This window comes from Mesorhizobium sp. ESP7-2 (genome assembly GCF_020164715.1).
GTDB lineage: Bacteria > Pseudomonadota > Alphaproteobacteria > Rhizobiales > Rhizobiaceae > Mesorhizobium.
The window spans coordinates 55,945-110,852 of sequence record NZ_JAIUGQ010000013.1 but is presented as its reverse complement, the minus strand read 5'-3'; the positions used below and the strand labels follow the sequence as shown (position 1 = coordinate 110,852).

General features: G+C 64.0%; 57 protein-coding genes, 1 pseudogene and 1 riboswitch (2 of these 59 only partly in view). Of the genes and pseudogenes, 32 read left to right on the top strand and 26 right to left on the bottom strand.

Translation table 11 applies throughout. The annotated features are described in order from the left end of the window. A protein-coding gene (locus tag LB543_RS15320) for a PrkA family serine protein kinase (RefSeq protein WP_140754373.1) crosses the window boundary here: on the bottom strand, positions 1-739 show its 5' end (the start). The gene continues 1,211 nt to the left of window position 1, outside the view; 739 of the gene's 1,950 nt are visible here — the first part of the coding sequence; it begins with the start codon at positions 737-739; its stop codon lies off the left edge, out of view. 318 nt (positions 740-1,057) lie between these two features. Here LB543_RS15320 and LB543_RS15315 point away from each other — a divergent pair, with 318 nt between their 5' ends. Beyond that, positions 1,058-2,611, top strand: coding sequence for an acetolactate synthase large subunit (locus LB543_RS15315; protein ID WP_224614635.1), 1,554 nt, complete (start codon positions 1,058-1,060; stop codon positions 2,609-2,611). Positions 2,612-2,642: 31 nt separating this feature from the next. Here LB543_RS15315 and LB543_RS15310 read toward each other — a convergent pair whose 3' ends face one another. Next, a complete protein-coding gene (locus LB543_RS15310; RefSeq protein ID WP_140809510.1) occupies positions 2,643-2,945 on the bottom strand; it encodes a BolA family protein in 303 nt (100 codons plus the stop codon). Positions 2,946-3,121: 176 nt separating this feature from the next. On the opposite strand from LB543_RS15310, the gene LB543_RS15305 reads away from it, so the two are divergent. The 6 genes from LB543_RS15305 (at position 3,122) to LB543_RS15280 (ending at position 8,812) form a co-directional block, all read left to right on the top strand. Continuing rightward, positions 3,122-3,751, top strand: a complete 630-nt coding sequence (locus LB543_RS15305) for a J domain-containing protein (RefSeq protein WP_140754367.1) — start codon at positions 3,122-3,124, stop codon at positions 3,749-3,751. A 123-nt stretch (positions 3,752-3,874) separates the two neighbouring features. After that, positions 3,875-4,861, top strand: coding sequence for a cobaltochelatase subunit CobS (gene cobS / locus LB543_RS15300; RefSeq protein ID WP_140754365.1), 987 nt, complete (start codon positions 3,875-3,877; stop codon positions 4,859-4,861). Between the two features lie 11 nt (positions 4,862-4,872). Beyond that, positions 4,873-6,771 (top strand): cobaltochelatase subunit CobT, encoded by a 1,899-nt coding sequence (gene cobT / locus LB543_RS15295; RefSeq protein ID WP_224614634.1) that lies wholly within the window; start codon positions 4,873-4,875, stop codon positions 6,769-6,771. Beyond that, a complete protein-coding gene (locus LB543_RS15290; protein WP_140754361.1) occupies positions 6,768-7,787 on the top strand; it encodes an esterase-like activity of phytase family protein in 1,020 nt (339 codons plus the stop codon). The genes cobT and LB543_RS15290 overlap by 4 nt, the downstream gene beginning before the upstream one ends. Before the next feature lie 174 nt (positions 7,788-7,961). After that, positions 7,962-8,330 (top strand): ArsR/SmtB family transcription factor, encoded by a 369-nt coding sequence (locus LB543_RS15285; RefSeq protein ID WP_140754990.1) that lies wholly within the window; start codon positions 7,962-7,964, stop codon positions 8,328-8,330. Continuing rightward, positions 8,327-8,812 (top strand): SRPBCC family protein, encoded by a 486-nt coding sequence (locus LB543_RS15280; protein ID WP_140754359.1) that lies wholly within the window; start codon positions 8,327-8,329, stop codon positions 8,810-8,812. The genes LB543_RS15285 and LB543_RS15280 overlap by 4 nt, the downstream gene beginning before the upstream one ends. Positions 8,813-8,833: 21 nt before the next feature. Here the strand turns inward: LB543_RS15280 and LB543_RS15275 are convergent, their stop codons facing one another. The 3 genes from LB543_RS15275 to rpmB form a co-directional block, all read right to left on the bottom strand. Next, positions 8,834-9,508, bottom strand: a complete 675-nt coding sequence (locus LB543_RS15275) for a spermidine synthase (protein WP_140754357.1) — start codon at positions 9,506-9,508, stop codon at positions 8,834-8,836. Between the two features lie 3 nt (positions 9,509-9,511). Continuing rightward, a complete protein-coding gene (locus LB543_RS15270) occupies positions 9,512-10,195 on the bottom strand; it encodes a queuosine precursor transporter (RefSeq protein ID WP_140754355.1) in 684 nt (227 codons plus the stop codon). 163 nt (positions 10,196-10,358) lie between these two features. Beyond that, entirely contained in the window at positions 10,359-10,655 is a 297-nt protein-coding gene (gene rpmB / locus LB543_RS15265; RefSeq protein ID WP_140754353.1) for a 50S ribosomal protein L28, read from the bottom strand. Between the two features lie 259 nt (positions 10,656-10,914). Here rpmB and LB543_RS15260 point away from each other — a divergent pair, with 259 nt between their 5' ends. The 3 genes and pseudogenes from LB543_RS15260 (at position 10,915) to LB543_RS15250 (ending at position 13,134) form a co-directional block, all read left to right on the top strand. Then, complete coding sequence (locus LB543_RS15260) at positions 10,915-11,703, top strand: DUF3108 domain-containing protein (RefSeq protein ID WP_224614633.1); 789 nt, start codon at positions 10,915-10,917, stop codon at positions 11,701-11,703. Between the two features lie 103 nt (positions 11,704-11,806). Beyond that, a pseudogene (locus LB543_RS15255) lies at positions 11,807-12,463 on the top strand (DMT family transporter); the annotation flags it as partial. Further along, a complete protein-coding gene (locus LB543_RS15250; protein WP_224594991.1) occupies positions 12,460-13,134 on the top strand; it encodes a lysoplasmalogenase in 675 nt (224 codons plus the stop codon). The pseudogene LB543_RS15255 and the gene LB543_RS15250, both read left to right, overlap by 4 nt. Here LB543_RS15250 and LB543_RS15245 read toward each other — a convergent pair. Then, positions 13,131-13,559: a cupin domain-containing protein gene (locus tag LB543_RS15245; RefSeq protein ID WP_224594994.1), complete on the bottom strand. Its 429-nt coding sequence runs from the start codon at positions 13,557-13,559 to the stop codon at positions 13,131-13,133. The two genes, LB543_RS15250 and LB543_RS15245, sit on opposite strands and share 4 nt — an antisense overlap. 22 nt (positions 13,560-13,581) lie before the next feature. After that, positions 13,582-14,349 carry a hydroxyacylglutathione hydrolase gene (gene gloB / locus LB543_RS15240; RefSeq protein WP_224614632.1) on the bottom strand — a complete coding sequence of 256 codons (768 nt, stop codon included), beginning with the start codon at positions 14,347-14,349 and terminating at the stop codon, positions 13,582-13,584. A gap of 160 nt (positions 14,350-14,509) precedes the next feature. Here gloB and LB543_RS15235 point away from each other — a divergent pair, with 160 nt between their 5' ends. The 3 genes from LB543_RS15235 (at position 14,510) to LB543_RS15225 (ending at position 18,144) form a co-directional block, all read left to right on the top strand. After that, the gene (locus LB543_RS15235) at positions 14,510-15,286 is read left to right on the top strand and encodes a class I SAM-dependent methyltransferase (protein ID WP_224594998.1); all 777 of its coding nucleotides are present in this window, start codon (positions 14,510-14,512) and stop codon (positions 15,284-15,286) included. Between the two features lie 137 nt (positions 15,287-15,423). Next, a complete protein-coding gene (locus LB543_RS15230; protein WP_140809489.1) occupies positions 15,424-17,241 on the top strand; it encodes an ABC transporter ATP-binding protein/permease in 1,818 nt (605 codons plus the stop codon). 99 nt (positions 17,242-17,340) lie between these two features. Next, a complete protein-coding gene (locus LB543_RS15225) occupies positions 17,341-18,144 on the top strand; it encodes a DUF1194 domain-containing protein (RefSeq protein WP_224614631.1) in 804 nt (267 codons plus the stop codon). A gap of 9 nt (positions 18,145-18,153) precedes the next feature. Here the strand turns inward: LB543_RS15225 and LB543_RS15220 are convergent, their stop codons facing one another. Next, positions 18,154-19,077 carry a glycosyltransferase family 2 protein gene (locus tag LB543_RS15220; protein WP_224614630.1) on the bottom strand — a complete coding sequence of 308 codons (924 nt, stop codon included), beginning with the start codon at positions 19,075-19,077 and terminating at the stop codon, positions 18,154-18,156. Between the two features lie 373 nt (positions 19,078-19,450). Between LB543_RS15220 and LB543_RS15215 the strand changes: the two genes are divergently transcribed. Then, complete coding sequence (locus tag LB543_RS15215) at positions 19,451-19,771, top strand: DUF1330 domain-containing protein (RefSeq protein ID WP_224614629.1); 321 nt, start codon at positions 19,451-19,453, stop codon at positions 19,769-19,771. A gap of 20 nt (positions 19,772-19,791) precedes the next feature. Here LB543_RS15215 and metW read toward each other — a convergent pair whose 3' ends face one another. Together metW and metX are read right to left on the bottom strand one after the other, a co-directional pair. Next, the gene (metW, locus tag LB543_RS15210) at positions 19,792-20,406 is read right to left on the bottom strand and encodes a methionine biosynthesis protein MetW (protein ID WP_140754331.1); all 615 of its coding nucleotides are present in this window, start codon (positions 20,404-20,406) and stop codon (positions 19,792-19,794) included. A gap of 58 nt (positions 20,407-20,464) precedes the next feature. Continuing rightward, positions 20,465-21,634, bottom strand: coding sequence for a homoserine O-acetyltransferase MetX (gene metX, locus LB543_RS15205; RefSeq protein ID WP_140754329.1), 1,170 nt, complete (start codon positions 21,632-21,634; stop codon positions 20,465-20,467). Between the two features lie 119 nt (positions 21,635-21,753). Beyond that, positions 21,754-21,831, bottom strand: a riboswitch (SAM riboswitch). Between the two features lie 137 nt (positions 21,832-21,968). On the opposite strand from metX, the gene hisC reads away from it, so the two are divergent. Continuing rightward, positions 21,969-23,078, top strand: coding sequence for a histidinol-phosphate transaminase (gene hisC / locus LB543_RS15200; protein WP_224614628.1), 1,110 nt, complete (start codon positions 21,969-21,971; stop codon positions 23,076-23,078). Positions 23,079-23,083: 5 nt separating this feature from the next. After that, entirely contained in the window at positions 23,084-24,019 is a 936-nt protein-coding gene (locus LB543_RS15195; RefSeq protein WP_224614627.1) for a prephenate/arogenate dehydrogenase family protein, read from the top strand. Here LB543_RS15195 and LB543_RS15190 read toward each other — a convergent pair. Next, positions 24,016-24,945, bottom strand: a complete 930-nt coding sequence (locus tag LB543_RS15190; RefSeq protein ID WP_224614626.1) for a sugar kinase — start codon at positions 24,943-24,945, stop codon at positions 24,016-24,018. The two genes, LB543_RS15195 and LB543_RS15190, sit on opposite strands and share 4 nt — an antisense overlap. A 122-nt stretch (positions 24,946-25,067) precedes the next feature. Beyond that, positions 25,068-26,066, bottom strand: coding sequence for a DUF2125 domain-containing protein (locus LB543_RS15185; RefSeq protein WP_224614625.1), 999 nt, complete (start codon positions 26,064-26,066; stop codon positions 25,068-25,070). 154 nt (positions 26,067-26,220) lie between these two features. Between LB543_RS15185 and LB543_RS15180 the strand changes: the two genes are divergently transcribed. From LB543_RS15180 to LB543_RS15170, 3 genes are all read left to right on the top strand, one after another. Next, on the top strand, positions 26,221-26,742 hold the full coding sequence (locus LB543_RS15180; protein ID WP_140809477.1) for a gamma-glutamylcyclotransferase: 522 nt from the start codon (positions 26,221-26,223) through the stop codon (positions 26,740-26,742). 119 nt (positions 26,743-26,861) lie between these two features. Then, positions 26,862-27,809, top strand: a complete 948-nt coding sequence (locus LB543_RS15175) for an aldo/keto reductase (protein WP_224614624.1) — start codon at positions 26,862-26,864, stop codon at positions 27,807-27,809. A gap of 94 nt (positions 27,810-27,903) precedes the next feature. Continuing rightward, positions 27,904-28,530 carry a LysE family translocator gene (locus tag LB543_RS15170; RefSeq protein ID WP_224614623.1) on the top strand — a complete coding sequence of 209 codons (627 nt, stop codon included), beginning with the start codon at positions 27,904-27,906 and terminating at the stop codon, positions 28,528-28,530. Positions 28,531-28,549: 19 nt separating this feature from the next. Here the strand turns inward: LB543_RS15170 and LB543_RS15165 are convergent, their stop codons facing one another. Continuing rightward, positions 28,550-29,338 carry a lysophospholipid acyltransferase family protein gene (locus tag LB543_RS15165; protein WP_224614622.1) on the bottom strand — a complete coding sequence of 263 codons (789 nt, stop codon included), beginning with the start codon at positions 29,336-29,338 and terminating at the stop codon, positions 28,550-28,552. A gap of 77 nt (positions 29,339-29,415) precedes the next feature. Then, positions 29,416-30,321, bottom strand: coding sequence for a LysR family transcriptional regulator (locus LB543_RS15160; RefSeq protein WP_224614621.1), 906 nt, complete (start codon positions 30,319-30,321; stop codon positions 29,416-29,418). A gap of 101 nt (positions 30,322-30,422) precedes the next feature. On the opposite strand from LB543_RS15160, the gene LB543_RS15155 reads away from it, so the two are divergent. From LB543_RS15155 to LB543_RS15145, 3 genes are all read left to right on the top strand, one after another. Then, the gene (locus LB543_RS15155; RefSeq protein ID WP_224614620.1) at positions 30,423-30,974 is read left to right on the top strand and encodes a carboxymuconolactone decarboxylase family protein; all 552 of its coding nucleotides are present in this window, start codon (positions 30,423-30,425) and stop codon (positions 30,972-30,974) included. Positions 30,975-31,035: 61 nt separating this feature from the next. Further along, positions 31,036-31,506 (top strand): DUF1348 family protein, encoded by a 471-nt coding sequence (locus tag LB543_RS15150; protein ID WP_140754307.1) that lies wholly within the window; start codon positions 31,036-31,038, stop codon positions 31,504-31,506. A 24-nt stretch (positions 31,507-31,530) separates the two neighbouring features. After that, positions 31,531-32,163, top strand: a complete 633-nt coding sequence (locus tag LB543_RS15145) for a pyridoxamine 5'-phosphate oxidase family protein (RefSeq protein WP_224614619.1) — start codon at positions 31,531-31,533, stop codon at positions 32,161-32,163. A gap of 7 nt (positions 32,164-32,170) precedes the next feature. On the opposite strand, the gene LB543_RS15140 is transcribed toward LB543_RS15145, so the two are convergent. The 3 genes from LB543_RS15140 to ftsE all read right to left on the bottom strand — a co-directional run bounded on the left by LB543_RS15140 (position 32,171) and on the right by ftsE (position 34,644). Then, complete coding sequence (locus tag LB543_RS15140) at positions 32,171-32,896, bottom strand: YdcF family protein (RefSeq protein ID WP_224595057.1); 726 nt, start codon at positions 32,894-32,896, stop codon at positions 32,171-32,173. A gap of 109 nt (positions 32,897-33,005) precedes the next feature. After that, a complete protein-coding gene (locus LB543_RS15135; RefSeq protein ID WP_224614618.1) occupies positions 33,006-33,992 on the bottom strand; it encodes a cell division protein FtsX in 987 nt (328 codons plus the stop codon). After that, positions 33,985-34,644 carry a cell division ATP-binding protein FtsE gene (gene ftsE / locus LB543_RS15130; RefSeq protein ID WP_010911739.1) on the bottom strand — a complete coding sequence of 220 codons (660 nt, stop codon included), beginning with the start codon at positions 34,642-34,644 and terminating at the stop codon, positions 33,985-33,987. The genes LB543_RS15135 and ftsE overlap by 8 nt, the downstream gene beginning before the upstream one ends. A gap of 251 nt (positions 34,645-34,895) precedes the next feature. On the opposite strand from ftsE, the gene LB543_RS15125 reads away from it, so the two are divergent. The 3 genes from LB543_RS15125 to LB543_RS15115 all read left to right on the top strand — a co-directional run bounded on the left by LB543_RS15125 (position 34,896) and on the right by LB543_RS15115 (position 36,553). Beyond that, positions 34,896-35,540 (top strand): hypothetical protein, encoded by a 645-nt coding sequence (locus tag LB543_RS15125; RefSeq protein WP_224614617.1) that lies wholly within the window; start codon positions 34,896-34,898, stop codon positions 35,538-35,540. A gap of 23 nt (positions 35,541-35,563) precedes the next feature. Beyond that, positions 35,564-36,106: a hypoxanthine phosphoribosyltransferase gene (hpt, locus tag LB543_RS15120; RefSeq protein ID WP_224614616.1), complete on the top strand. Its 543-nt coding sequence runs from the start codon at positions 35,564-35,566 to the stop codon at positions 36,104-36,106. A 75-nt stretch (positions 36,107-36,181) separates the two neighbouring features. Next, complete coding sequence (locus LB543_RS15115; protein ID WP_167531492.1) at positions 36,182-36,553, top strand: response regulator; 372 nt, start codon at positions 36,182-36,184, stop codon at positions 36,551-36,553. On the opposite strand, the gene LB543_RS15110 is transcribed toward LB543_RS15115, so the two are convergent. After that, positions 36,554-37,501 (bottom strand): DMT family transporter, encoded by a 948-nt coding sequence (locus LB543_RS15110; RefSeq protein ID WP_224614615.1) that lies wholly within the window; start codon positions 37,499-37,501, stop codon positions 36,554-36,556. It abuts the gene before it with no gap. 222 nt (positions 37,502-37,723) lie between these two features. On the opposite strand from LB543_RS15110, the gene LB543_RS15105 reads away from it, so the two are divergent. Beyond that, positions 37,724-38,602 (top strand): LysR family transcriptional regulator, encoded by an 879-nt coding sequence (locus LB543_RS15105; protein WP_224614614.1) that lies wholly within the window; start codon positions 37,724-37,726, stop codon positions 38,600-38,602. A gap of 26 nt (positions 38,603-38,628) precedes the next feature. On the opposite strand, the gene LB543_RS15100 is transcribed toward LB543_RS15105, so the two are convergent. The 5 genes from LB543_RS15100 to argH all read right to left on the bottom strand — a co-directional run bounded on the left by LB543_RS15100 (position 38,629) and on the right by argH (position 45,447). Further along, positions 38,629-41,226, bottom strand: a complete 2,598-nt coding sequence (locus LB543_RS15100; RefSeq protein WP_224614613.1) for a TIGR02302 family protein — start codon at positions 41,224-41,226, stop codon at positions 38,629-38,631. A gap of 213 nt (positions 41,227-41,439) precedes the next feature. After that, positions 41,440-42,381 (bottom strand): threonine/serine dehydratase, encoded by a 942-nt coding sequence (locus tag LB543_RS15095; protein ID WP_224614612.1) that lies wholly within the window; start codon positions 42,379-42,381, stop codon positions 41,440-41,442. Between the two features lie 27 nt (positions 42,382-42,408). Continuing rightward, positions 42,409-43,677: a diaminopimelate decarboxylase gene (lysA, locus tag LB543_RS15090; RefSeq protein WP_224614611.1), complete on the bottom strand. Its 1,269-nt coding sequence runs from the start codon at positions 43,675-43,677 to the stop codon at positions 42,409-42,411. Positions 43,678-43,746: 69 nt separating this feature from the next. After that, complete coding sequence (locus LB543_RS15085; protein WP_015315543.1) at positions 43,747-43,953, bottom strand: lipoprotein; 207 nt, start codon at positions 43,951-43,953, stop codon at positions 43,747-43,749. A 93-nt stretch (positions 43,954-44,046) separates the two neighbouring features. Next, positions 44,047-45,447, bottom strand: coding sequence for an argininosuccinate lyase (gene argH, locus LB543_RS15080; protein WP_224614610.1), 1,401 nt, complete (start codon positions 45,445-45,447; stop codon positions 44,047-44,049). Between the two features lie 35 nt (positions 45,448-45,482). On the opposite strand from argH, the gene tlpA reads away from it, so the two are divergent. The 6 genes from tlpA (at position 45,483) to LB543_RS15050 (ending at position 51,903) form a co-directional block, all read left to right on the top strand. Next, entirely contained in the window at positions 45,483-46,178 is a 696-nt protein-coding gene (gene tlpA, locus LB543_RS15075; RefSeq protein WP_224614609.1) for a thiol:disulfide interchange protein TlpA, read from the top strand. A gap of 446 nt (positions 46,179-46,624) precedes the next feature. After that, positions 46,625-47,977 (top strand): extracellular solute-binding protein, encoded by a 1,353-nt coding sequence (locus LB543_RS15070; protein ID WP_224614608.1) that lies wholly within the window; start codon positions 46,625-46,627, stop codon positions 47,975-47,977. Between the two features lie 162 nt (positions 47,978-48,139). Then, a complete protein-coding gene (locus LB543_RS15065; RefSeq protein WP_140754279.1) occupies positions 48,140-49,024 on the top strand; it encodes a carbohydrate ABC transporter permease in 885 nt (294 codons plus the stop codon). Positions 49,025-49,031: 7 nt separating this feature from the next. After that, complete coding sequence (locus LB543_RS15060) at positions 49,032-49,946, top strand: ABC transporter permease subunit (protein ID WP_140754277.1); 915 nt, start codon at positions 49,032-49,034, stop codon at positions 49,944-49,946. A gap of 14 nt (positions 49,947-49,960) precedes the next feature. Further along, on the top strand, positions 49,961-51,061 hold the full coding sequence (locus LB543_RS15055) for a sn-glycerol-3-phosphate import ATP-binding protein UgpC (protein ID WP_224614607.1): 1,101 nt from the start codon (positions 49,961-49,963) through the stop codon (positions 51,059-51,061). A gap of 32 nt (positions 51,062-51,093) precedes the next feature. Continuing rightward, positions 51,094-51,903 carry a phosphodiesterase gene (locus LB543_RS15050; protein ID WP_224614606.1) on the top strand — a complete coding sequence of 270 codons (810 nt, stop codon included), beginning with the start codon at positions 51,094-51,096 and terminating at the stop codon, positions 51,901-51,903. A gap of 42 nt (positions 51,904-51,945) precedes the next feature. On the opposite strand, the gene LB543_RS15045 is transcribed toward LB543_RS15050, so the two are convergent. From LB543_RS15045 to LB543_RS15035, 3 genes are all read right to left on the bottom strand, one after another. After that, a complete protein-coding gene (locus LB543_RS15045) occupies positions 51,946-53,028 on the bottom strand; it encodes an ABC transporter ATP-binding protein (RefSeq protein WP_224595080.1) in 1,083 nt (360 codons plus the stop codon). Further along, positions 53,025-54,605 carry an ABC transporter permease gene (locus LB543_RS15040; RefSeq protein WP_411908761.1) on the bottom strand — a complete coding sequence of 527 codons (1,581 nt, stop codon included), beginning with the start codon at positions 54,603-54,605 and terminating at the stop codon, positions 53,025-53,027. Before LB543_RS15040 ends, LB543_RS15045 begins: the two co-directional genes overlap by 4 nt. Before the next feature lie 171 nt (positions 54,606-54,776). Continuing rightward, on the bottom strand, positions 54,777-54,908 hold the final stretch of the coding sequence (locus LB543_RS15035) for an iron ABC transporter substrate-binding protein (RefSeq protein ID WP_224614605.1). The gene runs 876 nt beyond the window's last position; 132 of the gene's 1,008 nt are visible here — the last part of the coding sequence; its start codon lies off the right edge, out of view; its stop codon occupies positions 54,777-54,779.

The following is a 54,908-nucleotide window of genomic DNA, read 5'->3' as shown; positions in this document are numbered from 1 at the left end:
GGTCGGACTGGCTGAAATTTTCCAATTGCCTGATGTCGACCTTGCCAACCAGGGCCGAGACATCCTGATTGTTCTCATCGCCAGGCTCGGTCTTGGCTATGCCGATCTGGCGCAGCCGCGACGGCATCAGTTTGACGACGCTGAATTTGGAGATGTCGCCGGACAATTCGTCGAGGCGCTTGGCCGCCCATGGCGAGATAAGCCCGTTGAGGCGGCGCCGGGCTATCCCGTATTTGTCCTCCAGGAGATCGCCCATGCGATCGGGATGGAACAGGCCAAGCGGCGATTCGAAAACCGGGCTGATCTGGTTGCCGACCTTGAGCGTGTAGATCGGGCGCTCCTCCATCAATTTTTTCAACCGTTCGGCCAAGGAAGATTTGCCGCCGCCGACCGGACCCAAGAGGTAGAGGATCTGCTTGCGTTCCTCGAGGCCCTGAGAGGCATATCGGAAATATCCGGCGATGCGCTCGATCGTATCCTCCATCCCGTAAAACTCGGAGAAGGAGGGATATATCTTGACGGTCCGGTTCGAGAAAATGCGGCCGAGCCGCTCGTCCTTGCTGGTGTCGACTAGGTTAGGCTCGCCGATCGCCTCGACCATTCGTTCCGGCGCCGAGGCATACATCGATTTGTCCTCGCGGCAGGCAAGCAGATATTGCTGGAGGCTTATTTCCTCTTGGGCGGCGTTTGCATAAATTTCCGAAAAGAGGTGGAAGACGTCGGATTGGTTCTCTCGCATGATCGTTGCCTTCAGAGCCATTCTGGCGGGGCCCACGTATCAACTGCGGGATGGCATTATTTGTTCCGTCGGCGCGCATGCATCTGGCATCAAAATCCTGGCATCGCTCCGGCCCGAATGGCTGCCCTATCCTGATTGAACGCTCGCAGCGTCCGCGGAGACTCTTGCGATCTGGAGATCGACCGCGACCTCGGCAGGGATGGGACGCGCTGACAGCCACCGCGCTCCGTGGCTGGATCATGCCAAAAGCGGCGGCGGGATATTGCCGTGCGGACGTCCGCGGGTGCAACTGCCCTTCGTGAATGGGAGAAATTTTGCATGAATGGCGCCGATGTCCTGTGCGACGTGCTGCTGGCCAATGATGTGACAGTGTGCTTCGCCAATCCCGGCACATCCGAAATGCATTTCGTTGCCGCGCTCGACCGCAAGCCCGAGATGCGCTGTGTGCTTGGCCTGTTCGAGGGCGTGGTGACGGGTGCGGCCGACGGCTATGCGCGCATGACCGACCGTCCCGCGGCGACGCTGCTGCATACCGGGCCGGGGCTGGCCAACGGTCTTGCCAACATGCACAACGCCCGACGCGCCAGGAGCCCGATGATCAACATCGTCGGCGACCACGCCTCATACCATCTGCCGCTCGACGCGCCCCTGACCAGCGATATCGAGGGCCTCGCGGCGCCGATGTCCAACTGGGTTCGACGCATCGAAGGGCCCGCCGATGTCCAGCCGGCCACGGAGGCGGCTTTTCGCGCCTCGCTGACACCGCCTGGTGTCACGACGCTGATCCTCCCGGCCGATGCCGCCTGGGGCGAGGCCGACGCGGTTTCGCCCGCCAAGGTGCAACTCGCGCCACCGCCGGCCGTCGACACGGGGGCCGTGCGAACGATCGCCGCGACGATCCGCGCGGCTCCGGGCCGTGTTGGCATGATTGTTCGTGGGCGGGCGGCACGGGCCGATGCTCTCGAGATCGCGGGTCAGATTTCAGCAGCCTGCGATGTCAGGCTGTTCAGTGAGGTCCTGATCGCACGGATGCAGCGCGGGCGTGGGCGTGTCGCGCCGACGCGCATCCCCTATCCGGTCGACGCGGCGACGGCGATGCTCGGGGATCTCGATGTCCTTGTATTGGTCGGCGGAAAGGAGCCGGTCGCCTTCTTCGCCTATCCGGGAAAGCCCGGGCGGCTTGTCCGCGATGATTGCATGGTGCTGATGCTGGCCGCCCACGGGCAGGACCTTCATGGGGCACTGGAAGCACTTCGTGACGAACTGGGCGTCAAGCCGTCACAGCAGACAGTGGTTGCCAGCGCCTTTCCTGACGAGGCAACGCCGAACGGCCGGCTGACGGAAGACGCAATTGCACTGTCCGTCGCGAGAAAGCTGCCGGCCGACGCGATCGTCTGCGACGAGGCCGTCACCTCGGCGCGGCGTTTCTTCGCGCTGTCGGCCTTTGCCGCACCGCACGACTACATGATGGGCACGGGCGGGTCGATCGGCGGCGGCATCCCGCTGGCGACGGGCGCCGCGATTGCCTGTCCCGGCCGCAAGGTGATCAATCTCGAGGCCGATGGCAGCGGCATGTACACGGTGCAGGGCCTGTGGACGCAGGCGCGGGAACATCTCGACGTGGTGACGATCGTCTTTTCCAACCGCACCTATGCGATCCTGCATGGCGAGATGCGTAATGTCGGCGTGAACGCGATCGGCGAGAATGCCAGGCGCATGCTCGATCTCGACCATCCCGCGCTGGACTGGGTCTCGCTGGCCAAAGGGATGGGCGTGGAGGCGGCGCGTGCGGATACCTGCGAACGTTTCGACGCGCTGCTGGACAATGCTTTGTCGCGGCGCGGGCCGTTCCTGATCGAAGCCGTGATTTGACCGCGGCCGCCAAGCGGCGACGGAAACGGCCTTACCAGCGCGTCTGTTCGCCGGGCGCCGCAGGCTCGATCGCCAGCGCGTGCACGCCCGCCTTCAACTCGTCGGCCAGCAGCTCGTTGACGGCGCGGTGACGGTCGATGCGGCTCATGCCGGCGAAATTCGGCGAGACGATGCGGACACGGAAATGCGTCTCGCCGGTGCCGTCGAACTCGGCGTGGTGGCCGGATTCCACGTGATGATGGCCGGCGTGGAGATGGCTTTCGTTGAGGATGACCAGCCGCTCGGGCGCAAATGCCTTGTTGAGCTTGTCTTCCATGGTCGCCTGTATGGACATCGTCTTCTCCCTTCACCACATATGGTTGGCGCCGCCCGTGAAAACCAAAAATCGGTTTCACAAGGCCGCTGGCGCAACAAAATCAGTCATTCGCCCGCTTTAAGCCGCGATTCAGCGGTTAGGGCGATGATCGCGAAAATGTCAATTCTTGTTTCGCATCTGCGAACGCCCCATAAATGGGTGAGATGAAGCCGTATCCCAAATATTTCGAGAAGATTCGCGTCCGCCCCGACAAGGACGCGGAGGTGAAGTCGCACGCGCCGATCTGCCAGTGGGATGGCTGCAAGGAGGCGGGCACGCATCGCGCGCCGGTCGGGCGCATGAAGGAGGGCGAGTATTTCCGCTTCTGCTTCGACCATGTGCGCGAGTACAACAAGGGCTTCAACTACTTCTCCGGCGTGCCGGACACCGAGGTCGCGCGCTTCCAGAAGGAAGCGATGACCGGCCACCGGCCGACCTGGAAGATGGGCGCCAACGGCGCCTCGACGCGATCGTCGCCCGATATGGCGCAGATGCGCTCCGGCCGCGCCGGCTACTACAACCGCATGCGTGACCCGTTCGACCTGTTCAAGGGGCCGAAGGATCCGCGCGAGGCGCGCGAGCGCAAGGCCAAGCCGCTTGAGGCCAAGGCGCTGGAAACGCTTGGCCTTGATACAAAGGCGACTGGCAAGGACATCAAGGCGCGCTATAAGGAACTGGTGAAGCGTCACCATCCGGATGCGAATGGCGGCGACAGAGGTTCGGAAGACCGGTTCCGTGATGTGCTTCAGGCCTATCGCGTGCTCAAACAGGCAGGCCTGTGCTGAGCGACCCTACGGTTTGTGTCGTTTTCCAACTTTCATAAGGTTGGAAAACGCTCTAAGACCGCCCCCGAACAAAATGGATTGCCGGCGAAACGCGACGTTTCGCCCGTGGAGACGTTGAGAGATATGAACAAGGTCGATCGCGACATCGCCAATCTGCCCGACACGACGGTGTCGGTGAAGGAGAAATTCGGCTTCGAGTCCAAGATGGTGGTGCCGGCCTATTCGGTGACATCAGAGCATGTGCCCGACATCGATCCCGACTATCTGTTCGACAAGGCGACGACCTTGGCGATCCTCGCCGGCTTCGCCTACAACCGCCGCGTCATGGTGTCGGGCTATCACGGCACCGGCAAGTCGACGCATATCGAACAGGTCGCCGCCCGCCTCAACTGGCCCTGCGTGCGCGTCAATCTCGACAGCCATGTCAGCCGTATCGACCTCGTCGGCAAGGACGCGATCGTGGTCAAGGACGGCTTGCAGATCACCGAATTCCGCGACGGCATCCTGCCCTGGGCCTACCAGCACAATGTCGCGCTGTGCTTCGACGAGTACGATGCCGGCCGTCCGGACGTGATGTTCGTCATCCAGCGCGTGCTGGAATCGTCGGGCCGGTTGACGCTGCTCGACCAGAGCCGGGTCATCCGCCCGCATCCGGCGTTCCGCCTGTTCTCGACCGCCAACACGGTCGGGCTGGGTGACACGACCGGGCTTTATCACGGCACCCAGCAGATCAACCAGGCGCAGATGGACCGGTGGTCGATCGTCACCACGCTGAACTATCTGCCGCACGACAATGAAGTGAACATCGTGCTCGCCAAGGCCAAGCACTATCGCGACACCAAGGGCAAGGACATCGTCAACAAGATGGTGCGCGTCGCCGACATGACGCGCTCGGCCTTCATCAATGGCGACCTCTCGACCGTGATGAGCCCGCGTACCGTCATCACCTGGGCCGAGAACGCCGAGATCTTCGGCGATATCGGCATGGCGTTCCGGCTGACCTTCCTCAACAAGTGCGACGAGCTCGAGCGTTCGGTGGTCGCCGAGTTCTACCAGCGCGCCTTCGGCCAGGATCTGCCGGAGAGCGCGGCCAACGTGGTGCTGGGCTAAGCAGAGCCTCGATGGCGGGTCCGGGCGACAATACGCGCAACAAGTCGAAGACGGGGTCTGAAGCCGACAGCTTCAAGCGCGCCGTCACCGTCTGCATGCGCGCCATCGCCGGCGACAAGGAGATGGAAGTCGGCTTCGCCAAGGACAGGCCGGCGCTGGCGGGCAGCCGCGCGCGCCTGCCCGAGCTGCCCAAGAAGGCGTCGAAGAGCGACATCGCGATCACCCGCGGGCTCGGCGATTCCATGGCACTGAAGCGCGCCTGCCACGATGTCCGCATCCACAGCAAGCTGGCGCCCGAAGGCAAGGCTGCCCGCGCCATCTACGATGCGGTCGAGCAGGCCCGCGTCGAGGCGATCGGCAGCCGCGCCATGCAGGGCGTCGCCGACAATATCGGCTCGATGCTGGAGGACAAATACGCCAAGGCCAACCTCGTCGACGTCAAGGACAAGGCCGACGCGCCGATCGAGGAGGCGCTCGCGCTGATGGTGCGCGAAAAGCTGACCGGCCGGCCGGTGCCGAAGAGCGGCGAGCGGCTGGTCGAACTCTGGCGGCCGTGGGTCGAGGAGAAGGCCAAGGCCGACCTCGACGGCCTGTCGGAGAAGCTCGAGGACCAACAAGCCTTCGCCCGCGTTGTGCGCGAGATGCTCGCCTCCATGGAAATGGCCGAGGAACTCGGCGACGACCAGGAGACCGAAGACTCCGAGGACAATGACGACAACCAGCCGCAAGGCGAGGAACAGAGCGAGGAGGGCGGCGAAGACGATTCCGGCTCCGAGCAGTCGCAGTCCGAGGACGCCGAGGCATCGGCGGACGACGAGCAATCGGCGGAGACCGAAGCCTCCGACGCGACGGCCGACGATCTGTCGGATGACGACGATGCCGATGCCGAGACCGCCGGCGAGGCGCGCCGCAACGACAATCCCTTCACCAATCTGCCGAAGGAAATCGACTACAAGGTCTACACGTCAGCTTTCGACGAGACGGTCGGCGCCGAGGAACTCTGCGAAGAGGAAGAGCTCGACCGGCTGCGCGCCTTCCTCGACAAGCAGCTCGCCAATCTGTCCGGCGTCGTCGGGCGGCTCGCCAACCGGCTGCAGAGGCGGCTGATGGCGCAGCAGAACCGGTCCTGGGATTTCGACCTGGAAGAGGGCTATCTCGATCCGGCGCGGCTGGTGCGCGTGGTGATCGATCCGATGCAGCCGCTGTCGTTCAAGCAGGAGCGCGACACCAAATTCCGCGACACGGTGGTGACGCTGGTGCTCGACAATTCCGGCTCGATGCGCGGACGGCCGATCACGGTCGCCGCCACCTGCGCCGACATCCTGGCGCGCACGCTGGAGCGCTGCGGCGTCTCGGTCGAGATCCTCGGCTTCACCACGCGGGCGTGGAAGGGCGGACAGGCGCGCGAGAAGTGGCTGAAGGACGGCAAGCCGCCGAACCCGGGCCGGCTGAACGATCTGCGCCACATCATCTACAAGTCGGCCGACCACCCGTGGCGGCGGGCGCGGCGCAATCTCGGCCTGATGATGCGCGAAGGCCTGCTCAAGGAAAACATCGATGGCGAGGCGCTGCTGTGGGCGCACAACCGGCTGATCGCCCGGCCCGAACAGCGCAAGATCCTGATGATGATCTCGGACGGCGCGCCTGTCGACGATTCGACGCTGTCGGTCAATCCGGGCAATTATCTCGAACGCCATCTGCGCGCCGTCATCGAACTGATCGAGACGCGTTCGCCGGTCGAGTTGCTGGCCATCGGTATCGGCCATGACGTGACCCGCTATTACAGACGGGCCGTCACCATCGTCGACGCCGAGGAACTGGCCGGCGCCATGACCGAGCAACTGGCTTCGCTGTTTGCCGAGGAAAGCGCGAAGGATACGCGCCGCGGCGGCATGCGGCGCGCCGGATGATCTTTTCGCGAGGCGGGTTTCGGCACGCGCTTTTCGCCGCCATCGCCTTGCTTGCCGGCATGGCTTCGGCGTCAGCCGGCCCGGCTGCAGTTGAGCCTGTCGCAGTCTCGGCCCGCCCGATCACCGAATTCCATATCGACCGTACCGACGAGCAGTTTGGCCAGCTCGAATTCGTGGGCGGGCTGGAAATGACTTCGCCATCACGCGATTTCGGCGCGCTGTCGGCCTTTCGATTTCTGAAAGCCGGCAGCGATTTCATCGGTGTGGCCGATACCGGTTACTGGTTCTTCGGTTCGGTGGCCCGAGACGCCGACAGGCGACCCGTCGGCATCCAGAATTTTCGCATGCAGCAAATGGTGGACCAGAGCGGCCAGCCGATCGACGAAAAATGGGAAGTCGACGCCGAGGGCCTCGCGGTCAAGGACGGCATCGCCACTGTCGGTTTCGAGCGCAACCACCGCGTCGTCCAGTTCAAGATCGACCCGGACAACATGAAAGCGCCGTTCAGGCAGCTGGATTTCCTGGTGCCGGCGCGGGAACTGCGGCAGAACCGCGGCTTCGAGACAGTCACCCATTCAAATGCCAACGGCCAGCATCGAGGCGGCTTGGTCGTGGTCTCGGAGAAGAGCCTCGACAAATCAGGCAACATCTACGCCGCGATCATCGACGGGCCGCGCAAGGGCGTCTTCACCGTCAGGCGCAACGACGATTTCGACATTACCGATGGCGCCTTTCTGCCCGATGGCGATCTTTTGCTGCTGGAGCGCAGTTTCACCATGGCGGGCGGCCTCAGGATGCGGCTGCGGCGCATCCATGGTGAAAGCGTCGAGAAGGGCGCCGTTGCCGACGGGCCGGTGCTGTTGCAAGCCGACATGGGCTACCAGATCGACAATATGGAAGGCCTCGACGTCTGGACCCGCGATGACGGCGCGCTGATGGTGTCGCTGATCTCCGACGACAACCACTCGATCCTGCAGCGCAATCTCTACCTGGAATTCATACTGCACCAGGATTGAGCGGCAGCTCCTGCGCGATGTGCATTGGCAATCTTGTCCATTGCGTCGGCCATTCCCAGCGTTGTCCCTGACAAGCCACTGAATCGGATCGGGGTTTTCGGCCATGAACCGCGTTTGCGGAAACACTTTAGTCTCGACTTGACAATTGAAGGTGTGTGAGCAATACTCAAGTCCATGCTTAACCATTCAGAGATCGACAGCATTCTTCGCGCTCTTGTCGAGCCCACCCGCCGGCAGATCCTGGAACGGTTGAGCAGCGGACCGGCCACCGTCAGCCAGTTGGCGGAGCCGTTCGGCATGACCTTCGCCGCCGTGCTGCAGCATCTCCAGGCGTTGGAGGCCTGCGGTCTGATCCGCAGCGAAAAGATCGGGCGGGTGCGCACCTGCCGGATCGAACCGGGCGGGCTCGCCCCGCTCGCCGACTGGATTGCCGAACGCCGCACCCTGGCGGAACGCCATCTCGACCGTCTTGGCCAGATTCTGGCCGAGACAGACCAATCCCCCAAGATAAGTCAGGATCAGGAAAAGGACGAACATCAATGAACCAGATCGCCCCCGTCAAGGACGAGCATTCCGTCATCCACTCCACCTTCACCATCGAGCGGACCTACCCGCAATCGCCGTCACGTGTCTTCCATGCCTTCGCCGACAAGGCGACGGTGCGGCGCTGGCGCGTCGAAGGCGATGGTTTTGCCGTTGCCGAATTCAGCTTCGACTTTCGCGTCGGCGGCGGCGAGGTGTCTCGCTTCAGCTATGGCGGCGGTCCGGAGGTCAGGCTCGACGCGCAATTCCAGGACATCGTTGCCGACCAGCGCATCGTGTTTTCCTACAGGATGGCGATCGGGCCGCAGCCCATGTCGGCATCGCTCACCACCGTGGAACTGACGCCATCGGGCGATGGCACAAGGCTGACCTACACCGAGCAAGGCGCCTTCTTCGACGGTATCGATTCCGCCAAGGGACGGGAGGAGGGGACCCGCGGGCTGCTGGAGGCCCTTGCCGCCGAACTTCAGCGGTCAAACTAGCCGCGGCCGCCGTGGCCAAGATCATGAGGCTTTGGTGGCTATCCAGATGACATGGCGCGCGCCGCGCTTGCCGTTGGCGCGCGTGTTGACTTCCTCGACGGCGAAGCCTGCCTGTTTAAGCCGCCGCGTGAAGCCGGCATCGGGCCCCTGCGACCACACCGCCAGCACACCCCCCGGCTTGAGGGCGGTACGCGCGGCGGAGAGGCCAGCCGCGCTGTAGAGGGCGTCATTGCCCTTGTGGACAATGCCTTCGGGGCCGTTGTCGACGTCGAGCAGGATCGCGTCCCAGGCTGTGGGCTCGGACCGTATCAACTGGCCGACATCGGTTTCGCGGATGGTGACGCGGGAATCATCGAGCGAGCCGGCGAAAATCGCGGCCATCGGGCTGCGCGCCCAGGCGACGACGGCCGGCACCAGTTCCGCGACAATGATTTCGGCATTGTTGCCCAGTTCGGCGAGAGCAGCGCGCAGCGTAAAACCCATACCAAGCCCGCCGATCAGGATTCTCGGCCGAAGATGGCCCGCAATCCTTTGACAGGACAGTTTCGCCAGCGCTTCCTCGGAGCCGCTCAGCCGGCTGTTCATCAGCTCGTTGGTGCCGAGCATGATCGAGAATTCGGAACCGCGCCGTTTCAGCCGCAATTCCTGCCGGCCGTCGGGCGTTTTTGCGGAGTCCAGCTGGATCCAGGGAATCACGGCCTAGACCGCGGCAATGGCCGGCTGGCTCCAGCGGGCGGCGAGCAGCCGGTAGGGGATCAGTGCCACGACAGCGATGATCAGTTTCACGCTGAGGTCGCCAAGCGCCCAGGACACCCAGCGCATGCCATCGACATGAAACACGCCCATCAATGGGGCGCTCTCGAGTGCAAAACCGTCGCTTGGACCGACAAATGCAAAGGCGGCCGAAAAAGCGACACCGAAGAACACGACGGTGTCGAACACCGATCCGACCAGTGTGCCGACGATCGGCGCCCGCCACCAGCTCTGCCGGCGCAGCCGGTTGAACACGGTGACGTCGAGCAACTGCGCGGTCAGGAAAGCAGCGCCCGAAGCGGCCGCGATGCGCACCAGCCGGTCGGCTGATGTCTCGAATTCGATGAAGCCATGGCGGAACAGGAAGGGCGGAACGAGGATGGAGCAGACCACCGCCGTCATGAAGCCGACAAAGACAATCCGGCGCGCGACCGCAGGTCCGTAGCGGCGGTTGGCGAGGTCCGTGACCAGGAAGGAAAAGGGATAGGTGAAGGCGCCCCAGGTCAAAACGTCGGCAAGCGACAGGCCGCCGATCTGGCCCTGCATGGGGAACTGCACGAGGATGTTCGAAGCCACGACGACAAGCGCCATGGCGGCCACAAAGGGCAAATATCGCGAAAAAGAAGACATTTTTTTATCCTGGGTAATGGAACCAGCGGAGAGTTTTGCCGAAACCGGATCACGCTCGCTTTGTTCGAGCATCGAATCCATGGCCGCTTCGCGATCTCGATCCGATGCTCAGTGGGCCAACAAGAGGTTGGCCAGGGCGGTTGTCCCCCGCCCGAAAGACGAATTAAGCCGCAGCCTGTTCGGCGGTCTTCTTGGCGATCTGCTTCTTCAAGAGACGCGCGCGCAGCGACAGCTCCTTGACGTCGGCCTTGGCCAGGAAAGCATCGAGGCCGCCGCGATGTTCGACCGAACGCAGCGCGTTGGCAGAAATGCGCAGGCGCACATTCTGGTTCAGCGCTTCCGAAATCAGCGTCACATTGACGAGGTTCGGCAGGAAGCGACGCTTGGTCTTGTTGTTGGCGTGGCTCACATTGTTGCCGGTCTGTACTGCCTTGGCAGTGAGTTCGCAGGTGCGGGACATGGTTCTAACCTTCAGTTCTCTCGTGACCTGCCAAACCTTTGTGCCCACGCCGGGTGGCGCGCGGTTCTGATCAGGCGGCCTTATGGAAAAAGTTGGCGTTCCATAGTTGCATTTCACCGGGGCGTCAAGCTCCGGCTTCCCTAAGGAAGCGCCCGGCATTTCATATTAAGGCCGGATTTCCTCCTATAAGCGGTCTCATAGGGACATGCCAGACCGGAGTCGCCCGCCTCCGGCCGAAAATCAAGGATCCGATCCCGCCATGCCTCGTTCGTCTCACGCGCTGGTTGCCGCGCTTGCCATCGCCTTGCCGTCCGCCGCGTCCGCTGCTTCGCCGCAGTCGTTCAAGGGCGAATACACAGTTTCGTTCCTTGGCTTCTCGATCGCAAGATCGACTTTCTCCAGCAACTATCAGAACGGGGTTTATGCGATCAATGGCACCGTCTCAGCAGCGGGTCTGGCCAAGCTGTTCGACGATACGCGTGGCACGATCTCGTCCAAGGGTACGATCTCCGGACAGAAGATGGTGCCGCAGGCGTTTCGTGCCGATTACACTTCCGGCAAGAAAGCGTCCGCGATCGACATCCGCTTTACCGATGGCAACGTGACCTCGACGCAGGTCATCCCCGCTCCGGGCAAGCGCGATCCCAAGGCCTGGGTGCCGGTCGGCGCCGGCGACCTGGCATCGGTGCTCGATCCGATGGCCGCGACCGTCATCCATGCCGATAGCCTCGACCAAGTCTGCGGCCGCAAGGTCAAGTTCTACGATGGCGAGATGCGCGCGGACCTGACACTGACCTATGCCTCGAAAGGAACGATCTCGGTGCCGGGCTACAAGGGCGACACCGTCACCTGCCAGATGGGTTTCGAGCCGGTGGCCGGCTATCGCAAGGGCCGCAAGGCGCTCAACTATCTCAAGAACAAAAGCCGCATGATGGTGACATTTGCACCGCTTGGCCAAACCGGCGTATATGCGCCGATCCACGCCACGGTTGGAACGCAGATCGGCACCTTGACCATCAGCGCCGGGCGTTTCGAAGCGGTACAATAAGGCACGCCACCGGGGACAGAATGGGGCGCGCCACTGGAGGCGGAATGGCGCGCGCGACATTGATCGGCTTTTCGGCGGTCGCCATGTGGTCGTTGCTGGCGTTGCGCCGGCGGTGGAGGCGAGCCTGATCGCTTATCTCTGGCCGCTGCTGATCGTGCTGGGCTCGGCGCTGATGCCGGGCGAAAAACTAGCTTGGAATCATGTCGTCGGCGCGCTGCTTGGCCTTGCCGGCACGGTCCTCATCGTCACCAAGGGCGGCGGCCTGGCCTTCGACGCCCGCTATACCTTCGGCTACGCCATGGCCGCCGTCTGCGCCCTGCTATGGTCGTCCTATTCGCTGCTGTCGCGACGTTTCCCGTCGGTGCCGACCGGCATCGTCACCTGGTTCTGCGCGGCAACCGCCGTGCTGTCGCTCGCCTGCCACCTGGCACTCGAGGAAACAGTGCTGCCTGACGGCGCCGGCCAGTGGCTGGCCGTGCTCGGGCTCGGCCTGATGCCGGTGGGCGCGGCCTTCTACGCCTGGGATATCGGCGTCAAGCGCGGCAACATCCAGGTGCTGGGTGCTGCAAGCTACGCGGCACCGCTTTTGTCGACACTGGTGCTGATCTCGGCCGGCGTCGCCGAGCCTTCGTTGCGCATTCTAGCCGCCTGCGTGCTCATCACTGGCGGCGCGGCGCTGGCGGCAAAGTCGCTGTTCCTGCGCAAGCCGGCGGCATCCGAGAGCGGAGCCAGGGCATCCGAAGGCGGAGCCCGGGCATGACGATGCCCTTTGCCGGCGGCATCGACGCCAACGCCAATGCAACGCTGATCTTTTCGCTGGTGGCGGCGGTGATCTATGCCTTCACGCTTGGCATGCCGCCGACGCTGGCCCGCTCGGCGGCAAAGACACTCGCCGTGGCCATGCTTGCCGTGCTGGCCGCGAAGCAGGGCGGCCCGCCGTTGCTGGTCGCCGCCCTTGGATTGAGCGCGGTTGGTGACGCCTTCCTGTCGCGCGACGGGGAAAAGGCATTTCTCGGCGGGCTGGCGAGCTTTCTCGTCGCGCACACCGTCTATGTCGTGCTGTTCCTGCGCAGCGGCGGCGGATTGGAGTTGCTTGCCGCCGAATCCTGGCGCGGCGCGATTGCACTGGCCATGGCGGCGTTCGCGATTGTCATGCTGGCGGCGCTCTGGCGTCGTGTCGGTCCCGGCCTGCGTATTCCGATTGCCGTCTATGTCCTTGCGATCCTGGCGATGGGCATGTCGGCGCTGACGATAGACAGTACCTGGGTGATCGGCGGCGCCGTGCTGTTCATGGCATCGGACGGGCTGCTCGCCACGGAGAAATTTTTAGTGCCGGCCATCTCGCCGCATCGCGCCTGGATGCGCCTTGCCGTCTGGGTGTTGTACTACGCCGCCCAATTGGCAATTACCCTGGGTTTCTTGCTGGGTTAAAGCGGCTTCGGCTGCCAGCCCGGCTCCGCGAGTTCGAAGGCGGCGAAATCGAAACCCGGCGCGACCGTGCAGCCGACCAGCGTCCACTCGCCCAGGCTGCGCGCCGATTGCCACCAGCCTGCCGGCACGACGATTTGCGGCCGTTCGCCCGCCGCGAGGTCGATGCCGAGAACCTGCTCTATAATGGCGCCGCCTTCATCGGACATAGACAGCGCCAGCGGGGCACCCGCATGGAAATGCCAAACCTCGGCGGCATCCTTGACCCGATGCCAGGCCGAAAGCTGGTGCTGTTCCAGCAGGAAATAGATTGCGGTCGAATGGCCGCGCGCACCGCCGGCTTCGTCGCGAAAGGTTTCCGCGTACCAGCCGCCTTCCGGGTGCGGCTTCAGTGCGAGCGTTGCTATGATTTCCGCGGAACTGGTCATCGGCAGAAAGCTCGCATGTTGCTCAGAAATTGTCCTTGCGCTTGCGAATCTCGGCGAAGACCTCGGCATCTCCAGCCTTTTCCATGCCCAGATGTTTGCGGATTGCCGGATCGTGCCAGCGCAGGAAGGGGTTGGTCGACAGTTCCTGGCCGATCGTCGTCGGCAGCGTCGGCTTGTTGTCGAGCCGCAGCGCCTCGATCCGCGCGGCGCGCTCCTTCAATGCCGAGTTGGTGGGGTCGACGCTCAGCGCGAAACGGGCATTGGCGAGCGTGTATTCGTGGCCGCAATAGACTGTCGTCTCGGCGGGAAGGGCCACGAGCTTCTTCAGCGATTCGTACATCACCGGCGGCTTGCATTCGAACAGCCGCCCACAGCCCAGCGCGAACAGCGTATCCGCGGTGAATGCCACTTTCGATGCCGGCAGATGGTAGGAGACATGGCCGGCGGTATGTCCGGGCGTGGCGATCACCTCGATGCGCTCATCGCCGAGATGAAGGACGGAACCTTCTTCGACGGTTTCGTCGATGCCGGGAATCTTGGCCTTTTCCGCCTCCGGCCCGACGATGCGCAGCTTGAAGCGCTCCTTGAGCGCCAGATTGGCCTCGACGTGATCGACATGGTGATGCGTGGTCAGGATCATCGTCGGCGTCCAGCCCGTGCGCTTGATCGCGGCCAGGATCGGCGCTTCCTCGGGCGCGTCGATGATCGCGGTCTGGCCGCTTTCGGGGTCATGCACCAGCACGCCGAAATTGTCGGTGCGGCACATGAACTGTTCGATTTCGACCGGCATTGCGTCTCTCCATTTATCGCGCAGACATAGGGCGCGGCTGCGCGAATGTCATCCCGGGATGTCGAAGCGAATATTATCCTGGGATGGGAATTGAGATCCGCCGTGCCGGCCGCCTTGGCCTTTTGTTGAATCCGGCCGATATCACGGCTACATCCCTGACATGCATTCCGACATCGTCGACCTTCGCTCCTTCTATTCGACAACGCTCGGCCGGTTCGCCGAGCACTCGATCACCATGGCGCTGTCGTCGATATGGGCCGCTGTGCCCAATGAGCGGCTGGTCGGCCTCGGTTACACCTTGCCCTGGCTGGAGCGCTTCGGCTCCGATGCCGAGCGGGTCTTCGCCTTCATGCCGGCGACCCAGGGCGCCGTGGTCTGGCCGGCGACGGGGCCGACGGCAACGGCACTGGTCTTCGACGAGGAACTGCCGCTGGTCGATTCCTGCATCGACCGCATGCTGCTCGTCCATTCGCTCGAACATGTCGAGAACCCGCGCGAGACGCTGAACGAAATCTGGCGGGTACTGTCGCCGGCGGGGCGCGTCGTCATCGTCGTGCCCAACCGGCGCGGTGTCTGGGCGCGCTTCGAACATACGCCGTTCGGCAACGGGCGGCCTTTCTCACGCGGGCAGCTCACCGAACTGCTGCGCGAGGCGAATTTCACGCCCGCCGCGTGGTCCGATGCCCTGTTTTTCCCGCCATCGCGGCGGCGCTTCATGATGCGCTTCCACAATGTGCTGGAGCGCGCCGGCCGGCGGCTTTGGCCGATCTTCTCCGGCGTCATCGTCGTCGAGGCGCAGAAGCGGCTTTACCAAGGCGTGCCGGTGGCCCAGCGCGCGTCTCGCCGCGTCTTCGTGCCGGTGCTGTCGCCGCATGGCGCGACACGGCTCGGCCGCCGCGCCGAAGCATCGTCGGTTCGGCAAGTGACACCTTCGTGATCGCGATGGAAACTTGCATCGCGCGGCATCTTTCCGACCTATCTGTCGTGCTGGACTGGCTGAGTGGTTGACAGGCTGCCGTCGTCGGCTCTCTTCACCCGGTTTGAGCTTCGCACCTGAACGCAAGGACCTCGGCTATGGCTGATCAACTGGACAATCAGGCCACCGTTCAGCCGGTCGCCGTGGTCAGCAGCCTGCGCGATCAGGTGGCGACGATCAAGCGGGCGCTGATAGAATCGCCGGTTCGCAAATGGTTGCTATGGACGTCGGTCGGCATGATGGCCGTCATCGTCGCGACGTCGATCGGCCAGGTTCTGCTCAATCGCTGGAACCAACCCTTTTACGACGCGCTCGCGCGCCGCGACATGGCTGCCTTCCTGCATCAGCTTCTTGTCTTTGCCATGATCGCCGGCGGGCTGCTGGTGCTCAACATCGGCCAAACCTGGCTCAACCAGATGATCCGGCTGAAGTTGCGCGAGGCGCTGACGCTGGATTTGATCGACCAGTGGATGCGGCCGGCGCGTGCTTTCCGGCTGGCCAATGCCGGCGCCATCGGCGTCAATCCCGACCAGCGTATGCAGCAGGATGCGGCGCACCTGTCGGACCTGTCGACCGATCTTGGTGTCGGCCTGCTGCAGTCCCTCATACTGCTCGTGTCTTTCGTCGGCGTGTTGTGGGAGCTGTCTGCGGGCTTCGTGTTCCACGTTGGTGGCTGGTCGCTGGCGATACCGGGCTACATGGTCTGGGCGGCGTTCCTCTATGCCGGCACCGCCTCCTGGCTGAGCTGGCTGGTCGGGCGGCCGCTCATCCGTCTCAACAGCGACCGCTATACGCGCGAAGCGGAGCTGCGGTCCTCGATGGTGCGCGTCAACGAGAATGTCGATGCCATCGCGCTGTACCGCGGCGAGAATGATGCCAAGCGACGGCTCGAACTCGACCTCGGCACGGTGCTGGGCGCCATGCGGCGCATCTACACCGCCCAGATCAACCTGTCCTGGGTAACCGACACCTATGGCTGGATCACCGTAGTGGCGCCGATCCTGGTCGCCTCGCCGGTCTATTTCTCGGGCGATATCAGCTTTGGCGGACTGATGATGGCGGTCGGCGCCTTCAACCAGGTGCATTCGTCGTTGCGCTGGTTCATCAACAACATCGGCAGCATCGCCGACTGGCGCGCCACGCTGATGCGCGTCGCCGACTTCCGCATCGCGCTCAATGAAACCGATGTGCTGCACGACAAGGAGAAGCGTATCTCCTTCGATGAAAACGCCAATGGCAGCCTGACGTTCGAGAAACTCCAGGTGGCCTCGCCAGAGGGCTGCACGAAGCTCTCCGACCAGCATGTCGAAATCCGTGCCGGGGAGCGCGTGATGATCACCGGTGAGCCGGGCGCCGGCAAGACGCTGTTCTTCCGCGCCATTGCCGGCCTGTGGCCATGGGGAAGCGGGAAGATCGGCATGCCGGCGGGAGAGGCCCCCATCTTCGTGCCTCGTGTCCCTTATTTCCCGGCCGGCACGCTGCGCGAGGTCCTTGACCATCCTTATGGCGTTGCTCCGGCAAGCGATGCCGATATCTCGGCGGTGCTTGCCGAAGTCGGCCTCGGGCGGCTGTCATCCTCGCTCGACCGGTCGGCCCGCTGGGGCCGTGAGTTGGGCGATGACGAACAGCGATCGCTCGCCTTCGCCAGGCTTGCTTTGCGGAAGCCGAAATGGGTGATCATCGATGAAGCGATGGATGCATTCGACGGCCCGTCGCTGAGGCGTGTGCTGTCGCTGCTGGATAAGCATCTGAAGGACGCCGCGATCATCAATATCGGACGCGGCCTGCACAACAATCAGTTCTTTCCGCGGTCCCTGACGATCGTGAAGGATACCGGCGCACCCGCGCTGAAACCCGCTCCCGTCAGGGCAGGTGCCATCGAACCGCCGCCAGTCGCCGTACAGCGCAAGGCATAGAACAGCCGGCAATCGGACCGACCGGGCGCGCCTGCGACAAGCTTTATTTCGCCGTGATCGCGAGCGAATGTCGCGATCGAAACATCGCTTGTGCTGGCCATGCTTGAGACAATGAGCCTGCTTGCCTGCCTGGCTTGCGCCGAGGCCGCTCCGGTTCCTTCGGCGCCGGATACGCTGTCCGTCGACGTCGAACTGGTGCTGGCGGTCGATATCTCCCTGTCGATGGACGAGACCGAGTTCGCCCTTCAACGCGCCGGCTACGTCGAGGCGCTGCGGCATGCCGATTTCATCCAGGCGGTCCGCTCCGGCCATACGGGACGCATTGCGCTCGCCTATTTCGAATGGGCCGGCACGGTGCGCGATGACGCGGTCATCGGCTGGCAGATCATCGACAGCGCGCAGAGTGCCAACAGCTTTGCCGACAAGCTCGCGGCCCGCCCCTTCAGGAGTTTCCGCGGCACCTCGATTTCAAGCGCGCTTGCCTTCGGCACCGAGCTTTTCGACGGCACCAATTTCGCGGGCGAACGCAGCGTCATCGACATATCAGGCGACGGCCCCAACAATATCGGGCCGCCGGTCACCGTGACGCGCGATGCGGCCATTGCCAAGGGCATCGTCATCAACGGCTTGCCGATCGTGATCAAGCCATCGCCGACCTTCAGCCATCTCGATCAGTATTATGCACAGTGCGTGACCGGCGGGCCTGGTTCCTTCGTGCTGCCGATCCATGCGGCCGACGAGTTTTCGACGGCGATCCGGCGCAAGCTGATCCTTGAGGTCAGCGGCGTTCGGGACAAGCCCAAAATCACGCCCGTCGAGATGGACGCACCGATCGACTGCCTGCTGGGGGAACGGGACCGGCGGTTCCTGTCGGATCCCTATTTTCCGGAACTGGACCGATAGGCCTGGCCGTCAGGCCGGTGGAATTCCAAACTTCCCGCGAACTTCGTCATAGAGATCGCGCCGCCAGCGACGGCCGTAAAGATAACCGGTGACCAGTTCCGGCAATGAATAACCAAGCGCATCAGACGAACGGTTGGCCATGTATCCCGCAAATGCCTGTGGTATCCGCCCCCGGAGAATATCGGCGATGATCTGCCGCGCGATCATAAAGGGTGGGACATGGGGGTAAGAGCGAGCGATGTGCGGGTGCTTGCTCATCAGGATCGCATAGGCTTCGACATAGCCGTCCCTGCGGCCCGAAATCGAATTCTGCGAATTGTGCTTCGTCCAGTCGATATCTTCCGATAATTGGGCGCCGAAGCGCTGCGCGAAGCGCAGCAGAAGCTCCCGGTCCTGCATCCGGGGAATGTCGCTGTCATAGCCGCCGATGGCCAGCAAAGCCTCCCGCCTGGCCGTTATCGCCGACCCGGCGATGAAGGCCGTCTGCGCAACCACCGCCCGCTCCAGTATTGACGGACTGAGGAAAGCACCGCGGTTGACGCAGGCGGTGCCACGGCCGCCCTTCACCGAGACATATGAAGAGAGCAGGACTTCGAGCGCCGGATTGTCGTCGAACCATGCCAGCGTCCGTTCGAGCCGGTGCGGCAGGAAGAGATCATCCGAATCGAGAAAAGTCACCACGGGCGCCCTCGCCAGCTCGATGCCGGCATTCCTGGCGGCATTGGCGCCGCGCCATTTCGCGCCGACATAGATCAGCCGAGGGTCGCGGATGCGCGCAAGCGCGGCTTCCGTCCCGTCGGTCGAGCCATCGTCGACGACGATATGCTCAAACCGCGTCATGCTTTGAGAAAGCACGCTTTCCACGGCGCGCAGCACCGTTTCGCGCCGGTTGTGGGTCGGTGTGATGACCGTGATGAGGGGCAAATGCTCCATCGCGTCAGCCGTTTCCGGCGCGAAAATGCACTTTCCGATAGCTCTTTTCGGTCTGCAGGATGGTTGAATGGATCGGACTTCCCCCTGGATGGCCCTCATCGGATTCGGTGCGACGCTACAAAAAACAACCTGTTATGTCACCCATTGAGCCGTGGTTCGACCGACCTGGCGTGATGAATTCCGGCTCTTAGCGCTTCAACTGCAACACCATTTCCATTGCTAAGGACGCGCAAGTCACCGTCGCCAGGATTGGCGGAGGCTCTGGCGACTGCGTCCATTCCATTACCTCGAGCGTAATCGCTTCCTGGCGAGTGCTTGGGGCAAAAGATCATTCACCAGGCCGGCCGGTCTCGAAATCAAAGGGAGTACCGTCATGACCGCCTACGCCGTTGCCCATATGCGCCAGGCTACAATGGGGCCGCAGATCGTCGAGTATCTGCATAAAATCGATGCCACGCTGGAGCCTTTCGGCGGTCGTTTCCTGGTCCACGGCGGCAATTTGGAGGTGATGGAGAACGACTGGCCGGGCCACCTCATCATCATCGGATTCCCTGACAGGGAGCGTCTGCGCGACTGGTATGATTCGCCGGCCTATCGGGCGATCCTGGCACTGCGGACCGCTAATTCGCGATCGGACGTGGTATTCGCCGACGGCGTCGAACATCCGCACAAGGCCACCGACGTCCTGAAATAGCGGCGTGCCCGAGCGGAAGCCTACCGCTTCAGCAGGAACACAGCCTGCTGGCCAAAGAAATTCCAGAACCACCAGGGCATCGACAGGCCGATCTTCTGGCCGCTGGCGTCGAGCGCGGTCGCCTTCTCCACCGTCGCTCCGAGCTCCTCGCACAAATTGACGAAGTCGCGGATGGTGCAGAAGTGGATGTTGGGCGTGTCGTACCAGGAATAGGGCAGGTCCTTGGTCACCGGCATGCGGCCCTTGACGAACAGCGACAGGCGCACCCGCCAATGGCCGAAATTGGGGAAGGACACGATCGCCCGGTTGCCGATCCTGAGCAGTTCGTCGAGCACCAGTTTGGGATTGCGGGTGGCCTGCAGGGTTTGCGACAGGACGACGAAGTCGAAACCCTTGTCGGGATAGAATTCGAGATCCTTGTCGGCATCGCCCTGTATGACCGAGAGCCCGCGCGCCACGCATTCATTGACGCCGCGCTGCGACAACTCGAGCCCGCGGCCGTCGACCTGCTTGGTCTCCTGCAGCAATTCGAGCAGCGAGCCGTCGCCGGAGCCGACGTCGAGCACACGCGATTGCGGCGGGATGAGATTGGCGATGACCTCGAGGTCGACGCGCTGGCTGCCGTTGACGCTCATGGCTTCGCCTCCTGTTTGGCGCATGACCTTGATCCGAAAAGTCTGCAACTTTTCGGGGTCATGCGCCGAGCCCCCTGGCGCGCGCGGCCGAGCCGATGAAGCCGTTGATGGCGGCAAACAGTTCTGGCTCGTCCAGCAGGAAGGCGTCGTGGCCGCGATCGGTCTCGATCTCGACGAAGGACACCGAGGCGCCGGCGGCGTTGAGCGCGTGCACGATCGAGCGGCTCTCTTCGGTCGGAAACAGCCAGTCCGACGTGAAGGACACCAGGCAGAAGCGGGTTTTGGTGCCGGCAAAGGCGTCCGCCAGCCGGCCGCCATGGTCGGCGGCAAGGTCGAAATAATCCATCGACCGGGTCATGTAGAGGTAGGAGTTGGCGTCGAAACGGTCGACGAAGGTCATGCCCTGGTGGCGCAGATAGCTCTCGATCTGGAAATCGGCATCGAAGCCGAAGGTCAGCGCTTCGCGGTCCTGCAGGTTGCGGCCGAATTTGCGGTGCAGGGCGGCCTCCGACAGATAGGTGATGTGGGCGGCCATGCGGGCCACCGCCAGCCCCTTTTCCGGGCGCTTGCCGTGCTCGAAATATTTGCCGCCATGCCAGTCCGGATCGGCCATCACGGCCTGCCGCCCGACTTCGTGGAAGGCGATGTTCTGTGACGAATGGCGCGCGCCGGTGGCGATCGGCAGCGCCGAGAACACGCGCTCGGGATAGCTCGACGCCCATTGCAGCACCTGCATGCCGCCCATCGAACCGCCCAGCACGCAGAACAACTTCTCGATGCCGAAATGGTCGACCAGCATGTGCTGCGCACGCACCATGTCGCGGATGGTGATCACCGGAAGGTCGAGCCCATAGGGCTTTCCCGTGGCGGGATTGGTCGAGGCCGGCCCGGTGGAACCAAGACAGCCGCCGATGACGTTGGAGCAGATGACGAAGAAACGGCTGGTATCGATGATCTTGCCGGGGCCGATCAGAACTTCCCACCAGCCCGGCTTGCCGGTCACCGGATTGGTGCTGGCGACATGCTGGTCGCCAGTCAGCGCATGGCAGACGAGGATGGCATTGGAACGGGCGTCGTTCAGCGTGCCATAGGTCTGGTAGGCGATCTGGAATGGCGACAGCAGCGTGCCGGCATCGAGCTTGAGCGGCTTGTCGGGCCCGAAACGCAACACCGGGCTCGACGGTTGGTCGGCCTCGTTGTTGGTCTTTCCTGCACGCAGAGCAGCCATCACGTCTCTCTTGCTGCACCGTGCTTTTGCGGAAATCGCTGCCGATCTCCGCGCCGCCGATGCGTTCGTCCGGCCGGTCGCGGACAACAAAAAACCGGCATTGCCTTCGCAAAGCCGGTTACGTCACGCAAACGGCCCTTTAGCGAATTGTTTAACGTGGCTGCAAGCCGACCGGCCAAATCACCACGGAACTGTCACCGTCCTTCTAGAACTCGTCCGCCTCGCCGTCAATGGCGGCCGCTGGCACCACTGCCGCCCCTCGACATTGCCTGCCGCGGCTTGTATTTCCGCAGCGGCTTCCGGATGGAGGCATTTTTGACGGATTTTGCAAGATATGAACCAGACACTCGATCAGGCACGTCCAACCCCGCGCGCGGGCATCATGGACATAGACGCCTACGTGCCCGGCAAGAGCACGGCGCCCGCCGGTGTCGCCAAGGTCCACAAGCTGTCGTCGAATGAGAATCCGCTGGGGCCCTCGCCGAAGGCGATCGAGGCCGCGCGCGAAGTCGCCGGCAAACTCGACATCTATCCCGACGGCACCGCCAGGCGGTTGCGCGAGGCGATCGCCGAGGTGCATGGCCTCAACGCGCAGAACATCATCTGCTCGAACGGTTCCGACGAGATCCTCGGCCTGCTGGCGCAGACCTATCTCGCACCGGGCGACGAGGCCATGTTCACCGAACACGCCTTCATGGTCTACAAGATCTACATCCAGTCGGCGGGCGCCACGCCGGTCGTGGTCAAGGAGACCGACGAGCGCGCCGACATCGATGCGATGCTGGCAGCCGTGACGCCGCGCACGAAAATCGTGTTCCTGGCCAATCCCAACAACCCGACCGGCACCTATGTGCCATTCCAGGAGGTGCGTCGTCTGCATGCCGGACTGCCGAAAAACGTGCTTCTGGTGCTCGACGCGGCCTATGCCGAATATGTCCGCCGCAACGACTATGAAGCCGGCATAGAACTTGTTGGCAGCGCCGAGAACGTGGTGATGACCCGCACCTTCTCCAAGATCGGCCTTGGCGGCGCGCGCATCGGCTGGATGTATGGTCCGATGCACATCGTCGACGCGATCAACCGCGTGCGCGGTCCCTTCAACGTCAATGCGACGGCGATCGAAGCCGGCATCGCCGCGATCCGCGACCGCGCCCATGTCGAGCGCAGCGTGGCGCATAACGAGACCTGGCTCACCTGGCTGAGCCAGGAGATGACCGGGCTCGGGCTGCGCGTGACACCCAGCGTCGGCAATTTCCTGCTCATCCATTTTCCCGACGACCAAAAGCATTCCGCAGCGGCTGCTGATGAGTATTTGACCGCGCGCGGCTATATTCTGCGGCGCGTTTCAGGCTACGGCTTTCCCAACGCGCTGCGCATGACCGTCGGCACCGAAGAGGCCAATCGCGGCGTTGTCGCCGCGCTCACGACATTTCTGAAAAGCTAGAAGCCATGACATCACCGATGTTCGAAAAGATCGCGCTGGTCGGCATTGGCCTGATCGGCTCGTCGCTCGCCCGCGTCGTCCGCCGCGAGGGTTTGGCTCGCCATGTCGCCATCTCGACCCGCAGCGCGGCCACACTCAAGCGAGCCGAGGAACTGGGCCTCGGCGATTCCTACACCATGGATGCCAGGGAAGCGGTGCGTGATGCCGATCTGATCATCGTCTCGGTGCCTGTCGGTTCGTCCGGCGCCGTGGCACAGGAAATCGCGCCGGCGCTGAAAAAAGGGGCGATCCTCACTGATGTCGGTTCGACCAAGGCCTCGGTCATCGCGCAGATGCAGCCGCATGTGCCTGACGGCGTGCATTTCATTCCCGGCCATCCGCTGGCGGGCACCGAAAAATCCGGCCCGGACGCCGGCTTCGCCGATCTGTTCGACAATCGCTGGTGCATCTTCACGCCGGTGCCGGGCACCGATCCGGAAGCGCTGGAACGGCTGTCGGAGTTCTGGCGCCGCTGCGGCGCCAACATCGACACGATGGACCCGCAGCATCACGACATGACGCTCGCCATCGTCTCGCATCTGCCGCACATCATCGCCTACAATATCGTCGGCACCGCCGACGATTTGGAGTCGGTGACCAAGACGGAAGTGATCAAATATTCCGCCTCCGGTTTTCGCGACTTCACGCGTCTGGCCGCATCCGATCCGACCATGTGGCGGGACGTGTGCCTGCACAACAAGGACGCCATCCTCGAAATGCTGGCGCGCTTCTCCGAAGACCTGGCGTTCCTGCAGCGCGCGATCCGCTGGGGCGATGGGGAAAAGCTCTTCGACCTGTTTACCCGCACGCGGGCCGTGCGCCGCTCGATCATCGAGGCCGGCCAGGATATCGATGTGCCCGACTTTGGCCGCCAGGCGGTCGAGCATCCGGCAAAGAGCTAAGCCGTTTCAGGCCAGGTCGCTGCCATCATGGCGAGCGTCTCGGCCCGATCCGGCGCGCCCAGCCTGCCGCCGAAGCGCAGGCATTTGAGCGCGGCGGCCGCACTTGCGAAACGCAAGGCCTGCTCGACCGGCATGGCTTCCGCCAGCCCGACGGCAAAGGCGCCATGAAAGACATCGCCGGCGGCCAGCGTGTCGACCGCCTTGATCCTCGGGGCCTCGACATGGCGGGATGATCCGGCGCTTCGATCGAACCACCAGGTACCGGCCGCGCCGCCGGTAACCGCAACGAACGCGTCGGTACGCGAGGCGAGGTCCTTGCAAGCGCTCTCCATATCCAGCGCGTGGCCGCATATGATACGGACCGCCGGCTCGGAGGCGACGATGTGCGAGGCCAGCGGCAACAATTGCTCCAGCACCGCCAGCGGCGCGGTATCGGCATCGAGGATCGCCGGACGGCCAGCGGCTCGCGCTGCCTTCAGGGCTAGTGCTGCGGCACCCGGCCAGCGCACGTCGGCCAGCACGGCATCGAATGCCGCGACGTCGGTGAACGGCAAAGCCTCGGGATCAGCCTGCGCGCGTGTGTCGTAGAAAGGCACGATGATACGCTCGCCATGCGCATCGACCAGGATCGAGGCCAGTGCCGAGCGCGCGCCGCCGACGCGGCGCACATGGCTGCAATCGACGCCCTCGGCCTCTATTCCCGCAATCAGCTGATCGCCGACCGGATCGTCGCCGGCGCTCGCCCATAGCGATACCTCGGCGCCGAGACGGTGCGCGGCGCAGGCAGCGCTCGTGGCCATGCCCGAGGCGATCTGGACGCCGTCGGAGGCGATGAATTTTCCCTGATGGTTGGGCAAAGTATCGACACGCAGGATCGTATCCAGCGTCAGCGCCCCGACACTCAGGAGCCTCACGGGTCTTGCCATGGCGCGACTTGATAGGGATGACGTTTCGTCATCCCGATCAATCTCTTTGTTGGAGCATGATCTCTGGACAAACGGAAACCGTTTGTCCGCGAAAACGGGTTCCCACTTTTCGGGATCATGCTCTATTGCACCGGCTTGATCTTGCCCAGCGGGATGAAGCCGAGCGAGGCCTTGCCCTTGACCACTTTCAGCGGCATCGACGGGTCGCCGCCGAGCAGCGCCAGGGCGCCAAAACCCTGCTCGATCGCATTCTTCTGCTCGGGTATGGCGCCGGCAAGGACGGATGCCACGGCCTTGGGATCCTTGATCCTGATCATCAGATCGGCATCGATCAGGCCCTCGGCATCGACCGAAAGCGGGCCGGAAACGGTGACACGCGCGGTCCCCGACGACAGATCGAGGTTGCGGATTTCGATCCTCTGGCCACGCAGGCTTTTCACCTGCGTGCCGACCAGCGCGACGCCGTTCTTCAGTGTCACGTCGCCGCTGGCATCGAGCGCCGGCAGCACGCGCCCGCCGATCGCGTCGGAATCGATCTCGAGATCGCCAAAGCTGCCGACATAGTCGAGATCCCCACCATTCGGCTGCAACTGGCCCGATGCCTTGCCGGCACTGAACAGTTCGACTGGATCGGTGTCGTCGGCCGGGTCGGTCTGGCCCGACAGGCCCTCGGCTTGCAGCGCTATACGCCGCGGCAGCGGGTACCACAGTTTGACGTTGGCCTGCAGATTGTCCCAGTCGATCCAGAGCGGCATCATGCCCGGGACGGAGGTCCGGAGCGGACCGCGCAGACTGGCAACGGGCGACAAGGGCTGGACGATCTGGGCGGTGGCATTGAAACTACCGGCCGAGGCGGCGATGTTCTTGGCATCGTCCTCATAGGCGAGGTTGTCGCAAGAGACGGCAAAGCTCAGGGGATAGCCACTGACCTGGAGGTTGGCGCAGCCGGCCTGGATACCGCTCTTGTTGAGCGTGGCAACCGTCTTGTCGGCTTCAGTCCTGACCCTGCTGGCCAGGTAGAACCAGCCGGCGCTGTAAAGGGCGAATAGCACGAGGATGAACGCGGCAAGCCACCACAGGCGGCGACGGTTACCCGGTTGGCGTTCGTCACTTGACGTCATGCTTTGGCTCTCATTAACGCATGGATTGTGTGGACGGATTCTCGATTCCGACAACACCGGGTGGACAGAGACGAATAGGTAAACGGACACGGGCGGAAAAAACACCGGTTTCCGGTGCGGTGTTGCCATTCTTTTTGCAATCAGGGGCGGTGATATGGGCGATTTTTGGGTGTTCGGCTATGGTTCGCTGATCTGGCGACCGGGTTTCGCGCATGTCGAGACACGGCGTGCCCACCTGCATGGCTATCGCCGCTCGCTCTGCGTCTATTCCTTCGTGCACCGTGGCACGCGTCAGCGACCGGGACTGGTGCTCGGCCTCGACCATGGCGGTTCCTGCGTCGGCCTTGCCTTCCGAGTGCCCGGCGAATTGCGCGACGAGGTCATCGCCTACCTGCGCGAGCGCGAACTTGTCACCAGCGTCTATCTCGAGCGGACGCTCAAGGTTCGTCTCGACGGCGGCGGTGCGGTCGAGGCCGTGGCCTACATCGTCGACCGCAGGCATGAGCAATATGCCGGTGCGCTGGATACGGCGGATGCGGCGACCGTGGTGCGCGGCGCGGTCGGCCGATCCGGCAACAATGAGGATTATGTACTGAGCACGCTGAAGCATCTGGAAGCGCTCGATATCCGCGACCACTGGCTGGAGGATGTGGCGCGCCGGATAGCGACTTTGTGAAGCGCTGGCTCTGCGGAAAAGGCGGCCAGGCCTTTGACCTCGATGCCGCCAGACCTAGCTTAGCATCCGAACCTTAGCCTGCGGGCGCCGTCCGCCGATCCAATCCACGGAGATTAGTCTTGCAGAAACGCCGTCTCGGTCGCACCGACCTTTCCATCGCGCCGCTGGTTCTGGGCGGCAATGTCTTCGGCTGGACCGCTGACGAGAAAACCTCTTTCGACCTGCTCGACCGCTTCGTCGGCGCGGGCCTCAATACCATCGATACGGCCGACGCCTATTCGCGTTGGGTGCCCGGCAACAAGGGCGGCGAATCGGAAACCATCATCGGCAAATGGATGAAGGATCGGGGTAACCGCGACAAGGTCGTGGTGGTCACCAAGGTCGGCTCGGACATGGGGCAGGGCCACAAGGACCTGTCCGCCGCCTATATCGAAAAGGCCGTCGACGCATCGCTGAAGCGGCTGCGGACCGAATTCATCGATCTCTATCTGTCGCACTGGCCGGATCCGACCACGCCCTACGAGGAAACGCTCGGCGCCTATGAGAAATTGCTCGCCAAGGGCAAGATCCGCCATGCCGGCTGTTCGAACCTCGATGCCGGCCAGTTGCGCGCGGCACTGGACGTGGCAAGCCTGCGCGGCCTGCCGCGCTATGAGGTGCTGCAGCCGGAATACAATCTTTACGACCGCTCTTCCTTCGATGGCCCGCTGCGCGACCTCTGCGTGGCCGAGGATATCGGCGTTATCACCTATTTCAGCCTGGCCAAGGGTTTTCTCAGCGGCAAGTACCGCACGGAATCCGATCTCGGCCAAAGCGAGCGCGGCGAGGATGTCGGCAGCTATCTCAATCCACGCGGCATGCGCATTCTGGCGGCGCTCGACGCCGTATCCGCCCGGCATTCGGCCAAGCAGGCGGAAGTGGCGCTTGCCTGGGCTATCGCGCGGCCAGGCGTCACCGCGCCGATCGCCAGCGCCACCAAGCCGAGCCAGATGGACAGCCTGATCAAGGCGGTGTCGTTGAAGTTGAGCGCGGACGACATGGCCGAACTCGACAGAGCCAGCGCCTGAGGCTGCCGGTAACGCGGGATGCACAAACGTCCAAGACGATCCTCATGTCTTGTCATACCGTCCTTTCGCACAGGGGTGCAGGGCGGAGGATCAGATGGCCGGACCGCTTGTTTCGCAGCCGGAGCTTTGGCGCCAATTGCTTGCGCTGTTGCTGGCCGCCACCGTCGTCATGGGCAGCCCGGGGCCGGCAACGATAAGCGTCACCGCCGTCGGCGCCGCCTTCGGCCTGCGCGATTCGCTGTGCTACGCCGGCGGCATCGTCCTGGGCACGACCGCCGTTCTGCTGGTCGTGGCGACCGGGGTCATGGCGGCGCTGGCTTCGATGCCGAAGCTGGCGCCATTGCTGGTTGTCGCGTCCGCGGCCTACATACTCTACCTCGCCTTCAAGATCGCCACCGCCCCGCCATTGGCTGCACGTGCCGCCGACGCGTCGCGCCCGACATGGCTGGCCGGTTTTCTCCTCGCGGTGGCCAACCCGAAAGCCTATGTGGCGATCGCCGCCGTGTTCGCGGGTGCCTCGTCAGGCGCGGGCGATGCCGGGCTCCGGCTGTGGACGAAACTGACCGTTCTCGCGGTGATGATCGTTGTCATCCACGCCGCGTGGCTTCTTGCCGGTGCGGCGTTCGCGCGCTACCTGCGCAGGCCTGTCGCCTCGCGGATCATCAATCTGGTCTTTGCAGCGACGCTGGTGCTAACCACGGTGCTGGCTGTTTACGGCTGATTGCCTGGCCGGAGAGCCTTCAGGCCTTCGTGCCCAGCTCCCGAAGCCGCTTCACCGCCGTTTGGGGCAGGCCCGGCGGGTTGGGCGCTCGCGATGCCTCGACGAGAAGCTGGTCACAGGCGGCTTCGGTCTCGCCGATCAGCCGCGCCATGAACTCTTCCTTGCCCAGACCCGGCGGTATGGGAGGCAGGAAGCGTGCCTTGATGGTCCCGGGATAGCGCAGGAACTTGCGGCGCGGCCAATAGAGGCCGGCGACATGGGCGACCGGCACGACCGGAACGCCAAGCTGCGAATAGATTTCGACGATGCCGTATTTGTAGGCCGGCTCGTCGCCCGGCGCCCGGCGCGTGCCTTCGGGATAGATGATCAACTGGCGCGGGTTGCGCGCCATCTCTTCCCTGGTCGCGGCGACCACGGCCTTCAGCGCCTTGGAGCGGCTGCCGCGATCAACCGGGATCATGCGCATCTTCAAGATGTACCAGCCGAAGAACGGGATCCAGGTCAACTCGCGCTTCAGGATGTAAAGCGGGTCCTGGAGGAACGGGAAGAAGGCGATCGCGTCCCAGAACGATTGGTGCTTGGGCGCCAGGATGAAGGAGCCCTCGGGCAGGTTTTCCTGCCCGGTAATGTCGTTCTTTGTGCCGGCGATCTTGTCATAGAGCCACATCGAGGTGCGCGACCAGAATTTCGGCACGAACCAGGCGCGGTGACGGGGCGACAGGAAATAGTACGGGGTCCAGAGGATCATCTGGACGATCAGATTGACGTAGAAGACGAAATTGAACGCCAGCGATCTGACATAGAGCATGGGGGAGGTCCGGTGAGGAAGTGTGCGTTGGTTACACCAAGCGCAGGGAAAAAGGAAACAGTGCGATGCTGCCCGTTCTACCAGGTCGCCTGCGCCAGGCGTTCCCTCAGGCGCGGGGCGGCGAAGTCGAGGAAGGCGCGCAATTTCACCGGCAGCCGGCCCTGGCCCGCATGCACCAGGTTAACCGGCCAAGGCTCGGGTTCGAAATCCCCGAGCACGGGGCGCAGTGTTCCTGATCGTATGGCGGCGACGATCTGGTAGGAAAGCACCCGGGTCAACCCGACCCCGGCGATCGCCGCATCGATCGCCGCCTCGGCGGTGTTGACCCGGAGCCTTGAGCGGACCGGCACGACAAAATCAGCCTTGTCCACCGTGAAGGTCCAGGCGGCAAGCGAGCCAAGACCCTCGAAGGTGATGCATCTGTGTGTCTCGAGCTCTCCCGGGATCCGTGGAATGCCGTGCGCGGCCAGATAGGCCGGGCTTGCGCAGACGACATGACCGATCGAGCCGACCCTGATGGCGACCATGCGCGAATCCGGCAGCCTGCCGATGCGGACGGCGAGGTCGATATGGTCCTCGGCCAACTGGCTTATCCTGTCACCGAGCGTGAGCCGGATATCCACCAGGGGAAAGGCGGCGAGGAACTCGGTGACAACCGGCAACACGTGAAGGCGGCCGAAGACGATCGGCGCGGTGATGATCAGTTCTCCCGTCGGGGCGCTGTATTCGCCGCCGGCGGTGCGTTCGGCGTCGCCGACCTCTTCGAGAATGCGGCGGCAGGCAGCGAGATAGGCATGGCCCGCGTCGGTTAGTGTCAGCCGCCGCGTCGAGCGGTTCAACAGGCGTGTCTTCAGGTGGCGCTCCAGCTCGGAGACCTTGCGGCTGACCGTTGCCAGCGGAACGTCCGAACGGCGCGCGGCGGCGGAAAGGCTGCCGCCTTCCGCTGCCGCGACGAAAAGGGACATGGCTTCGAGACGATCCATCATTTCTTCCAGAAAATGGAAGGGTTGATTGCAAATATGGCATCTACATCCGCAACATGGAAGGCTGCATATGGGCGTGGTACCTCAACAAGGAGATCTTCATGCCCCGCATTGCCACGCCTTCGTCCATCGCAGCCGCTCCCGCCGCCTCGCAGCCCATGCTGCAGGCGGTGGAAAAACAGCTTGGTGTCGTGCCGAACCTGTTTCGGATGGTCGCCAACAGTCCGGCCGCGCTGGAAGGCTATCTCGGCATGATGGGAGCCTTGGCCAAGGGCCGGCTTCCAGCGCCGACCCGCGAGCGCATCGCGCTGGCGATCGCCGAGATCAATGGCTGCAACTACTGTCTTTCCGCCCACACCTATCTCGGCAAGGACCTTGCAAGGCTCGACGATGCCGAGATGATCGCCAACCGCCATGGCGGCTCCTCGGATCCCAAGGCAGCCGCGGCGGTGCGTTTTGCCGCCAGGGTTGCGCAAAGCCGCGGGCATGTCGGCCAGGAGGATCTCGCCGCTGTCAGGCTCGCGGGCTATGACGACGGGGAGATCATCGAGATCGTCCAGCATGTCGTCCTGAACGTCTGGACCAACTATATCAACGAGGTTGCACAGACGGAGATCGATTTTCCGGTTGTTTCCGCGCGCGATGCTGCCTGAATCCGGAAAGGGGGCGGCGGTGCCCGCCGGCCCCAACCCTTCATGCCGCAGAGGAGATCCCATGTCTGATAGCCGCCCGCCGCTTCCCCCCTTCACCGCCGAGACGTCAGCGCAGAAAGCGCGCATGGCGGAGGATGCCTGGAACTCGCGCGATCCGGCGCGGGTGGCGCTCGCCTATACGGCGGACAGCCGTTGGCGCAACCGGGCCGAGTTCCTGCAGGGGCGCGATGCGATCCAGGCGTTCCTGACGCGCAAATGGACACGCGAGCTCGACTATCGGCTGATCAAGGAGGTCTGGGCCTTTCACGGCAATCGCATCGCGGTGCGCTTCGCCTATGAATGGCGCGACGACAGCGGCTCATGGTTCCGCAGTCATGGCAACGAGAACTGGGAATTCGACGAGCACGGGCTGATGCGTCTGCGCATTGCCAGCATCAACGACCTGCCGATCGCCGAGGCCGAGCGCAAATATCACTGGCCGCTCGGCCGGCGGCCGGACGACCATCCGACGTTGTCGGAGCTCGGCCTTTAGGAACGTTCACGCAAGGAGGTTTCGATGAACGCACACGCATTTGCGAGCGATGTCGCCTTCACGCCGACGGTCAAGGCGATCCAGGCGCGCAAGGGCTCGCGCCAGTCCTATGCCCGCGTCGAGGAGCGAGGCGGCTGGCAGTCGGCGATCACACCGGACCTTGCCGCCTTCATCGAAATGCAGACCAGCGTCTTCCTGTCGACGGCCAATGGCGATGGCCAGCCCTACATCCAGCATCGCGGCGGCCCTGCCGGCTTTCTCAAGGTGCTCGACGAGAAGACGATCGGCTTCGCGGATTTTTCCGGCAACAGGCAGTTCATCACACAGGGCAACCTGGCCGACAATCCGAGAGCCTTTCTGTTCCTGATTGATTACATGATGCGCCAGCGCATCAAGATCTGGGGTACGGCGCGCGTTGTCGAAGACGACGCCGAGCTGATGACGCGGCTGATGCCGCCGGACTACAAGGCGCGTCCCGAGCAGGTCATCCTGTTCACCGTCTCGGCATGGGATGCCAATTGCCCGCAACATATACCGCAGCGCTTCGAGGCGGCTGATGTGGCAGCGGCGCTTGGCGAACGCGACCGGCGCATCCAAGACCTTGAACGGGAGATCGCGCGCCTCAAGGGCGTTTCAGGGGCTGGCGCCAAGCAATGATGCGGGCTCAGCCGCCGGCGGCGGTCTCGGCCAGCGCGATGCCTTCGGGCGTCGGCTTCACCGGGATAATGCCGCGAGCCAGCGCCAGCAGGTATTTGGTGTATTCGGTGAACAGCACGCGCACGGCCCGCGGCTTGGTCAGCCAACTGCCATTATCCAGGTTGGAATTGACCACCGGGTAGGGTTCGAGCTTGGCGCCATGCAGCAGCCGACCCATCTCCAGCAGGCTGCGCGGCATGTGATAATTGTTGGTGACCAGGATCACCGTGCCATAGGCGTGGTTTTCCACCCATTTGGCGCTTTCCTCCGCGTTGCCTATCGTATCGAGCGCGGCGCGGTCGATGTCGACACAGCAGGAAAACAACTTCTTGTCGCCGCCGGTCGCCGCCTGAAGCTGGCGACGGCTGGCCGATGGATGCACGCCGCTGATCAAAAGCCGCTCGCCCTTGCCGGACGCCAGCAGCTCCATCGCGGCGTCGAGGCGCGACTGGCCGCCGGTCAGTACGATGATGGCGTCGGCCTTGGCCGGGTTGGTGGGCGTGGTCAGATGACTGACCTTGCTGGCAAACCAGCCGAAGCCGCCAGCGAACACCATTGCGATCATAAGCAGGGAAAGAGCGGAGAGGCGCACGGCAGTTCTTAAATGACCAACCTTGCCGTGGGCGCGCCAACGGGAAACCACCACTGGCAGCTGTCCAGCCGTCCCGGTCGAGTCCCGCACGTCCATGGCCATATGGTTAATCCCGAAATGCGGCCTTTGATAGCTAAAAGACGCACTTTGCGTTACGCGAATTCTCGATCCGTGATCGCCGTGTTTCCATCCACGCCAAGACGAGTTCCTTTCATGCGTCGGGTTGACGAACGTCGATGTCGCTAAGATAGGCGACGACGGTGGCGTGCGAGGTCGCCGCCGTCAGCGCGCCAATCACCAGCACCATCAGGACGACGCCCAGATAACCCGCGGAGCCGATGGCGAAGTTACCGAATAAAGCGGTCGCCTGATCGGCCTGCGGTGTTGCCATGTTACGCGACGACCACCATGAAAATACGATAAAGACGAGCACCGCCGCCGCTCCGCCGGCGGCCGCGCCCTTCATCCCGGTGACTAGGAAGTGCTGGCGGAATTCGCGCGCGATGAAGCGCGCCTCGGCGCCGACGAAATGCAGCACCTCGATGATGTGGCCGTTGCCGTCCATGGCGCCACGGGTCGCGAATACCACGGTCAGCACCGTTGCCGACAGCATCAAGGCCAGAACGGCGATGCCGATGGTCACCGTGGTGCGGGCCATGGCCACCAGCCGGTCGACCCAGGTACGGTGGTCGTCGAGCGATGCACTCGGCAGTTTCGGCGTGATCGCGGCGCGCATGGCGGCGAAGTCGGGCGGGCTGTTCTCGTCGATGGTGACGATGATCAGGCGCGGCACCGGCAGGTCGTCGATCTTGAGGCCCGATCCCAGCCAGGGCTCCAACAGCCTGGCGGTCGCTTCGCGGTCGATGATGCGGGTCGACTTCACGCCCGGGAATTCGCCGGCGATCTGCGAGGCCTGGCTAAGCGCCGCCTCCATATCGAGGCCGTCGGCCGGCTTGATCTGGATCGTCGCCTCGCGCGAGATCTGGTTTTCCCAGACCGAGGCCGTGTCGCGCACCAGCGTCACCGCGCCGAAGGTCAGGCAGGACAGGAAGGTCATGATGGCGATGACCAGCACCAGTGCGCGGCCGGCAATGTTCTGCGCCGGCACGATCGGCGCCATCTTGCGCTGGGCGCGCGGTCTTGCCTCGACCGCCTCGGCATCCTGCTGCTCGAAATGGTCGGCCGATAGCTCAGTCATAGATATCAAGCCTTCCGCCGGCCAGGATCATGCGGCGCGCGTCGACCTGTTCCATAAGGCCAAGATCGTGGGTCGCGATCACGACGGCGGTGCCGAGGCGATTGAGCTCGATGAACAGCCGCAGCAGGCGTCGCGCCAGCGGCGGATCGACATTGCCGGTCGGCTCGTCGGCGAGCAGGATTTCCGGCTGCTCGATCAGGGCGCGCGCGATCGCGGCGCGCTGCTTCTCGCCGCCCGACAGGACCGGCGGCAGCACATGCATGCGTTCGCCGAGCCCCACCCATTTCAACAGCTCGGTGACGTCGGTGCGGTAGCTCGCTTCCTCGCGCCCGCGCACGCGCAATGGCAAGGCGACATTCTCATAGGTGGTCATGTGGTCGAGCAGGCGAAAATCCTGGAACACCACGCCGATGCGGCGGCGCAGATGCGGCAGTTCGGTGCGTGAAATGCGCGAGCGGTCCTTGCCGAAGATGGTGATCAGCCCGCGCGTCGGCTTCAGCGACATGAACAAAAGGCGCAGCAAGGTCGTCTTGCCGGCACCCGAAGGCCCGCTCAGGAACTGGAAGGAGCGCTCCGGTATGTGCAGGGAGATGTCGCGGAGGATTTCCGGACCCATGCCATAGCGGAGGCCGACATTTTCGAAGCGAATCAATTTCGGCGACCTGAATTTCTTGGAGCATGATGCCGAAAAGTGTGACGCGGTCTTCGGGCGACATCATGCTCTGTCTCTTTTAGAGCCGGCGGCGAGCCGGCCTGTTCTGCGAAAAGACCATCGGCCGGCATGGTTAACCGGCGGTTAATTCCTGGGCTGTTTCGGCGCGTCACGAGGGCTCCGGTGGGGAAGCGTTAACCATTTGTGTTTACGCAAAAGAAACGAAAAGCGAACAGGTGCAATACTGGGCCATGATGGCTGACCCACGAACCGCGCGCCCGGTTTCCGGCGAAATCATGACCGAACCGCCGGCAATTGCCATGGCGGACCGGATCGTGCGCGGTCCGGCGGCCGATATCGTCGATGCCGACTATGAAGTGATGCCGCGCTTTGCCCCTGCCGTGGAAAGCGGTTCACCGCCACCGCGTGCGATCGTCACCCCGTCCATCGAGGGCATGGACATGCTGCGCAAGCCGGAAGCGCAAGCGAAACGGCCGCCGGCCTCGCGCGGCGGTCCGATCTTCTGGGTCGCCGGCGTCGGCGCCGCCCTTGCCGCCTTCTGGGTCTCCGGCGGTCATGCGCTGGTGCGGCAGGCGCCGTTCCTGGCCGGCACGCAAGCGTCGGCGCTGACCATTTCAGGCGTCGCCTCACGCGTCGATGCCTCGGGCGCCAATCCGGTGCTGTTCGTCGATGGCGAGGCCGCCAATGATGGGACGAGGCCGGCGACAATGCCGCCGCTCGAAATCCGGGTGACGGGCAATGACGGACGCACGACCCGCTATACGTTGGGGACATCCGGCCGCTCGCTGGCATCGGGCGAAAGATTCGGCTTTGCCAGCCGGCTCGACGTGCCTAAGAACGGCGTTAGAACCGTTTTGGTTACTTTCGCCGAGTAGGCGATCACCGGAGAAGACCAGCAATGCCAATCGTACGCGGCAAGGACATCGAGGTCCTGTTTTCGGCATCGGCGATCGCGCGGCGCAATCTCGAACTCGCCAAGGAGATCGCCGGGCACGACTATCACGATCTCTTGGTGATTTCGGTGCTGAAGGGTTCGTTCATCTTCGCAGCCGACCTGATCCGCGCCATGCATGATGTCGGCCTGTCACCCGAGGTCGAGTTCATCTTCATCTCCAGTTATGGCGCCGGCACCACCAGTGGCGAGGTGAGGGTGCTGCGCGACATCGACAATGAAGTCGCCGGGCGCGACGTGCTGCTGATCGACGACATTCTGGAATCGGGCAAGACGCTGAGCTTCACGCGCGACCTGATGATGTCGCGTGGCGCGAAAAGCTGTTCCATCGCCGTGCTGCTCGACAAGCGCATGCGCCGCCAGACCGCGCTCAACGCCGATTATGTCGGCTTCGACTGCCCCGATTATTTCGTCGTCGGCTACGGCATGGACGTCTCGCATGCCTTCCGCGAACTGCCGTTCGTGGGCGTCGTCAAAGGCGATGCTTGAACGACTTCCAAAAAGACTTGTCGACCCCTTCCGCTTTCAGGAAAAGTCAACGTTTCGCGGCCAAATATGCCGGCCATGGCAAAGCTTCTGATCGTCGAGGACGATGAGTCCGTCCGCACCCTCGCAGCCCGCGCGCTCGAACGCGCCGGCCACGCAATCGATATCGCCGCCGATGGCGCGCAGGGGCTTTCGCTGATCCGCGCCGCAAACGGCGGCTACGATCTCGTCGTCTCCGACATCCGCATGCCGGAGATGGACGGCATCGAGATGGCGGTTGCGGCCGCAGCGCTTTTCCCGGCGATGAAGATCATGCTGATGACCGGCTATGCCGACCAGCGCGAGCGCGCCGAGGAATTGAACGGCATCATCCTCGACGTCGTGCAAAAGCCCTTCACGCTGGCTGAGATCCGTTCACGCGTCGAACGGGCGCTGATCTGCTTCGCCTGATCAGGCCGGATCCCTGGCGACAAGCGTCTGGGCGGGGCCGGTCCGCCGCTCGGTGTTGAGCGCCAGCAGGCCGGCGCCGATGATGAGCGCCGCGCCGATCACGGTCGTCGAGCGTGGCACCTCGGCGAAGAACAGGAAGCCCCACAGCGGCGACCACAGGATGCCGGTATATTCGAAGGTGGCGACGCGGTTGGCCGGCGCCAGCCGATAGCCTTGCGAGAGCAGGATCATGCCGGCCGAGGCGACGAAACCGCACGCCGCCATCTTGAGGAAATCCGGCAGTGTCGGCCAGATCCACGGCCGCACCAGGAATTCGAGGCTCGGGTGGACGGCGTGGGTTATGCCGGCGAGGTGGAACGTGCCGGCGACCACGGCCGCGCCGGTCAGATAGGCGCCGTTCTGGTAGAAGGCCATCACTGTGGAGGATTCGGTATTGCCGATCTTGCGGGCCATCAATTGCGAAAAGCCGTAGAGCACGGCCGAGCCCAGCGACAGCAAGGCCGCCCAGTCGAACAGTCCGACGCCGGGGCGCAGCATCACCAGGACGCCAAGCATGCCGATCAGCACGGTTGCCAGCGTCTGCCAGGAAACGCGCTCGCCAAGATAGGGACCGGCCATCGCCATGATGCAGAGCGGCGCCATGAAATAGAGCGCCACGGCATCGGCCAGCGGCAGGGCGGCGATGGCCAGGTAATAGACCGTATAGGACGTGAACTGGATGAAGGCACGCATGGTCAGCATGCCGAAGCGCCGCGACAGGATGGCGCGGAGCCCGACATCGACATGGACGAGAAGGAACAGGATCGGCAGGGCGATGATCGAGCGGATCGCCATCACCTCGGTCACCGGGTAGCCGCTCGACACGGCTTTGACGAGCGGGTCCTGCAGCGAGAAGACCAGCACGCCCAGGCACAGGCTCAGGATGCCGCGCACCATCCTATTCTGCATCCGCGTCCAGGCTCCCGCGCATATGATCCGGCGACCCTCTCCAGATCAAAAAGAACCCGCCACCGTTTTCGGGCAGCGGGCACGAGTGAGGACTCTTTGGTTGGTCCGCAGCCGATTTCGCGGCTGCATATCCAATGGGTGAGGCGACTATCGTCCGGCGTTTGACATGTTGCAAACGAATTGGAATGATGCCAGCAATCAAATTTGCTTATGATGGATGCGATGCGGCCAACCCTCGACAGCGATCTCCTGCGCACCTTCGTCGCCATCGCCGAGGCCGGCAATTTCACGAGAGCCGCCGAGCAGGCCGGCCGCACCCAGTCGGCCGTGTCGATGCAGATGAAGAAGCTCGAAGAGCTGGTCGGCGACAGCCTGTTCGAGCGCGGTTCACGCGGTGTCGCATTGACGCGGCGTGGCGGCGAACTCATCGTCAATGCCCGCCGTATCGTCTCGCTGCTCGACGAGACGGCTGCGTCGATGACGGCGGCGCCGCTGGGCGGGCCGGTGCGTATCGGCATTCCGGAGGAATATGGCCACGCCATCCTGTCGCGCGCGCTCGGCGCATTCTCGAAGCGCCACACCAAGGTCGAGGTTACCGTGCGCTACGCCCATTCGGAGGCGCAGATCGCGGCGCTCCTCGCTGGTGAACTCGATCTGTGCGTGGTGTTCGAATGGCAGGACCCATCTGGCGGCGAAGTGCTGATGCACGATCCGACGGTCTGGGTGACGTCGAACCTGCATCACATGCATGAGGAACGTCCGGTGCCGATCGCGCTCTATAACCGGGCCAGCTGGTGCAAGGATTTCGCCATCAAATCGCTGGAGCAGCGCGGCCTTGCCTATCGCGTCGCCTATACCAGCGACACCACCGGTGGCCTGAAGCTTGCCGTCACCTCGGGGTTGGCGATCGCGCCGATTTCGCGCAGCAACATCCCGGTGGACTGCCGCGAACTCACGGCCTCCGACGGCTTCGGCGACATCGATTCCTCCAATGTGGTGATGCACCGCAACCCGAACGCGTCAGGCGAGGCGATCGACGGCATGCAGGAGGCGATCCGCGAGGCGTTCGTCAACAGGCAGGTCCAACCCGCCGCGTCATAGACGTCGCCCGGTGCTCCCGGCGCTTGCTATTTCAGCTCCAGCAGCCGTTCCAGATAGCTGCGCTCGATATCGGGGCTTAGCGCGTTGCCGAGCCGCTTGCGGATCGCTTCCAGGATCTGGCGGGCACGCTGCACGTCGATCTCGTCGGGCACTTTGACCGAATCTCCGAAATCGGGACCCTGGCTGGCGCGCGGCCGGCCGAGCGGGTCACGGTCGGCGCCCTGCTGACGACCGCCTTCCTGGCTGCCGCCCTGGTCGCCCTGCATGGCCTGCATCTGCTTCATCATGTCCTTGGCGCCCTTGCGCAGCGCCTCGAGCGCCCGGCCCTGGTGGCCGACAGCCTCGTCGCCCTGACCCTCGCCAAGCGCCTGCTCGGCGCTGCCCATGGACTTGCCGGCCTCGCCAAATCCTTCATTGGGCTCCATGCCCATGCCTTCGAGGCCCTTCTTCAGCTGTTCGAGATCGCTCTTCAGCTGGCCCTGGCCTTCCTGCAACTGCTTCAGCGCATCGGCGAATTCCTGCGGCGTCATCGGCTTCGGCCTGGCGAGCGGATCGCGGTCCTGCCCAACGCCTGGCTTGTCCCGGTCCTTGCCACCGCCCTGGCCAAGCTGCTCGTCGCGGTTCTCGCCACGCTGGCGCTCGCCGCGCTGCATCTGGTCCATGCGGAAAGTATCGTTCATCATCTCTTGCTGGCGCCGCAGGATCTCGCCGAGCTTGTCCATCTGCTGGCGCATCTGGCTATCCTGCTCACCGCCCTGCTGCTGGCGGCCGGCCTGGAGGTTGTTCATCATGTCCTGCAGCTGCGACAGCAATTGCTGCGCCTTATCGCGATCGCCCGACTTGGCCAGGTTCTCGATCTGGTCCATCATGCGGTCGATGTCGCTCTGGCGCAGTTCCTGGCCGTTCTGCTGCATTTGCGGCGCATTCGGGTTCTGCTTGGCGCGTTCGGCGAACTCCTGCAGGAACTGGTTCATCGCCTCGCGCAATTCCTTCATCGCCTTCTCGATCTCGGCGTCGCTGGCGCCGTTCTTGATGGCGTCCTGCAGCGCCTGCTGCGCCTGGCGCAGCCGCTTCTCGGCGGCCGAGAGGTTACCCTCCTCGATGCCGAGCGCGATTTCCCAGAGATAGGCGACCTCGCCGCGCAGCTGATCGTCGTTCCCGGCCAGTTTCAGCCGGCTCATCGCGCTCATGATGGCGAGGTAGTGGGACATGTTGTCGAACGTGTCTTCGGGCCGCAGCGTGATGGCCTCCATCAGATCGAGCACGCGCGGCTTGGCTTTGGCGTCGAGCGCGAGCAGGCGGCGCTGTTCGATCACGGCGCGCGCCAGCGGGTTGGTGAACGGCCGCTCGGGCATCACGAGTGTCTTGGTTTCGCTGGACGCGGTGTGTCCGGCGTCGTCGGTGGCGACCAGCGTCAGCTTGATGCTGCTGCCGGCCCAGACATGCTCGGTCAGATCCTTCGTGGTCCTGGCGGCATTCGACTTGCCGCCGCGGCGTGGCAGCGTCAGGGGCATGTCAGGCGGGCCATAGAGCGGATGCGCACCTGGCGTCTGCGGATCGGCCAGCGCGAAGACCGCCTTGGCGGTCGCGGCGCCGTAGTCGTCATCGATCTGGTAGTTGAGCTCGAAGGCGCCGTTGGCGGCGCGCTTGGGCTCATCGACGAAGCGGATCCGCGGCGGCTTGTCCGGCAACACGGCGAAGGCCCAGCGGCCGAGCTGGTCGTCGCCCGATTGCAGCGTCAGCGTGCCGTCGCCGGTCAGCTTGCCGATGAACTGGCGTATCTTCGAGGACGAGGCGGGGGACGGCACCGCCGGGCTTGCTGCCGGCTTGGCGGCGGCTTGCGGGTCGATGGCGCGTGCGTTGCCGTCCTTGTCGGCATAGGCAAGCGTTTCCTCGCCCGATCCACCAGTCACACGCAGCGAGACTTCGCTGCCTTCCGGAATGGTGAAGGTCGGGGTCGCCTGGTTGGCATCAGCAGTCAGGAAGATCGGTGGCTTGCCGGTATAGGCCGGCGGCGTCACCCAGGCGTCGATGCGCGGCGGCACGGCGTCGAGCGTGCCATGTGCGCTGAACCCATCGCTCAGCCTGCCGCCGGTCGGCCCGAAGGAGAAGGCGAAGGCGGTGACCAGCAGGAGCGCCGCCACGGCGCGCAGTCCCCAGCGGTCGCGCTCCGGCACGCGCGTGCGCGGCAGGTCGGCGCCCAGACTGTCGAGCCTTCCAGCCATGCGCTTCTGGTGCTCGCGCCAGAGCGCCTGCGAGAAACTGCTTTCGTGGCCGCTGGGTCGGTCGCTCTGCACCTGTACGGGACTGTGCAGCAGTCTGTTGGCGGCCTCAATGCGGCGATCGACCTCGGCGGCGCCCGGCATGCGGAAAAAGCGCAGCGGATAAAGCGCGGCCAGCCCTGCCAGGCCGAACGCGGCGACAAGGCCGATGCGCACCACATCTGGCAGCCGGGGAAAAATGCCGAACCAGGAAGCGCTGAGGAACAGGCTGGCGACAACAATGAGCGGGAGTAGCAGCGGCCAGCCGCGCTCGACCATCATCGAGACCCGCGTCGCTATCCGGCTCAAGGCCAGGCGTCCGGCTAGGCCGCGATCGGTGCTGAAGATGGGTCGTTGCGTCATCGGCCCTTCCTAGAGCCTGTTCCGTCCTGAAAGGACCGGAATGGGGCTCTATCTCTTTTGAGCATGATCTGTTCCGAAAACTGGATTCCACTTTCGGGATCATGCTGCGAGGCGGGGCAGGATAGCCCAAGCCTCACGACTCGAAGAATACCAGCAAACACGGCAAAGGCGAGGCAGTTTGAGAAAACGTGAAGCCGGCCGAAATGGTTGCAATCAGAAATTGGCGGGGTTTGCGTTGGCGCCACAGACCAGCACTGCGACCCGTTCGCCCGGCGCCGGCGCGTAGCGGCCGGACAGGATCGCGGCGAAGGCGGCGGCACCACCTGGTTCCGAGATGATGCGCACGCGGTTCCAGAGCGCCTTCTGGGCGGCGATGATGTCGTCGTCGCTGACCAGGATGGAGCGTTCGACGAAGGCTTCGGCGATCGGGAACATCATTTCGCCGACGCGCTTTGGCGCCAGCGAATCGGCGGCGATACCTTCGGCCGGCGCGTCGACCGGATGGCCGGCCTCGAAAGCGCGGTGAAGCGTCGGCGCGCCCTCGGGTTCGACAGCGACGATGCGAATGCGGCCGGCATACCAGGCGGCGATACCGCCGATCAGGCCGCCGCCGCCGACGGCGACCAGCAGCGTGTCGATCTCAGGCAGATCGCTTTCGATTTCGAGCCCGAGCGTGCCCTGGCCGACAAGCGTTTCCTCCTGGTTGAAGGCGTGAATCTGCAAGGCGCCGGTTCGCTCGGCGAAACGTTCGCTGGCCGCCAGCGCCTCGGCATAGCGGGCGCCGCCGACGACGAGGTCGGCACCGTAGCCGCGAATGCGGTCCAGCTTGGCCTGCGGGCTCACTTCGGGAACGAAGATGGTCGCCTTGTGGCCAAGCCGCATGGCGGCATAGGCGACAGCGGCGCCATGATTGCCACCCGACGCGGCGACGACGCCGGCGTCGGGAACCGGCCGCTCCAGAAGGTTGGTGAAGGCGCCGCGCGCCTTGAACGAGCCGGAATGCTGCAGGCATTCGAGCTTGAGGTCGACCGCCAATGGCGGTCGGTCGAAGTCGGCCATGTCGACGCGCAGCACCGGCGTGTGCCTGATATAGGGACGGATGCGCGGTTCCATCGCGGCAATGCGTTCGCGAGTGACGGTATTGCCCTGCGACATGATTTCCTCCCGTACAGAGTTTCCGGTCTATGCAAGCCAGTCCGGCACCGAATCCAGCCCGATCAGCTCGTCATAGGTCAGGCGCGGACGCACGACGTGGAAACGGTCGCCGTCGACCAGCACCTCCGGCACCAGCAGGCGGGTGTTGTAGGTGCCGGCCTGGACCGCGCCATAGGCGCCGGCGGTGGAAACGGCGACGAGATCGCCCGCCTTCAGCCTGGGCAGGTCGCGGTCGAGGCCGAGATAGTCACCGGTCTCGCAGACCTGGCCGACCACATCGACCATCATGCGCGGCGTATCGGCCGGCGGCTGCACGACCGGCCTGATTTCGTGGAAGGCGTCGTAGAGCGTCGGCCGGATCAGGTCGTTCATAGCGGCGTCGACGACGAGGAAATTCTTGGCGTCGCCTTCCTTCACGAAAATCACTTCCGAGACCAGGATGCCGGCATTGCCGACGATCAGTCGGCCCGGCTCGAACATCACCTTCAGGCCCAACTTGGTGACGTGCTTGCGGACGATCTGGGCATAGGCGTCGGGGAGCGGCGGCGGGTTGTTGTCGACGCGGTAGGGAATGCCGAGGCCGCCGCCGAGGTCGATATGCTCGATGGCGTGGCCGTCGGCGCGCAGCGCCCCGACCAGGTCGACAAGCAGGGCGAAGGCGTCGTCGAAGGGCTGCAGATCGGTGATCTGGCTGCCGATATGGGTATCGATGCCGGTGATCCTGATGCCCGGAAGCGTTGCCGCGCGGGCATAAACCTGGCGCGCCCGCTGCCACGGAATGCCGAACTTGTTCTCGGCCTTGCCGGTTGAGATCTTCTTGTGGGTCCTGGCGTCGACATCGGGATTGATGCGCAGCGAGACCGGCGCCACCTTGCCGAGCGCCGAGGCGCGGGCCGACAGAAGTTCGAGTTCCGGCTCGGATTCGACGTTGAAACAAAGGATGCCGGCCTCGAGCGCAAAGTCCATTTCACGCGCGGTCTTGCCGACACCGGAGAACAGGATCTTGCTCGGCGGGACGCCGGCGGCCAGCGCCCGGCGCAATTCGCCTTCCGAGACCACGTCGGCTCCGGCGCCGAGCCTGGCCAGGGTACGCAGCACCGCCTGGTTGGAATTGGCCTTCATGGCGTAGCAGACCAGCGTGTCGAGCCCGGCAAAGGCCTTGATAAAGACACGGTAGTGCCTGGTCAGGGTCGCCGTCGAATAACAGTAGAACGGCGTGCCGACCTGCGCGGCGATATCAGGGATTGCCACGTCCTCGGCATGCAGCACGCCGTCGCGGTAGTCGAAATGGTTCACGAGAGTGGTTCCGGAAGTTGGGGCACGATGCGATCGGGTTTGGAAGGACCAATCCCGCCTTCATCGGAGCTAGATCAGCGGGTCGAGGATGAACTTCTTGTCCACGACCGGTTTTTCCGGTTCCGGCGGCACGGGCTGGTGGGCTTTTTCGGCATCCTTGCGTGCCTGGACGGCCGCCTCGTAGGGCGTGTCGAGACCGGCCTTGCGACCGCAGGCGGTCACGGAGGCAAGCGCCGCAAGCAGCGTCAGCGTTACCAAAATCCTGCTTCCGGTCATCGATCCATCCGTCCGAAACGTTTGCCAGCCGCCGCTTTTAGCCGAGTTCTCAGCGCATTGCACCCCGCATATTGCTGATCGCAAAATCGGGGATCACGCCTTGGCGATACGCTTTTTCCAGGCGCGGATCTGCTTCCTCACTTCCGACGGTGCGGTGCCGCCGAAGCTGGTGCGGCTCTTGACCGAGTTTTGCACCGCCAGCACCGAGAATAGGTCCGGTGTGATGCCGGGGTTGATCGATTGCAGATCCTCCAGCGAAAGCTTCTCCAGGCTGACCTTCTTGTCTTCGGCCAGCGCCACCGTGCGGCCGGTGACATGATGCGCCTCGCGGAACGGCAGACCCAAGCTACGCACTAGCCAGTCGGCGAGGTCGGTGGCGGTGGCGTGGCCAGAGCCGGCGGCCTTCTTCATCGCGGCCGCATTGACCGTCATGTCCGCGACCATGCCGGTCATCGCCGCCAGCATCAGGTCGAGCGTCTCGGCGGCGTCGAACACCGATTCCTTGTCTTCCTGCATGTCCTTGCCATAGGTCAAAGGCATGCCCTTCATCACCGTCAGCAGGCCGATCAGATGGCCGTTGACGCGGCCGGTCTTGCCACGCACCAGTTCGGCAGCGTCGGGGTTCTTCTTCTGCGGCATGATCGAAGAGCCGGTGGAAAAGCTGTCCGATAGCCTGATGAAGCCGAATTGCGGCGTCGACCAGATGATGATCTCCTCCGCCAGCCGCGACAGATGTGTGGCGCAGATCGCGGCCATGGCGAGGAACTCCAGCGCGAAATCGCGGTCGGAGACGCTGTCCAGCGAATTGCGCATCGGCTCGCGGAAGCCGAGCGCCCTGGCGGTCTGATGGCGGTCGATCGGGAAGCTGGTGCCGGCAAGGGCGGCGGCGCCGAGCGGGCTCTCGTCCATCCGTTCGATGGCATCGCGCACGCGCGACAGGTCGCGCGCGAACATCTCGACATAGGCCATGCAATGATGGCCGAAAGTCACCGGCTGCGCCGCCTGCATATGGGTGAAGCCCGGCATGACGGTCGCCGCATGTTCCTCGGCTCGCGCCAGGAGAGCCACGATCAAGCCTTTCAACGCCTCGGCGACACGGAAGCATTCGTCCTTGACCCAGAGCCTCAGATCGACCGCCACCTGGTCGTTGCGCGAACGCGCGGTGTGCAGCCGGCCGGCCGCCGACCCGATCAGATCGGCCAGGCGGGCCTCGACATTCATGTGGATGTCTTCCAGCTTCGTCGAAAACTCGAAGCTGCCGGTTTCGATCTCTTTCAGGATCGTGTTCAGCCCGTGAGCGATTTTTTCTTGATCGGACGCCGAAATAATGCCCGTTTGCGCCAGCATCTCGCTATGGGCGATCGAGCCTCTTATGTCCTGCGCGTAGAGTTTGCGGTCGAACGAGATCGACGCGTTGATCGCTTCCATGATCGCGGCCGGACCCGAGGCAAATCGTCCGCCCCACATCTGGTTGCTGGTCTTCTTGTCGCTCATGGCTATAACCCGTGCTTCGGAGCAGTTTTGACAAAATGGCAGACGGAAACAGATTTTTCCCGGCCCCGCGCCTGATCCTCGCCGCCCTGGCGGCGGGAGCGCTGGCCGGCGCGGTCGCGGTATATGTCAGCGAGAGCCGGTCTGGCAACAACGCCGCGCCCCAAAACGCCGCGCCCCAAGTAGCCGCGAGCGGCAGCAAGGACGACGTCGCCTGCGCCGCCAAGAGCGATCGCGCCAAGAAGGTCGCGGCCGCAGCCACCGGCGAGGTCGCGGCACTTTTGCCGGCCGATCCGCCGCAGTCGATGAGGAGCCTCGCCTTCAACGGTCCGGATGGCAAGCCGATGACGATCGCCGACCAGGCCGGCAAGACGGTGCTGCTCAATCTGTGGGCGACATGGTGCGCGCCATGCCGTGCCGAAATGCCGGCGCTCGATGCGCTGCAAAAGGAGAAAGGCAGCGACGCCTTTCAGGTCGTCGCCGTCAACGTCGATGCCGGCGACGACGTGAAGCCGAAGAAGTTTCTCGCCGATACCGGTGTGCATACGCTCGGCTACTACCGGGATTCGACGATGACGCTGTTCAACGACGTCAAGACGCGCGGTCTGGCGCTCGGCCTGCCCGTCACCATGCTGATCGACGGCGAAGGTTGCCTGATCGCCCATATGAACGGTCCGGCCGAATGGTCGGGGCCCGACGCCAAGCGGCTGGTCGAGACGGCACTCGGGTCGTGAGCTCGAGCCGAGCGCACGCTCGGCTCGAGCAGGACGGGGCTGCCATCATGGCGGTCGGTGGGCATCGCAGTGCGCTTGCCGTGGCCTGTCAGGTCTCGAACGCCCTGTCCAACAGCACGACGTCGGCTCAAATGGGTGGCGCTGTCGCGCGGGCTTTCGCGCATCGCCTGCCTGTCGGCGATGGTCACCTGCGTCAGCTCTGCACCAGCACTTCGTCATCCTTTTAGCCGGATAACCATAACGGTCTTTACGTCCGCGAGAGCCGCCCTAGCTACCTAAGGCGCCGGTGTGACGTTTTCATGCCGGCGCAACCGCCGAGGGGGAGGAAAGACCAGCTGTCCACAGGCCCGGGAGGCCACAACAGAACTGTCACATACCTTCTCTAAGAGAGCGGGCAAGGACTTGCGCAAGACCCTTGTCAACAGTCATTCAAGAGGGAAGAAATCATGACGATCATCAAGCGGGGCCTCGCTGCCCTTGCCGCAGGCGCGCTCAGCACCGCGCTCGCGGTTCCTGCCTTCGCGGAGCCGGTAAAATTCGACTTCTGGTTCGGCCTGTCGGGCGACCTCGCCCGCGTCGTCGATACGCTGTGCAAGAACTTCAACGCTTCGCAGTCCGACTATGAAGTCGTCTGCACCAGCCAGGGCAACTACGACGCCACGCTGCAGAACACCATCGCCGCCTTCCGCGCCGGCAAACAGCCCGCCGTCGTGCAGGTGTATGACGTCGGCACCGCCACGATGATGCTGTCGGGCGCCTACAAGCCCGCCGACAAGCTGATGGAAGAAAACGGCTACAAGATCGACTACGCCGACTACTTCCCCGGCATCGCCCGCTACTACGCGACCTCGAAGGGCGAGATGCTGTCCTTCCCGTTCAATTCCTCGACCGCGCTGATGTACTGGAACAAGGACGCCTTCGCCAAGATCGGCAAGACCGAGGCGCCCAAGACCTGGGAAGACGTCGGCGCCGACCTTCAGGCCATGAAGGACGCCGGCTATGAATGCCCGATGGCGATCAACATCTCGGCCAATGAAAGCTGGCAGCTGATGGAGCAGTTCTCGGCGCTCCACAACCAGCCGATCGCCACCAAGAACAACGGCTATGACGGCCTCGACGCGCGTCTGGAAGTCAACAAGACCAAGTTCGTCCAGTACGTCACCGACCTCAAGAAGTGGTATGACGCCGGCCTGATCAAGATCAAGTCCAAGGATCTCGGCCAGGACATGGTCCAGGCCTTCGCCTCGGGCACCTGCCAGGTGATCATGACCTCGGTCGGCGATCACGGCACGGTCGGCAAGACGCAGAAGGAAGGCATGAACTGGGATGTCGCCGAACTGCCGGTCTATGCCGGTACCGAGCGCAAGAATTCGCTGGTCGGCGGCGCTTCGCTGTGGGTGCTCTCCGGCAAGTCGGACGCTGAGTACAAGGGCGCGGCCGCGTTCCTCAACTTCATCCACGACCCCAAGACCGCTTTGTTCTGGTCGACCAACACCGGCTACATTCCGGTGACCAAGTCGGGCTTCGACTACATGAAGTCCACCGGCTTCTACGACAAGGCGCCCTATAAGGGCCGTGAAGTCGCCATCGCCAGCCTGACCGCGTCCGAGCCGACCGAAATCACCCGTGGTATACGCCTGGGCAACTTCACCCAGATCCGCGCCGAATTCGGCACGCAGATGCAGGCGATCTTCGCCAACAAGGTCAGCGTGCAGGAAGGCCTCGACACGCTGGTCAAGAATGGCGACGCCATCCTCGATCGCTTCCAGCAGACCTATCCGGGCAAGACCCTGCCCTGATTGCGGGAATTTCCCGGGCCGCCCGTCGACTCCATTTTGAGCATGATCTTTTCCGAAAACCGGTTTCCACTTTTCGGGATCATGCTCGGGTCGACGGGCGGCCATTTCGTTATTAATCTCCCACTTGCTTTAAGCTGACCACCCTGCGGCAACGGCGGACCGATGGAAAAACGCGTCACTTTCGGCAGTTGGACGATCGGCATCCTTTTCGCGGTGCCGCAGCTCCTCCTGATCTTCACGTTCTTCTACTGGCCGGCCGGCCAGGCCGTATACTGGTCGCTGACGCTGCAGCAGCCCTGGGGTGGCGGCAACATCTGGGTCGGGCTCGACAATTTCCGCTCGATCCTGGCCAACGCCGATTACTGGAACTCGATCACCGCCAGCCTTGTCTTCGCCGGTATCAGCACCGGGCTTGCCATGTTCGTCGCGCTCGTGCTCGCCGCGCTTACCGATCGCCAGCTTGCCGGCTCGCGTCTCTATCGCGTGGTGCTGATCTGGCCCTACGGCATCGCTGCACCGGCCCTGGCGATGGCGTTCCGCTTCATCCTGGCGCCGGAAGCCGGTTTCATGGCCGTGGTCAATCAGGTCTGGCCCGGCTTCTGGGATCCCGGCCTCGACGGCACTGATGCCATGGCTTCGATCATCATCGCCTTCTCGTGGAAATATGTCGGCTACAACTTCATCTTCTTCCTCGCCGCGTTCCAGGCCATCCCGCGCTCACTCATCGAAGCCGCCGCGATGGACGGCTCCGGGGTCATGAGGCGTTTCTGGGACATCCAGTTCCCGCTGATCACGCCGACGATCTTCTTCCTGCTGGTCATCAACATCACGGAAAGCTTCCAGGATTCGTTCGGCATCGTCGACATCATGACGGCGGGCGGCCCGGCGAATGCCACCAATCTGATGGTCTACAAGATCTATTCCGATGGCTTCAAAGGCCTCGATTATTCGGGCGCCGCCGCGCAGAGCATCATCCTGATGCTGCTCATCGTCGTGCTGACCATTTTCCAGTTCCGCTTCATCGAGCGGCGCGTGCACTACAGGTGAGACTGATATGGTCGAGCGCACCCCGTTTCTCAACTTCTTCACCCATCTGATCCTGTTTGTCGGCTTTGTACTTTGCATCGCGCCGTTCGTGGTTGTGGCCGTGGCCGCGTCGCACAACCTCAGGGATGTCAACGACGTGCCGATGTCGCTGCTGCCGGGCAACGATTTCTGGACAAACATCAAGACGGCGTGGACGACGGCCGACCTTGGCCCCAAGCTGCTCAACAGTTTCATCATGGCTGCCGGGGTCGCGGCCGGCAAAGTAATCATCTCGGCGCTGACCGCCTTCTCGATCGTCTATTTCCGCTATCCCGGCCGCACCTTCATTTTCTGGCTGATCTTCGTCACGCTGATGCTGCCGCTGGAAGTGCGCATCGTGCCGACCTACGCGGTCGTCGCCAATGTGCTGTCGCCCTACCAGACCATCCTCGACCTCACCGGGCTGAGCTGGCTGATCGGGAAGGTCTCGGGCGTCGAGGTTTCGCTCAGCCTCGGGCTGCTCAATTCCTATACCGGGCTGATCCTGCCCCTGATCGCCACCGCCACCGGCACCTTCCTCTACCGGCAGTTCTTCCTGACCGTGCCGGACGAGCTGACCGAGGCGGCGCGCATGGACGGCGCCGGCGCGCTGCGCTTCTTCATCGATATCCTGCTGCCCTTGTCGCGCAACAACATGGCGGCACTCGGCACAATCATGTTCCTGTGGGCGTGGAACCAGTATCTGTGGCCGCTGCTCATCACCACCGACCAGTCGCACGCGACGGCGGTCACCGAGCTCAAGCAGCTCATCCCCAATGTCGGCGGCATTCCGGAATGGAACATCGCCATGGCCGGAACGCTTATCGTCATGCTGCCGCCGCTGATCGTCGTGGTGCTCATGCAGCGCTGGTTCGTGCGCGGCCTGATCGCCACCGAGAAGTAACAAGGAGACAAAAGATGGCCTCCATCGCAATACGCGGCGTCAAGAAGAACTATGCCAAGACGCAGGTCGTGCACGGCGTCGATCTCGACTTCGCCTCTGGCGAATTCGTCGTCATCCTCGGGCCGTCCGGCTGCGGCAAGTCCACGCTGCTCAGGATGATAGCCGGGCTGGAGGAGATTTCCGACGGCACGGTCGCCATCGACGGCACGGTGGTCAACAAGCTCGAGCCGCGCGAACGCGGCTGCGCCATGGTGTTCCAGAACTACGCGCTCTATCCGCATATGAGCGTGGCCCAGAACATCGGCTATTCGCTGAAGGTTGCCGGAGTTCCCTCGGCCGAGCGTAACCAGCGCATCCAGGCGGTGGCCCGCACGCTGGAGCTCGAGCATCTGCTCGATCGCAAGCCGATGGCGCTTTCCGGCGGCCAGAGGCAGCGCGTCGCCATGGGCCGCGCGATGATCCGCGAGCCGAAAGTCTTCCTGTTCGACGAGCCGCTGTCCAATCTCGACGCCAAGCTGCGCGTGCAGATGCGCTCGGAAATCCGCAAGCTGCATCGCCGGCTGAACGCCACCTCCGTCTTCGTCACCCATGACCAGGTCGAGGCGATGACGCTGGCCGACCGGCTGGTGGTGATGAATGGCGGACGGGTCGAACAGGTCGGCACGCCAGGTGAAATCTACACCCGCCCGGCCAGCCGCTTCGTCGCCACTTTCGTCGGCGCGCCGGCCATGAACATCCTTGAAGGTGCGGTCGAACTCGACGGGCTGTCGCTGCTCGGCGGCAGCCGCCGCCTGGCCATGGCCCGCGCCGGCCTGCCGGTCGGCACGAAGGTGGCGATGGGCATCCGGCCGGAAGCGGTGCGGCTAGTGGCACCGGGAACAGCCGGTGCGCTCGATGCCACTGTCGACCTCGTCGAGGAACTTGGCGCGGGGCGGGTCATCTATGTCGACCTCGACGGCGCGCCGTTCTCGGTGATGACCTCGGAGGCCGTTCACCCCGCGCCCGGCAGCACCGTCGGCTTGAAGATCTCGCCGGACGACATGCACTTCTTCTCGTCGGAGACAGGCACCCGTCTCGATGTCTTCAAGGCTTCCGTGCCCGAACCGGCGCTTTGATTTCCGATACGCGCGCAGCCAAAGAGACGCCCATGAAAATCATCCAGGTCACCGATGTGCATCTTGGCCGGCAAGGTGAGCGCCGCTATGGGGCGGACCTGCATGAGCGGCTGGATCGGTGCATCGCGCACATCAATGCGGATCACGCCGACGCCGCGCTTTGCGTCTTCACCGGCGACCTGACCGAGACCGGTGCGCCGCAGAGCTATGCCGATCTGCGCGTTGCGCTGAGCGCGCTATCGATGCCGTACAAGCTGATGCCGGGCAACCATGACCGGCGGGCCAGTCTCGTCGCTGCGTTTCCCGAAGTTCCGGTCGACGAAAACGGCTTCGTGCAGTCGGTCCACGATACCGGCAACGAAGTGCTGTTGTTTCTCGACTGCCTGGCGGAAGGACGCATCGAGGGCGAACTGTGCGATAGCCGGCTTGCATGGCTCGAAGCCCGGCTGGAACAATCAAGCGGCAGGCCCGCCTACGTCTTCCTGCACCATCCGCCGGTCGCGCTCGGCCTGCCGCAACTCGATCCGCTGGCGCTCGGACAGCCCGCGCGGTTGCTCGGCCTGCTGCGGGACCATGGCAATGTTCGCCACATCTTCTTCGGCCACGTCCATCGCGACATTGCCGGCACCGTTGCCGGCATTCCGTTCTCGGCGCAGCGCGGCCTGCATGCTCGGTTCGAGCTTGCCCTCGAGCGGTCGAGCGAGATTGTCGAACAGGCGCCGCCGTCCTACGCCGTCATCCTCATCGACAGCGCCAACGAGTGCGTGGTGGTGCACGGTTGCGATTTTCTCGAGCAATGGCCAATCTATTCAGCGGAAACCGGCGAACGCATCACCGCGTGAACTGGCGACTTCGCCTGGGGCCAGCGCCTTCAGCCGTCGAGCTCAAGAGAAGACGTGCGCCTTGCCCGACACGGTCAGCCGCACGATCTCGCCGACCGCCGGCGCGTCCATGCCGGATTTGCGCAGGATCAGCGGCGTGCCGCCGATCGCGGCGGCGTCCGGCGGATCGGGACTGTTCAGGAGCCGCACCGCGATCGTGCATGTCGAGCCGGCGAATTCGGACTCCGTCACCTCGCCGAACAACATATCGGGCGTGCCCGACATGCCCTCGCGCGAGGTGCGTTTGAGCCCGATCTGCTCCGGCCGCAGCATGATGCGGGCGACATCGCGGCTGTCCGGCGCGTCGACGGCGATGCGGCCCAGCGGCGAACTGGCGAAGCCGCCCGAAATGCTTGCCGGCAGGATGATGGCGTCGCCGAGGAACTCGGCGATCATCCTGTCCTTCGGCTTGAGATAAAGCTCGCGCGGCGTGCCGACCTGGGAAAATTTCCCGTCGCGCATCACCGCCACCTGGCTGGCGAAGGACAGTGCTTCGGCCTGGTCGTGCGTCACCAGGATAGTGGTGATGCCGGCAGCCTCGAGAAGTTCGGCCACCGCCTTGCGCATCGAGGCGCGCAGGCCGGTGTCGAGTGCCGAGAACGGCTCGTCGAGCAGCATCAGCCGCGGCTTCATCGCCATGGCGCGGGCCAGCGCCACGCGCTGCTGCTGGCCGCCGGAGAGCTCGTGCGGACGGCGTTTGAGGATCGCCTTGTCCAGTCCCACGATGTAAGCAAGCTCGACGATGCGCTCGGTGCGCTTGTCGTCGTCCCGTGCCATGCCGAAGCCGATGTTGTCCGAAATGGTCAGATGCGGGAACAGGGCGCCGTCCTGCGCCACCACGCCGATACCGCGGCGATACGCCGGCACAGCGGTGCCGCCATTGGCCAGCACCTGCCCGTCGAGCACGATGCGGCCCTGATCGGGCGCCTCGAAGCCGGCGATCAGCCGCAGCAAGGTCGTCTTGCCGCAGCCGGAAGGTCCCACGATCGCGGTGCGGCTGCCGCTTGCGACGTTCAGGTCGACGCCGGCAAGTGCGGCGACCGGGCCGTAACGCTTGTGCAGATTGCCGAGTTCGAGAAAGCTCATCGTCCGGCCATCCGTTTCGATTGGACGTAGAGCAGCCAGGTCAGGGGCAGCGACATCGCCACCATGATGAAGGCGTAAGGGGCCGCCGAGGCGTAGTCGATCTCGCCGCTGTAGGACCAGAACGCCATGGCCAGCGTGCGGGTGCCGTTCGGCGCCAGCATCTGGGTGGCGGTCAATTCGTTCATGATGCCGAGCGCCACCAGCGCCATGCCGGCCGCGGCACCGGGCGCCGACAGGCGGATTGTCGTCGACCATAGCGCGTTGAGCGGCCGCCGGCCGAGGCTGGCCGCGGCGCGCTCGAGCTCGACCGGGGCCTGCGCGATCGACGCGCGCAGGCTGACCAGGGCACGCGGCAGGAACATCAGGGAGTACGCGACCAGGATGGTGAACAGGGTTTGGTAGAGCGGCAGCGCGATGCGCACGGTGATGGTGACCAGCGCCAGCGCAATGACGACACCCGGCAGCGAGCCGACAATGTAATTGCATCCCTCCAGAAGGCGCTGCAGCGGTCCCGGCGCCCGGATCGAGATCCAGGCCATCGGCATCGCAGCGACAGTGGCAAGCAGCGCCCCGGCGAGCGACAGGAACAGCGTCTGGCCGAGTGCCAGGCCGATTTCGTCGAAGCGCCAGACATCGGCGCCGCCCGCGATGAGCCAGCGGCCGATGGTGATGAACGGCACGCCAAGCGCCAGCAGCGTGGTGACGACGAGTAGCAGTAAACTGGGCAAGGTGGCGCGGCCGAGGCTCATCCGCTGCTGATACCGCGCGGCACCCGAGCCGACACGGGCATAACGCTCCTCGCCGCGCACCAGCACTTCGAGGCCGAGCAGCACGAAACAGCAGGTCACCAGCACGCCGGCCAGCATGTTGGCGGCCGGACCGTTGAAGGTCGACTGGAACTGGTCGACGATCGCGGTGGTGAAGGTGTCGAAGCGAATGAAGACGTAGAGGCCATATTCGGCCAGCAGATGCAGGCCGACCAGCAGCGAGCCGCCGCAGATGGCGAGCCTGAGCTGCGGCAACACGACACGCCAGAACACGCGCCAGGGTCCGAGGCCGAGTGCCGCCGCGGCATCCTCCAGGGCAGGATCGAGGCGACGCAGCGCCGCCGACACCGGCAGATAGAGGAAGGGGAAATAGGCAATGACGGAGACCAGCACACCGGCCCACAGGCCGTGCAGCCCCGGCACCATGGTGATCCATGCATAGGAGTGTACGAAAGCGGGGATGGCGAGCGGCGCCACGCAGAGCCAGGACCAGAACCGGGCACCGGGCAGGTCGCTGCGTTCGGTCAGCCAGGCCAGCGTCACCGACAAGGTGATGGCGATCGGCACGGCCAGCAGCACCAGCAGGCCGGTGTTGACCAGCAGTTCGCCGACACGTGGCCGGAAGACCAGTGCCGAGACGGTCTCCCAGCCGGTCTGCACCGCGATCCAGATGATGAAAGCGAGCGGCACCAACGCCAGAAGGGAGACTGATATGGCGGCGGCGACAAGCCAGGGCGCCGCCCGCCGCTGCGTCCTTCGGCGCATCTTGGGCGGCAAGCCCGAGCGTGCGAGATCGACCGCGGACTGCATCAGCTCACACGCCGCGCCAATGCCGCCCGGCGGCGGCAATCAGGGGACCACGGTCGCGGTCGGATAAGCAGCGTGTCGTCATGGACGAATGCATCTCGGAACAAAACGCTGCCGCGGAAGGTGAATTCCCGCAGGAGCACGGTTTGACGTCCTTATTAGGAAGAACGATGACTAAAGCAAGCCGGCTGCGGTCATCAGGTCGGTGACCTTCTTGGAGTTCAGCGTCGTGGCGTCGACTTTCGGCGCCTGCAGATCGACCAGCGGCACCAGCTTCGGATTGGACTGCGCGCCCTTGCCGACCGC

Bases quoted from the DNA above. Each gene is read 5' to 3' on its own strand.
- LB543_RS15315 (WP_224614635.1), top strand. From the start codon at position 1,058: ATGAATGGCGCCGATGTCCTGTGCGACGTGCTGCTGGCCAATGATGTG.
- LB543_RS15310 (WP_140809510.1), bottom strand. From the start codon at position 2,945: ATGTCCATACAGGCGACCATGGAAGACAAGCTCAACAAGGCATTTGCG.
- LB543_RS15305 (WP_140754367.1), top strand. From the start codon at position 3,122: ATGGGTGAGATGAAGCCGTATCCCAAATATTTCGAGAAGATTCGCGTC.
- cobS (WP_140754365.1), top strand. From the start codon at position 3,875: ATGAACAAGGTCGATCGCGACATCGCCAATCTGCCCGACACGACGGTG.
- cobT (WP_224614634.1), top strand. From the start codon at position 4,873: ATGGCGGGTCCGGGCGACAATACGCGCAACAAGTCGAAGACGGGGTCT.
- LB543_RS15290 (WP_140754361.1), top strand. From the start codon at position 6,768: ATGATCTTTTCGCGAGGCGGGTTTCGGCACGCGCTTTTCGCCGCCATC.
- LB543_RS15285 (WP_140754990.1), top strand. From the start codon at position 7,962: ATGCTTAACCATTCAGAGATCGACAGCATTCTTCGCGCTCTTGTCGAG.
- LB543_RS15280 (WP_140754359.1), top strand. From the start codon at position 8,327: ATGAACCAGATCGCCCCCGTCAAGGACGAGCATTCCGTCATCCACTCC.
- LB543_RS15270 (WP_140754355.1), bottom strand. From the start codon at position 10,195: ATGTCTTCTTTTTCGCGATATTTGCCCTTTGTGGCCGCCATGGCGCTT.
- rpmB (WP_140754353.1), bottom strand. From the start codon at position 10,655: ATGTCCCGCACCTGCGAACTCACTGCCAAGGCAGTACAGACCGGCAAC.
- LB543_RS15260 (WP_224614633.1), top strand. From the start codon at position 10,915: ATGCCTCGTTCGTCTCACGCGCTGGTTGCCGCGCTTGCCATCGCCTTG.
- LB543_RS15250 (WP_224594991.1), top strand. From the start codon at position 12,460: ATGACGATGCCCTTTGCCGGCGGCATCGACGCCAACGCCAATGCAACG.
- LB543_RS15245 (WP_224594994.1), bottom strand. From the start codon at position 13,559: ATGACCAGTTCCGCGGAAATCATAGCAACGCTCGCACTGAAGCCGCAC.
- gloB (WP_224614632.1), bottom strand. From the start codon at position 14,349: ATGCCGGTCGAAATCGAACAGTTCATGTGCCGCACCGACAATTTCGGC.
- LB543_RS15235 (WP_224594998.1), top strand. From the start codon at position 14,510: ATGCATTCCGACATCGTCGACCTTCGCTCCTTCTATTCGACAACGCTC.
- LB543_RS15230 (WP_140809489.1), top strand. From the start codon at position 15,424: ATGGCTGATCAACTGGACAATCAGGCCACCGTTCAGCCGGTCGCCGTG.
- LB543_RS15225 (WP_224614631.1), top strand. From the start codon at position 17,341: ATGCTTGAGACAATGAGCCTGCTTGCCTGCCTGGCTTGCGCCGAGGCC.
- LB543_RS15220 (WP_224614630.1), bottom strand. From the start codon at position 19,077: ATGGAGCATTTGCCCCTCATCACGGTCATCACACCGACCCACAACCGG.
- LB543_RS15215 (WP_224614629.1), top strand. From the start codon at position 19,451: ATGACCGCCTACGCCGTTGCCCATATGCGCCAGGCTACAATGGGGCCG.
- metW (WP_140754331.1), bottom strand. From the start codon at position 20,406: ATGAGCGTCAACGGCAGCCAGCGCGTCGACCTCGAGGTCATCGCCAAT.
- metX (WP_140754329.1), bottom strand. From the start codon at position 21,634: ATGGCTGCTCTGCGTGCAGGAAAGACCAACAACGAGGCCGACCAACCG.
- hisC (WP_224614628.1), top strand. From the start codon at position 21,969: ATGAACCAGACACTCGATCAGGCACGTCCAACCCCGCGCGCGGGCATC.
- LB543_RS15195 (WP_224614627.1), top strand. From the start codon at position 23,084: ATGACATCACCGATGTTCGAAAAGATCGCGCTGGTCGGCATTGGCCTG.
- LB543_RS15190 (WP_224614626.1), bottom strand. From the start codon at position 24,945: ATGGCAAGACCCGTGAGGCTCCTGAGTGTCGGGGCGCTGACGCTGGAT.
- LB543_RS15185 (WP_224614625.1), bottom strand. From the start codon at position 26,066: ATGACGTCAAGTGACGAACGCCAACCGGGTAACCGTCGCCGCCTGTGG.
- LB543_RS15180 (WP_140809477.1), top strand. From the start codon at position 26,221: ATGGGCGATTTTTGGGTGTTCGGCTATGGTTCGCTGATCTGGCGACCG.
- LB543_RS15170 (WP_224614623.1), top strand. From the start codon at position 27,904: ATGGCCGGACCGCTTGTTTCGCAGCCGGAGCTTTGGCGCCAATTGCTT.
- LB543_RS15165 (WP_224614622.1), bottom strand. From the start codon at position 29,338: ATGCTCTATGTCAGATCGCTGGCGTTCAATTTCGTCTTCTACGTCAAT.
- LB543_RS15160 (WP_224614621.1), bottom strand. From the start codon at position 30,321: ATGGATCGTCTCGAAGCCATGTCCCTTTTCGTCGCGGCAGCGGAAGGC.
- LB543_RS15155 (WP_224614620.1), top strand. From the start codon at position 30,423: ATGCCCCGCATTGCCACGCCTTCGTCCATCGCAGCCGCTCCCGCCGCC.
- LB543_RS15150 (WP_140754307.1), top strand. From the start codon at position 31,036: ATGTCTGATAGCCGCCCGCCGCTTCCCCCCTTCACCGCCGAGACGTCA.
- LB543_RS15145 (WP_224614619.1), top strand. From the start codon at position 31,531: ATGAACGCACACGCATTTGCGAGCGATGTCGCCTTCACGCCGACGGTC.
- LB543_RS15140 (WP_224595057.1), bottom strand. From the start codon at position 32,896: ATGGCCATGGACGTGCGGGACTCGACCGGGACGGCTGGACAGCTGCCA.
- LB543_RS15135 (WP_224614618.1), bottom strand. From the start codon at position 33,992: ATGACTGAGCTATCGGCCGACCATTTCGAGCAGCAGGATGCCGAGGCG.
- LB543_RS15125 (WP_224614617.1), top strand. From the start codon at position 34,896: ATGATGGCTGACCCACGAACCGCGCGCCCGGTTTCCGGCGAAATCATG.
- hpt (WP_224614616.1), top strand. From the start codon at position 35,564: ATGCCAATCGTACGCGGCAAGGACATCGAGGTCCTGTTTTCGGCATCG.
- LB543_RS15115 (WP_167531492.1), top strand. From the start codon at position 36,182: ATGGCAAAGCTTCTGATCGTCGAGGACGATGAGTCCGTCCGCACCCTC.
- LB543_RS15110 (WP_224614615.1), bottom strand. From the start codon at position 37,501: ATGCAGAATAGGATGGTGCGCGGCATCCTGAGCCTGTGCCTGGGCGTG.
- LB543_RS15105 (WP_224614614.1), top strand. From the start codon at position 37,724: ATGCGGCCAACCCTCGACAGCGATCTCCTGCGCACCTTCGTCGCCATC.
- LB543_RS15100 (WP_224614613.1), bottom strand. From the start codon at position 41,226: ATGACGCAACGACCCATCTTCAGCACCGATCGCGGCCTAGCCGGACGC.
- LB543_RS15095 (WP_224614612.1), bottom strand. From the start codon at position 42,381: ATGTCGCAGGGCAATACCGTCACTCGCGAACGCATTGCCGCGATGGAA.
- LB543_RS15085 (WP_015315543.1), bottom strand. From the start codon at position 43,953: ATGACCGGAAGCAGGATTTTGGTAACGCTGACGCTGCTTGCGGCGCTT.
- argH (WP_224614610.1), bottom strand. From the start codon at position 45,447: ATGAGCGACAAGAAGACCAGCAACCAGATGTGGGGCGGACGATTTGCC.
- tlpA (WP_224614609.1), top strand. From the start codon at position 45,483: ATGGCAGACGGAAACAGATTTTTCCCGGCCCCGCGCCTGATCCTCGCC.
- LB543_RS15070 (WP_224614608.1), top strand. From the start codon at position 46,625: ATGACGATCATCAAGCGGGGCCTCGCTGCCCTTGCCGCAGGCGCGCTC.
- LB543_RS15065 (WP_140754279.1), top strand. From the start codon at position 48,140: ATGGAAAAACGCGTCACTTTCGGCAGTTGGACGATCGGCATCCTTTTC.
- LB543_RS15060 (WP_140754277.1), top strand. From the start codon at position 49,032: ATGGTCGAGCGCACCCCGTTTCTCAACTTCTTCACCCATCTGATCCTG.
- LB543_RS15055 (WP_224614607.1), top strand. From the start codon at position 49,961: ATGGCCTCCATCGCAATACGCGGCGTCAAGAAGAACTATGCCAAGACG.
- LB543_RS15050 (WP_224614606.1), top strand. From the start codon at position 51,094: ATGAAAATCATCCAGGTCACCGATGTGCATCTTGGCCGGCAAGGTGAG.
- LB543_RS15045 (WP_224595080.1), bottom strand. From the start codon at position 53,028: ATGAGCTTTCTCGAACTCGGCAATCTGCACAAGCGTTACGGCCCGGTC.
- LB543_RS15040 (WP_411908761.1), bottom strand. From the start codon at position 54,605: ATGCAGTCCGCGGTCGATCTCGCACGCTCGGGCTTGCCGCCCAAGATG.